Annotated in this window: 56 protein-coding genes and 1 tRNA gene (1 of these 57 only partly in view); 24 read left to right on the top strand and 33 right to left on the bottom strand. The window is 65.8% G+C overall.

The genetic code is table 11. From position 1 onward, the window contains the following. The 10 genes from ltnD to ACI0FO_RS27860 form a co-directional block, all read right to left on the bottom strand. Positions 1–471: the 5' portion of an L-threonate dehydrogenase gene (gene ltnD / locus ACI0FO_RS27905; RefSeq protein ID WP_416031841.1), read on the bottom strand. Its footprint begins 438 nt before the window's first position; the window shows 471 of its 909 coding nt (coding positions 1–471); it begins with the start codon at positions 469–471; its stop codon lies off the left edge, out of view. A gap of 43 nt (positions 472–514) precedes the next feature. Next, a complete protein-coding gene (denD, locus tag ACI0FO_RS27900) occupies positions 515–1,489 on the bottom strand; it encodes a D-erythronate dehydrogenase (protein ID WP_416031840.1) in 975 nt (324 codons plus the stop codon). A gap of 10 nt (positions 1,490–1,499) precedes the next feature. Continuing rightward, positions 1,500–2,285: a 2-oxo-tetronate isomerase gene (gene otnI / locus ACI0FO_RS27895; protein WP_416031839.1), complete on the bottom strand. Its 786-nt coding sequence runs from the start codon at positions 2,283–2,285 to the stop codon at positions 1,500–1,502. A gap of 40 nt (positions 2,286–2,325) precedes the next feature. Further along, a complete protein-coding gene (locus ACI0FO_RS27890; protein WP_416031838.1) occupies positions 2,326–3,654 on the bottom strand; it encodes an MFS transporter in 1,329 nt (442 codons plus the stop codon). 73 nt (positions 3,655–3,727) lie between these two features. Next, the gene (locus ACI0FO_RS27885) at positions 3,728–4,366 is read right to left on the bottom strand and encodes an aldolase (RefSeq protein WP_416031837.1); all 639 of its coding nucleotides are present in this window, start codon (positions 4,364–4,366) and stop codon (positions 3,728–3,730) included. Between the two features lie 177 nt (positions 4,367–4,543). Beyond that, positions 4,544–5,773 carry an MFS transporter gene (locus ACI0FO_RS27880; RefSeq protein ID WP_416031836.1) on the bottom strand — a complete coding sequence of 410 codons (1,230 nt, stop codon included), beginning with the start codon at positions 5,771–5,773 and terminating at the stop codon, positions 4,544–4,546. Positions 5,774–5,800: 27 nt separating this feature from the next. Next, positions 5,801–6,706: an amidohydrolase family protein gene (locus ACI0FO_RS27875; protein WP_416031835.1), complete on the bottom strand. Its 906-nt coding sequence runs from the start codon at positions 6,704–6,706 to the stop codon at positions 5,801–5,803. Between the two features lie 39 nt (positions 6,707–6,745). After that, positions 6,746–7,723 (bottom strand): Bug family tripartite tricarboxylate transporter substrate binding protein, encoded by a 978-nt coding sequence (locus ACI0FO_RS27870; RefSeq protein WP_416031834.1) that lies wholly within the window; start codon positions 7,721–7,723, stop codon positions 6,746–6,748. Positions 7,724–7,842: 119 nt separating this feature from the next. Continuing rightward, positions 7,843–8,757, bottom strand: a complete 915-nt coding sequence (locus tag ACI0FO_RS27865; RefSeq protein ID WP_416031833.1) for an NAD(P)-dependent oxidoreductase — start codon at positions 8,755–8,757, stop codon at positions 7,843–7,845. After that, positions 8,754–9,167: a carboxymuconolactone decarboxylase family protein gene (locus tag ACI0FO_RS27860; protein ID WP_105558774.1), complete on the bottom strand. Its 414-nt coding sequence runs from the start codon at positions 9,165–9,167 to the stop codon at positions 8,754–8,756. Before ACI0FO_RS27860 ends, ACI0FO_RS27865 begins: the two co-directional genes overlap by 4 nt. Positions 9,168–9,372: 205 nt before the next feature. Here ACI0FO_RS27860 and ACI0FO_RS27855 point away from each other — a divergent pair, with 205 nt between their 5' ends. The 8 genes from ACI0FO_RS27855 (at position 9,373) to ACI0FO_RS27820 (ending at position 16,734) form a co-directional block, all read left to right on the top strand. Further along, the gene (locus ACI0FO_RS27855; RefSeq protein ID WP_416031832.1) at positions 9,373–10,593 is read left to right on the top strand and encodes an ABC transporter substrate-binding protein; all 1,221 of its coding nucleotides are present in this window, start codon (positions 9,373–9,375) and stop codon (positions 10,591–10,593) included. Positions 10,594–10,618: 25 nt separating this feature from the next. Further along, positions 10,619–11,479: a branched-chain amino acid ABC transporter permease gene (locus tag ACI0FO_RS27850; RefSeq protein WP_416031831.1), complete on the top strand. Its 861-nt coding sequence runs from the start codon at positions 10,619–10,621 to the stop codon at positions 11,477–11,479. 5 nt (positions 11,480–11,484) lie between these two features. Further along, complete coding sequence (locus ACI0FO_RS27845) at positions 11,485–12,453, top strand: branched-chain amino acid ABC transporter permease (protein ID WP_416031830.1); 969 nt, start codon at positions 11,485–11,487, stop codon at positions 12,451–12,453. After that, positions 12,446–13,186, top strand: a complete 741-nt coding sequence (locus ACI0FO_RS27840; RefSeq protein ID WP_416031829.1) for an ABC transporter ATP-binding protein — start codon at positions 12,446–12,448, stop codon at positions 13,184–13,186. Before ACI0FO_RS27845 ends, ACI0FO_RS27840 begins: the two co-directional genes overlap by 8 nt. Then, positions 13,183–13,896 carry an ABC transporter ATP-binding protein gene (locus ACI0FO_RS27835; RefSeq protein WP_416031828.1) on the top strand — a complete coding sequence of 238 codons (714 nt, stop codon included), beginning with the start codon at positions 13,183–13,185 and terminating at the stop codon, positions 13,894–13,896. The genes ACI0FO_RS27840 and ACI0FO_RS27835 overlap by 4 nt, the downstream gene beginning before the upstream one ends. Before the next feature lie 117 nt (positions 13,897–14,013). Continuing rightward, on the top strand, positions 14,014–14,757 hold the full coding sequence (locus tag ACI0FO_RS27830; RefSeq protein WP_416031827.1) for a GntR family transcriptional regulator: 744 nt from the start codon (positions 14,014–14,016) through the stop codon (positions 14,755–14,757). Beyond that, a complete protein-coding gene (locus ACI0FO_RS27825; RefSeq protein WP_416031826.1) occupies positions 14,702–15,934 on the top strand; it encodes an alpha/beta fold hydrolase in 1,233 nt (410 codons plus the stop codon). Before ACI0FO_RS27830 ends, ACI0FO_RS27825 begins: the two co-directional genes overlap by 56 nt. Continuing rightward, positions 15,931–16,734 (top strand): N-acyl homoserine lactonase family protein, encoded by an 804-nt coding sequence (locus tag ACI0FO_RS27820; protein ID WP_416031825.1) that lies wholly within the window; start codon positions 15,931–15,933, stop codon positions 16,732–16,734. Before ACI0FO_RS27825 ends, ACI0FO_RS27820 begins: the two co-directional genes overlap by 4 nt. 15 nt (positions 16,735–16,749) lie before the next feature. On the opposite strand, the gene ACI0FO_RS27815 is transcribed toward ACI0FO_RS27820, so the two are convergent. From ACI0FO_RS27815 to ACI0FO_RS27775, 9 genes are all read right to left on the bottom strand, one after another. After that, the gene (locus ACI0FO_RS27815; RefSeq protein WP_416031824.1) at positions 16,750–17,199 is read right to left on the bottom strand and encodes a hypothetical protein; all 450 of its coding nucleotides are present in this window, start codon (positions 17,197–17,199) and stop codon (positions 16,750–16,752) included. Between the two features lie 73 nt (positions 17,200–17,272). After that, on the bottom strand, positions 17,273–18,058 hold the full coding sequence (locus ACI0FO_RS27810) for an HpcH/HpaI aldolase family protein (protein ID WP_416031823.1): 786 nt from the start codon (positions 18,056–18,058) through the stop codon (positions 17,273–17,275). A gap of 32 nt (positions 18,059–18,090) precedes the next feature. Beyond that, complete coding sequence (locus ACI0FO_RS27805; RefSeq protein ID WP_416031822.1) at positions 18,091–19,077, bottom strand: Bug family tripartite tricarboxylate transporter substrate binding protein; 987 nt, start codon at positions 19,075–19,077, stop codon at positions 18,091–18,093. A gap of 71 nt (positions 19,078–19,148) precedes the next feature. Continuing rightward, positions 19,149–20,162 (bottom strand): LacI family DNA-binding transcriptional regulator, encoded by a 1,014-nt coding sequence (locus ACI0FO_RS27800; RefSeq protein WP_416031821.1) that lies wholly within the window; start codon positions 20,160–20,162, stop codon positions 19,149–19,151. Continuing rightward, positions 20,159–20,926 carry an SDR family NAD(P)-dependent oxidoreductase gene (locus tag ACI0FO_RS27795; protein ID WP_416031820.1) on the bottom strand — a complete coding sequence of 256 codons (768 nt, stop codon included), beginning with the start codon at positions 20,924–20,926 and terminating at the stop codon, positions 20,159–20,161. Before ACI0FO_RS27795 ends, ACI0FO_RS27800 begins: the two co-directional genes overlap by 4 nt. After that, positions 20,923–22,242 (bottom strand): histidinol dehydrogenase, encoded by a 1,320-nt coding sequence (gene hisD / locus ACI0FO_RS27790; RefSeq protein WP_416031819.1) that lies wholly within the window; start codon positions 22,240–22,242, stop codon positions 20,923–20,925. The genes ACI0FO_RS27795 and hisD overlap by 4 nt, the downstream gene beginning before the upstream one ends. Before the next feature lie 131 nt (positions 22,243–22,373). Beyond that, positions 22,374–23,978, bottom strand: coding sequence for a hypothetical protein (locus tag ACI0FO_RS27785; protein WP_416031818.1), 1,605 nt, complete (start codon positions 23,976–23,978; stop codon positions 22,374–22,376). 1 nt (position 23,979) lies between these two features. Further along, complete coding sequence (locus ACI0FO_RS27780) at positions 23,980–24,879, bottom strand: hypothetical protein (protein ID WP_416031817.1); 900 nt, start codon at positions 24,877–24,879, stop codon at positions 23,980–23,982. Between the two features lie 127 nt (positions 24,880–25,006). Next, positions 25,007–25,468 carry a hypothetical protein gene (locus ACI0FO_RS27775; RefSeq protein WP_416031816.1) on the bottom strand — a complete coding sequence of 154 codons (462 nt, stop codon included), beginning with the start codon at positions 25,466–25,468 and terminating at the stop codon, positions 25,007–25,009. A gap of 178 nt (positions 25,469–25,646) precedes the next feature. Here ACI0FO_RS27775 and ACI0FO_RS27770 point away from each other — a divergent pair, with 178 nt between their 5' ends. The 5 genes from ACI0FO_RS27770 to ACI0FO_RS27750 all read left to right on the top strand — a co-directional run bounded on the left by ACI0FO_RS27770 (position 25,647) and on the right by ACI0FO_RS27750 (position 29,523). After that, positions 25,647–26,225 carry a hypothetical protein gene (locus ACI0FO_RS27770; protein ID WP_416031815.1) on the top strand — a complete coding sequence of 193 codons (579 nt, stop codon included), beginning with the start codon at positions 25,647–25,649 and terminating at the stop codon, positions 26,223–26,225. Positions 26,226–26,336: 111 nt separating this feature from the next. Beyond that, the gene (locus ACI0FO_RS27765; RefSeq protein WP_416031814.1) at positions 26,337–27,002 is read left to right on the top strand and encodes an RNA polymerase sigma factor; all 666 of its coding nucleotides are present in this window, start codon (positions 26,337–26,339) and stop codon (positions 27,000–27,002) included. 2 nt (positions 27,003–27,004) lie between these two features. Further along, complete coding sequence (locus ACI0FO_RS27760) at positions 27,005–27,613, top strand: hypothetical protein (RefSeq protein WP_416031813.1); 609 nt, start codon at positions 27,005–27,007, stop codon at positions 27,611–27,613. A gap of 10 nt (positions 27,614–27,623) precedes the next feature. Beyond that, positions 27,624–29,072 carry a caspase family protein gene (locus ACI0FO_RS27755; RefSeq protein WP_416031812.1) on the top strand — a complete coding sequence of 483 codons (1,449 nt, stop codon included), beginning with the start codon at positions 27,624–27,626 and terminating at the stop codon, positions 29,070–29,072. A gap of 61 nt (positions 29,073–29,133) precedes the next feature. Then, positions 29,134–29,523 carry a SecDF P1 head subdomain-containing protein gene (locus ACI0FO_RS27750; RefSeq protein WP_416031811.1) on the top strand — a complete coding sequence of 130 codons (390 nt, stop codon included), beginning with the start codon at positions 29,134–29,136 and terminating at the stop codon, positions 29,521–29,523. 18 nt (positions 29,524–29,541) lie between these two features. Here ACI0FO_RS27750 and ACI0FO_RS27745 read toward each other — a convergent pair whose 3' ends face one another. From ACI0FO_RS27745 to ACI0FO_RS27725, 5 genes are read right to left on the bottom strand one after another with little or no spacing between them, the layout of a single operon-like run. Then, a complete protein-coding gene (locus ACI0FO_RS27745; protein ID WP_416031810.1) occupies positions 29,542–30,747 on the bottom strand; it encodes an acetyl-CoA C-acyltransferase in 1,206 nt (401 codons plus the stop codon). 16 nt (positions 30,748–30,763) lie between these two features. Next, complete coding sequence (locus ACI0FO_RS27740) at positions 30,764–32,341, bottom strand: aldehyde dehydrogenase family protein (protein ID WP_416031809.1); 1,578 nt, start codon at positions 32,339–32,341, stop codon at positions 30,764–30,766. A gap of 20 nt (positions 32,342–32,361) precedes the next feature. Beyond that, complete coding sequence (locus ACI0FO_RS27735) at positions 32,362–32,835, bottom strand: acyl-CoA thioesterase (RefSeq protein WP_416031808.1); 474 nt, start codon at positions 32,833–32,835, stop codon at positions 32,362–32,364. Next, complete coding sequence (locus ACI0FO_RS27730; protein WP_416031807.1) at positions 32,832–33,707, bottom strand: SDR family NAD(P)-dependent oxidoreductase; 876 nt, start codon at positions 33,705–33,707, stop codon at positions 32,832–32,834. Before ACI0FO_RS27730 ends, ACI0FO_RS27735 begins: the two co-directional genes overlap by 4 nt. Before the next feature lie 5 nt (positions 33,708–33,712). Continuing rightward, positions 33,713–34,192, bottom strand: a complete 480-nt coding sequence (locus ACI0FO_RS27725; protein ID WP_416031806.1) for a MaoC family dehydratase — start codon at positions 34,190–34,192, stop codon at positions 33,713–33,715. Positions 34,193–34,422: 230 nt separating this feature from the next. Here ACI0FO_RS27725 and ACI0FO_RS27720 point away from each other — a divergent pair, with 230 nt between their 5' ends. Next, positions 34,423–35,064: a TetR/AcrR family transcriptional regulator gene (locus ACI0FO_RS27720; protein ID WP_105558799.1), complete on the top strand. Its 642-nt coding sequence runs from the start codon at positions 34,423–34,425 to the stop codon at positions 35,062–35,064. 43 nt (positions 35,065–35,107) lie between these two features. Here ACI0FO_RS27720 and ACI0FO_RS27715 read toward each other — a convergent pair whose 3' ends face one another. Next, positions 35,108–36,730, bottom strand: a complete 1,623-nt coding sequence (locus tag ACI0FO_RS27715) for an AMP-binding protein (protein WP_416031805.1) — start codon at positions 36,728–36,730, stop codon at positions 35,108–35,110. 171 nt (positions 36,731–36,901) lie between these two features. Here ACI0FO_RS27715 and ACI0FO_RS27710 point away from each other — a divergent pair, with 171 nt between their 5' ends. Beyond that, a complete protein-coding gene (locus ACI0FO_RS27710) occupies positions 36,902–37,633 on the top strand; it encodes an enoyl-CoA hydratase/isomerase family protein (RefSeq protein ID WP_416031804.1) in 732 nt (243 codons plus the stop codon). 104 nt (positions 37,634–37,737) lie between these two features. Beyond that, entirely contained in the window at positions 37,738–38,946 is a 1,209-nt protein-coding gene (locus ACI0FO_RS27705) for an ABC transporter substrate-binding protein (protein WP_416031803.1), read from the top strand. Between the two features lie 67 nt (positions 38,947–39,013). Here the strand turns inward: ACI0FO_RS27705 and ACI0FO_RS27700 are convergent, their stop codons facing one another. From ACI0FO_RS27700 to ACI0FO_RS27690, 3 genes are all read right to left on the bottom strand, one after another. Next, a complete protein-coding gene (locus ACI0FO_RS27700; RefSeq protein WP_416031802.1) occupies positions 39,014–39,685 on the bottom strand; it encodes a lysozyme inhibitor LprI family protein in 672 nt (223 codons plus the stop codon). 40 nt (positions 39,686–39,725) lie between these two features. Next, the gene (locus ACI0FO_RS27695) at positions 39,726–40,772 is read right to left on the bottom strand and encodes a hypothetical protein (protein ID WP_416031801.1); all 1,047 of its coding nucleotides are present in this window, start codon (positions 40,770–40,772) and stop codon (positions 39,726–39,728) included. 264 nt (positions 40,773–41,036) lie between these two features. Further along, complete coding sequence (locus ACI0FO_RS27690) at positions 41,037–41,807, bottom strand: arylamine N-acetyltransferase family protein (RefSeq protein ID WP_416031800.1); 771 nt, start codon at positions 41,805–41,807, stop codon at positions 41,037–41,039. Positions 41,808–41,931: 124 nt separating this feature from the next. Here ACI0FO_RS27690 and ACI0FO_RS27685 point away from each other — a divergent pair, with 124 nt between their 5' ends. Further along, a complete protein-coding gene (locus ACI0FO_RS27685; RefSeq protein WP_416031799.1) occupies positions 41,932–43,413 on the top strand; it encodes an aminotransferase class I/II-fold pyridoxal phosphate-dependent enzyme in 1,482 nt (493 codons plus the stop codon). Between the two features lie 281 nt (positions 43,414–43,694). On the opposite strand, the gene ACI0FO_RS27680 is transcribed toward ACI0FO_RS27685, so the two are convergent. The 3 genes from ACI0FO_RS27680 to ACI0FO_RS27670 all read right to left on the bottom strand — a co-directional run bounded on the left by ACI0FO_RS27680 (position 43,695) and on the right by ACI0FO_RS27670 (position 46,267). Continuing rightward, positions 43,695–43,771 (bottom strand) — tRNA-Pro (locus ACI0FO_RS27680). Positions 43,772–43,976: 205 nt separating this feature from the next. Continuing rightward, a complete protein-coding gene (ispB, locus tag ACI0FO_RS27675) occupies positions 43,977–44,942 on the bottom strand; it encodes an octaprenyl diphosphate synthase (RefSeq protein WP_416031798.1) in 966 nt (321 codons plus the stop codon). Positions 44,943–45,112: 170 nt separating this feature from the next. Further along, on the bottom strand, positions 45,113–46,267 hold the full coding sequence (locus ACI0FO_RS27670; RefSeq protein ID WP_416031797.1) for a fumarylacetoacetate hydrolase family protein: 1,155 nt from the start codon (positions 46,265–46,267) through the stop codon (positions 45,113–45,115). Positions 46,268–46,409: 142 nt separating this feature from the next. Here ACI0FO_RS27670 and ACI0FO_RS27665 point away from each other — a divergent pair, with 142 nt between their 5' ends. From ACI0FO_RS27665 to proB, 5 genes are all read left to right on the top strand, one after another. Next, positions 46,410–47,168, top strand: a complete 759-nt coding sequence (locus ACI0FO_RS27665; RefSeq protein ID WP_416031796.1) for an IclR family transcriptional regulator — start codon at positions 46,410–46,412, stop codon at positions 47,166–47,168. A gap of 284 nt (positions 47,169–47,452) precedes the next feature. Beyond that, on the top strand, positions 47,453–47,764 hold the full coding sequence (gene rplU / locus ACI0FO_RS27660) for a 50S ribosomal protein L21 (protein ID WP_006216228.1): 312 nt from the start codon (positions 47,453–47,455) through the stop codon (positions 47,762–47,764). A 34-nt stretch (positions 47,765–47,798) separates the two neighbouring features. Next, entirely contained in the window at positions 47,799–48,059 is a 261-nt protein-coding gene (gene rpmA / locus ACI0FO_RS27655; RefSeq protein WP_105558808.1) for a 50S ribosomal protein L27, read from the top strand. A 260-nt stretch (positions 48,060–48,319) separates the two neighbouring features. Next, positions 48,320–49,456, top strand: a complete 1,137-nt coding sequence (obgE, locus tag ACI0FO_RS27650; protein WP_416031795.1) for a GTPase ObgE — start codon at positions 48,320–48,322, stop codon at positions 49,454–49,456. A gap of 55 nt (positions 49,457–49,511) precedes the next feature. Further along, positions 49,512–50,648: a glutamate 5-kinase gene (gene proB / locus ACI0FO_RS27645; protein ID WP_416031794.1), complete on the top strand. Its 1,137-nt coding sequence runs from the start codon at positions 49,512–49,514 to the stop codon at positions 50,646–50,648. 18 nt (positions 50,649–50,666) lie between these two features. Here the strand turns inward: proB and ACI0FO_RS27640 are convergent, their stop codons facing one another. Next, the gene (locus tag ACI0FO_RS27640; RefSeq protein WP_416031793.1) at positions 50,667–51,308 is read right to left on the bottom strand and encodes a transcriptional regulator; all 642 of its coding nucleotides are present in this window, start codon (positions 51,306–51,308) and stop codon (positions 50,667–50,669) included. Positions 51,309–51,450: 142 nt separating this feature from the next. On the opposite strand from ACI0FO_RS27640, the gene ACI0FO_RS27635 reads away from it, so the two are divergent. After that, entirely contained in the window at positions 51,451–51,879 is a 429-nt protein-coding gene (locus ACI0FO_RS27635) for a helix-turn-helix domain-containing protein (protein WP_416031792.1), read from the top strand. A 136-nt stretch (positions 51,880–52,015) separates the two neighbouring features. Here the strand turns inward: ACI0FO_RS27635 and ACI0FO_RS27630 are convergent, their stop codons facing one another. Beyond that, positions 52,016–52,579, bottom strand: a complete 564-nt coding sequence (locus tag ACI0FO_RS27630) for a SecDF P1 head subdomain-containing protein (RefSeq protein ID WP_416031791.1) — start codon at positions 52,577–52,579, stop codon at positions 52,016–52,018. A 328-nt stretch (positions 52,580–52,907) separates the two neighbouring features. Between ACI0FO_RS27630 and thiC the strand changes: the two genes are divergently transcribed. Further along, positions 52,908–54,821, top strand: coding sequence for a phosphomethylpyrimidine synthase ThiC (gene thiC, locus ACI0FO_RS27625; RefSeq protein ID WP_416031790.1), 1,914 nt, complete (start codon positions 52,908–52,910; stop codon positions 54,819–54,821). Positions 54,822–55,407: the final 586 nt, after the last annotated feature.

The following is a 55,407-nucleotide window of genomic DNA, read 5'->3' as shown; positions in this document are numbered from 1 at the left end:
CACGGCGCCGCAGGCCTCGTAGGCTGCGGCGCTGCCGGCAGTCATCATCGTCATCTGCCCCGCGGCAGCCTTGGCCGCGCCGCCGGAGATCGGCGCGTCCAGATACAGGACGCCCTGCCCGGCCAGGCGCGCTTCCAGGGCGATGGACCAGCTGGGATCCACGGTGGAGCACATCACGAAGACGGCGCCCGCGCGCAATGCGGCGGCGATGCCGCCGTCGCCATACAGCACGGCTTCGGTCTGCTGCGCATTGACCACCACGCTGATCACGATGTCGCAGGCGGCCGCCATGTCGGCCAGCGTGGCGCAAGCCACGCCGCCCTGCGCGGCAAAAGCCGCGGCGGCTTCCGGCCGGATATCGTAGACGTATACGTCGTGGCCGACGCGGCGCAGGCTTTGCGCGATCCCCGCGCCCATGGCGCCCAGGCCGATAACGCCGACGCGGCGCGAAGAGGTTTGCTGTTGTGTCATGTCTTTCGTCGTCCCGGGAAATCCAAGGGCTGCCAGCCGCCGCTTAACGCGGCAGGTCGTCGGCCAGGTAGGCGCGGATAATTTCCGCAAAGTCGCTGTCGCCCTTCAGTCCCAGGCGGGTAGCGCGGGTGGTGTCCCACCGGCCCGGCCAGCTTCCCACGATGCGTTCGACGCGCTCGTCGGCTTGCCAGGTGATGCGGTCGGCGACCTTGTCGCCCGCCACGTCGCGCAGGGCTTGCGCCATCTCGGCCACCGTGACGGACACGCCGGGCAAGTTGATCGGCGCGCGGTCGGCCACGGCATCGGCTGGCAATTCGCAGCCCGCGATCAGCGCCTGGATCGCGCCGCGCGGCGACAGCAGCCACAGGCGCGTATCCGCGCCGACCGGGCAGACGGCCGCTTCGCCATTCAACGGTTCGCGAATGATGCCGCTGGCGAACGAAGACGCGGCGGCGTTGGGGCGGCCCGGACGCACGCTGATCGTGGGCAGGCGCAACACGCGGCCGTCCACGAAACCGCGGCGGGTGTAGTCCGCCAGCAGCAGTTCGGCGATGGCCTTCTGTGTGCCATAGGACGATTGCGGGTTCAGGGCCGTGTCGTCGCGCACCGTCTCGGGCAAGGCGCCGCCGTAGACGGCCACCGAGCTGGTGAAGATCACGCGCGGCTTGTGGCCCAGCGCGCGGCACGTTTCCAGCAAGGCGCGCGACGCGTCCAGGTTGATGCGCATGCCTAAATCGAAGTCCGCTTCCGCCTGGCCGCTGACGATGGCGGCCAGATGGAAGATGGCGCGCGTGTCCGCGTCGATCGCCTGACGCAGCACCGCTGGGTCGGAGATATCGCCTTCCAGCGAACGCACGCGCGGATCGGTCAGTGCGTCGGATTTGACGACGTCCAGCAAGTCGATCTGCGTGATGGGTTGCGGCCCGGTGGCATCAAGCGTCAGCACGCCTTGCGCGAGCAGTTTGCGGGCCAGCCGCTGGCCCAGGAATCCGGCGCCGCCGGTGATCAGGATCTTCATGATGGGATGCTCAATGGTTGGCAAGATAAGGGTGGGCCCAACCCAGCCCGGCGGACGTGCCGGCCTTGGGGCGGTATTCGCAGCCGATCCAGCCGGCGTAGCCCAGCGCGTCGATCCGCTCGAACAGGTAGGGGTAATTCAGTTCGCCCAGGTCGGGTTCGTGGCGATCCGGCACGCCGGCGATCTGGATGTGGCCGATGCCGGCCATGTCGCGTTGCAGCTTCACCGCGATGTCGCCTTCGACGATCTGGCAGTGATAGCAGTCGAACTGCACCTTCAGGTTAGGCGCGCCGACCTGGGCGCAGATCGCTTGCGCGTCGTCCTGCCGGTTCAGGAAGAAGCCGGGGATGTCGCGCGTGTTGATGGGTTCTATCACGATGGTGATGCCGGCGGACTGGGCCGCGCGGGCCGCGAACGCCAGGTTCTTCAGATAGGTATCGCGATGCGCCGCGCGGTCGTCGCCCGGGCGGATCAGGCCGGCCATCACATGCAGAGTGCGGTTGCCCAACTGGCCGGCGTATTCCAGCGCCTGGTCCATGCCGCGCTGGAACTCGCTTTCCCGACCCGGCAGCGATGCGATGCCGCGTTCACCGGCAGCCCAATCCCCGGGCGGCGCGTTGAACAGCGCCTGCGTCAAGCCGTTGTCCTGCAGGCGCGCTTTCAACTCAACGGCGGTGAATTCATAAGGAAACAGGAATTCGACGCCGGTGAACCCGTCGCCGGCGGCCGCCTGGAAGCGATCCAGGAAGGCGTATTCGGCGTACATCATGGTCAGATTGGCGGCTAGGCGCGGCATGGCGGTTCCTTGGGGGTGAAGTGAGGGCGGCGCGCGGCCATCAACGGTTGACCAGCTTGGCCGGCGTGAACCACACGGCGATGGCGCCGATCACCAGCACGGCGGCCAGCACGTACATGCCGGATGCGGTCGAGCTGGTCAGGTCTTTCAGGTAGCCGATCATGTAGGGGCTGGCGAAGCCGGCCAGGTTGCCCACCGAGTTGACGATGGCGATGCCCGCCGCCGCCGCGGTGCCCGACAGGAAGGCGGTTGGCAGCGACCAGAACAACGGCGCGCACGTCAGCACGCCGGCCGCGGCCATCGACAGGCAGATCAGCGACACCACGGTGTTGTCGGCGAACGACGCCGCCGCGGTGAAGCCCACCGCGCCCGCCAGCGCCGGCACGATCAGGTGCCAGCGGCGTTCGCGCCGTTTGTCGGCCGAATGGCCCAGCAGGTTCATCACGACGATGGCGCAGAGGAACGGAATGGCGCTAAGCAGCCCGATGTTGAAGGCGCCCGTGACGCCAGTCGACTTGATCAGCGTCGGCATCCAGAAGGTCAGGCCATATTGACCGGCGACGAACGCGAAGTAGATCAGGCACATCCACCACACGCGCTTGTCCGAAAACACGGCGCGCAGCGAGTGCTTTTGCGTGCCCGTCTGCTTCTGGTCCTGCTCGATCTCGCGTGTCAGGATCTGCTTTTCATCGGCGGTCAGCCACTTGGCGCTGGAGATGCCGTTGTCCAGGTACATGACGGTGGCCACGCCGATGAGCAGCGCGGGAACCGCTTCGATCAGGAACATCCACTGCCAGCCCTGCAGGCCGTGCGTGCCGTGAAAGGCTTCCATGATCCAGCCGGACAGCGGGTTGCCGAAGATGCCGGCCACCGGAATGGCGGACATGAACAGCGCGATGATCTTGGCGCGGCGGTGGGCCGGGTACCAATAGGTCAGGTACAGGATCACGCCCGGATAGAACCCGGCTTCGGCCAGGCCCAGCAAGAACCGCAGGATGTAGAAGCCGGTGGGCGTCTCGACGAACATGAACATGCCGGACAGGATCCCCCACGTGATCATGATGCGCGCGATCCAGATGCGCGCGCCCAGCCGGTGCATAAGCAGGTTGCTGGGAACCTCGAACAGGAAATACCCGATGAAGAACACGCCGGCGCCCAGGCCGAACACGGTTTCGCTAAAGCCCAGGTCTTGCGACATCTGCAGCTTGGCAAAACCCACGTTAACGCGATCCAGATAGGCGATCACATAGCAGAGCATCAAGAACGGCACCAGGCGCCAGAACACCTTGGCATAGGCGCGGGCGGTCTCGCGGGATTCAGGCGGCATCGCCGCAGCGGGTGCAGTCGATGCGATTTCCATCGGGGGCATGACAGGTCTCCAAAAGGGTGCGCCGCCGTGTGACGCGCAGCGCGCGTCCGGGCAGCTTTATAGGAATAGCGGATCAGTAACGCGCGCCGAAGGTCGCGCGCAGTTCTTCAATGGCGTCGGCGGCCAGAGGGCTGGGCCGGGGATCGCTCATCAGCCACAGGCGGGCTGTTTCTTCCAGCTCTTCCAGCGCATAAGACGCGTGCGCGACCGAGCGTTCCCACACCACCGGGCCCAGGCGTTCGAACAACGCGCCACGCACCTGCCCCGCCACCGCCGCCACCTCGGCGGCGGCTTGCGGATCGCCGGGCCGGCGATAGCCGATCAGCGGAATGCGGCCCACCTTCATGACCTGATACGGCGTGATGGGCGGCAGCACCTCGTCGGCCCGCCAGACGCCCGCAAGCGTCAGCGCCACCAGGTGCGTGGAGTGCGTGTGGATGATCCCGCGCGATTCGGGGCTGGCGCGGTAGATGCCCTGATGCAGCACCAGGGTCTTGGACGGCTTGGCGCCGGATACCCATTGGCCATCAAGGTCGACCTTGGCCAGTTGGGCGGGGTCCAGCCGGCCCAGGCAGGCGTCCGTGGGCGTGATCAGCCAGCCATCGTCCAGGCGCGCACTGATGTTGCCGGCCGCGCCCACGGTGTAGCCGCGGTTGTACAGGCTGGCGCCGACAGCGCAGATTTCTTCGCGGACGCGGGCTTCTTCAGTCATGGAACGCCCCCGTTACGCAGGGGCGGGATTGCAGGGAAAGCGGCGGGAAAGTCGGCGGCGCAACCAGCATGATGACCTGTCTCTTGAATAGAAGTTATCGGGTCATCATACAAATTATGCGTTTTGAACAGATACCGGGTAAACCCGTATCCGCTCAAAAAAACTGGCGCGCGGGCCTCACTCCAGCACGCGCCCCTTGGTTTCGGGGAGCAACAGCGCCGTCACGATCACCACGGCGTATGCGCCGGTGGCGAATGCCCCGATTGCCCAACCCAGGCCGTGCGTCTGGCTCAAAAAACCTACCAGGCTGGGGAATAGCGCCCCGACGCCGCGGCCAAAGTTATAGGCAAACCCCTGCCCCGACGCGCGCACCCCCGACGGGAACAGTTCAGTCAGATAAGCGCCGATCCCGCTGAAAATGCCGGACGCGGCAAAGCCCAGCGGAAAACCCAGGAACAGCATCTGGCCGTCGGTCAGGGGCAGCTGCGTGTAGACGTACACGCTGACCGTGGACAACACCGAGAAGATCAACAGGTTGGCGCGGCGGCCCAAACGGTCGGCCAGATATGCGCCGGCGATGTACCCGCAGAACGATCCGAAGATGATGACCATCAGGTATCCGCCGGTGTTCAACACGGACAGTTGGCGCTCGACCTTCAGGTAGGTCGGCAGCCAGGTCGTGATGGCGTAGTACCCCCCTTGCACGCCCGTGCACAGCACGGCGGTGATGACCGTGGTTTTCAACAGCGCAGGCGAGAAGATCATCCAGAACGATGCGCGGGCCTCGCCGGCCCGCACCTTGGCCTGGGCGCGCTGGAACACCTCGGGTTCGGGCACGTTCTTGCGGATATACAGCACCAGGAAGGCCGGCAGCACCCCAATCCAGAACAGGCTGCGCCAGGCCCATTCCGCGGGCAGGATAGAGAAGGCGACCGTGTACAGGATGGCCGCGACGCCCCATCCGACCGCCCAACCGCTTTGCACGGTGCCCACGGCCTTGCCACGGTGTTCGGCCCGCACGATTTCGCCCATCAACACCGAGCCCACGGCCCATTCGCCGCCGAAGCCCAGGCCCTGCAGGGCGCGCAGCACGAATAGCTGCTCGAAACTCTGCGCGAAGCCGATGGCCACCGTGCACGCCGAGAACCACAGGATCGTGTATTGCAGCACGCGCACGCGGCCATACCGGTCGGCAAGGATGCCCGCCAGCCATCCGCCGATGGCGGAAAACAGCAGCGTGACGGTGCCCAGCATGCCGGCCTGGCCCTTGTCGATGCCCCATAGCGTCATCAGCGTGGCGATCACAAAAGTGAACACCATGAAGTCCAGGGCGTCGATGGCCCAGCCCCCGAACGCGGCGATGAAAGTCCGCCGTTCCGTCTTGTTCAGCTCTCTATACCATTGCATGGTTTGCCTCTTGGAGGGTTCCGGGGATTACAGCGCCGGCGTGAAGCCGTACAGCCGTGCGGGGTTGTCGACCAGAATGCGGTGGCGCAGGGCGGCATCCGGCGCCCACAACGCCAGCTGATTGCGCAGCCGGCCGGTGTTGACCATGCGCGTCTGATGCACGTGCGGCCAGTCGCTACCCCACAGCATGCGGTCAGGCGCTGTTTCGATCAGCGCCTGCGCCCAGGGCACCACGTCGCTGAAATCGTCGAAGCGGTCGCTGATGCGGTAGGCGCCAGACAGCTTGACCCACCAGCCATGGTCCCGGACCAGATGCTGCAAGGCCTGGAAGCCGGCGCTGTTCACCCCCTCGGCGACAGGCATGTGGCCCATGTGGTCCACCACGCCCGGCACCGGCAGCTTGCGCATGCGCGGCAAAAGCGCTGGCAACTGGCGCGCATCCATCAGGAATTGCATGTGCCAGCCCAGGCCGGCAATGCGATGCGCCAAGGTCTCCATCGCGTCAAAGCCGATGCCGCCGCCGAACAACACATTGATGCGCAAGCCGCGCACACCCGCGGCATGCATGTCCGCCAATTCGCTATCCGTCACGGTCGGGGCCACCACGCCGATGCCGCGCAGCTGGTCGGGGTGGCGGCGCAGCACCTCCAGCATGTAGCGGTTGTCGGTGCCGTAGACGCTGATCTGCACCAGCACGCCGCGCGCCATGCCGGTTTGCTTCAACATGCCCAGGTAAGCGGACTCGGGGGCCGGCGGCGGCGTGTAGGTGCGCTCGGGCACCAGCGGATAGGCCGCCGCGTCGGCAGCCACCACATGCGCGTGCGTATCGCACGCGCCGGGCGGGATGCCGAACGTGGCGGCGTCCATCTCTGGCAACGGCGCCAGGCACAGAGGCGCTTCCTGCGCGGAAACATCGGAAAGGGTCGGACACATGCGGGAGTCTCCCAGAAATGGAATCGAACCGGAAAAAACTCAATTTACCGTGATGCCGGCATCCTTGATCAAGGCCGCGAAATGCGGCACGTCGCGGGCGATCAACGCCTGGAAGGCGGCCGCGCCCTGCTCTTTCTGGGCTGGCGCCTGAGCGGCAAGCTTGTCCAGCGATTCGCGCACACCGGGGCTTTTCAATGCGGCGGCCAAAGCCTGTTCCAACCGCGCGATCACGGCGGGCGGCGTGCCAGCGGGCGCGGCGATGCCGTTCCACACGCTCATGTTGAAGTCCGGCACGCCGCCTTCCGCAAATGTCGGCACGTCGGGAATTTGCGGCAGCCGGGCGGAAGAGGCCACCGCCAGCGCCGTGACGCGTTTGGCTTCGTGGATGGGGATCATCGTGACGGTCTGGTCGATGACTGCGTCCACCGTCCCCGCCATCAAGTCGGCGATCGCCGGGCCCGCGCCCCGGTAGGGAATCTGCATGCCTTGTGTATGCGTCACGTGCATGAAATAGGCCGCGGCGATATGGCTGGTGGAACCGGACCCCGCATTGCCGAAATTCACGTCGGCGCCGTTCTTCTTCAGGCGCGCGACGAAGTCCGACAGCGTGGTGATGCCGCTTTTCTTGCTGACGGACAGCACCATCGGCACCGTCGCCACCAGGCCGATCGCGCTCATGTCGCGTCGCGGATCGAACTTGCTCTTGGGGTATAGCGACGGCGCGATGGCCAGCGACCCCATGTTGCCGAAGGTGATGGTGTAGCCGTCTGGCGCGGCGCGGGTCACGCGCTGGTTGCCGATCATGGTGCCGCCGCCGCCCAGGTTTTCCACCACGACGGTCTGGCCCAGGTTTTCGCCCATGGCTTGCGCCACGATGCGGGCCAGTCCGTCGGTGGATCCGCCCGCGGCGTAGGGCACCACCATCGAGATGGCGCGCGTGGGATAGTCCTGCGCGGACGCGTTGGCGCCAAGTGCAATCAGGCCGGCGCCCAGGGTCGCCAGAAAGATCTTCTTCATGTTTTGCTCCTCGCTGTTTCTGCCGGCAACAGCCGGCCCTCCGCCTTGTCTTGGCGGTTTTTTTGGTCATGCAAGTTGAAAAAATGACGCGGCCGCAGCCGCGCCGTGGTTGAAGCGGCCTAGCTTTTCTTGGCAGCCAGCTCCACGCCTGCCAATTGCTCGGACAGGCGCGCGACAGCGGTGTGGTCCTGCCCCTTGCCCAGGGTTTTGCCTGCAGAGGCCCACAATTCGCGGCACAGCGACGCGAATGGCGTGGGCGTGCCGGTATCGGTGGCAATGCCCAGCGCAATGCCCAGGTCCTTGACCATCAGGTCCAGGCCGAAGCCCGAATTGAATTCGCGCGACAGCACGAACTGCTTGAACTTTTTTTGGGTGGAATTATTCATGCCCGTGGACGCATTGAGCACGTCCACGATCACGTTGGGATCCAGGCCGAACTGCTGGCCGATCAGCATGGCTTCGACCCCGATCAGGAAGCCGCCCGCCGACACCAGGTTGTTCAGCGCCTTCATGGCGTGGGCGCTGCCCACATCGCCCACGGCGGTGATCGACGTGCCCATCGCCGACAGCGCCGGGCGCACACGTTCCAGCGTGGCGGCAGGACCGCCGAACATGATCGCGAGTTCGCCGGTGCGGGCGCGCGGCACCCCGCCCGACACGGGCGCGTCCACCATCTGGCTGCCGGCGGCGGCCACCGCCTGGGCAAGCCGCTGCGTATGCGCCGGCACGCCTGAACTCATTTCGACCACGACGCTGCCCGGGCGCAGGCCGGCCAGCACCCCTTGTTCGCCGCTAAGCACCTGTTCCACGATGGCGCTGGTGGGCAACATCGTAAAAACAATGTCGGATTGCGCTGCCAGCGCGGCGCAGGTGGCGGCGGCCTGGCCGCCCACGTCCTGCGCGAATTTGTCGGCCTGGCCCGGCACGGCGTCGAACACTGTCACCGCATAGCCGGCCTGCACCAGACGCGCGGCCATCGGCCAGCCCATGCTGCCGATGCCGACGAGCCCCACCCGTTCTTGCGGGGCGTTCATGCTTGCTGCGCCTTGAAGGCGCCCTCTTCTTCCAACACCTGGTTGGCGACCTTGAAGGCGTCCAGACCGGCGGGAATGCCGCAGTACACGGTGGCCTGCAGCAGAATTTCCTTGATCTCTTCGACGGTCACGCCGTTGTTCAGCGCGCCTTTGACGTGGAGTTTGATTTCGGCGGGGCGGTTCAGCGCGGTGAGCATGGCCAGGTTCAGCATGCTGCGCGTCTTTTTCTCCAGGCCCGGACGGCCCCAGGTGTAACCCCAGCACCACTCGGTGGTGATGTGCTGGAAGGCCATCATGAAGTCGTTGGCGCGGGCCAGGGACCCGTCCACGTACTCGGTGCCCAGCACTTCGCGGCGCAGGTTCAGGCCTTGGTCGAACAGGGCTTGGGTTTCGGATTGGATGTCTGCCATAGGTTCCTCGTTTAGTGATGATGACGGGCGTCGAACCGGCTTGTGCTCGGTCTGTTTTGTCTGATTGTCAGTCAATTTTTGTCCGCCCGTCAACAGTCAGATTGTCGGACAATATGCTTGACTGCTTAAAAAATGAACACAATAATGCGGCAAAGCGCCGGGCTGGCTGCCGTGCGCCCATTCCACAAAAAGCCAGGAGACAAGCATGAAAAGCAACCCCAAGCAGGCTCTGCGCCATGGGCGCCGGGAATTTGTCGCTGGACTGGGCGCGGCCGCGCTGGCGGCCACCCTGCCCGGCCGTGCGCTGGCGGCACCGGCCGATATCAACGTCGGCGTGATCCTGCCGTTGTCGGGCGCGAATGCGCAGTTCGGCATCAATTCGCGGCAGGGCCTTGAACTGGCCGCGGACGAAATCAACGCGGCGGGCGGCATCAAGTCGCTGGGCGGCGCCAAGCTCAAGCTGGTCATCGCCGATGCCACCTCGCAGCCCACCACGGCCGCCACCGTGGCGCAGCGCTTGATCACGCAGAACCGTTGCGTGGCGCTGATTGGCGCCTACGCCTCGTCGCTGACGCTGGCCGTGTCCGAAGTGACCGAACGCCGCGGCATCCCGCTGCTGACGATGTCGTTTTCCGACGTGCTGACCGAGCGCGGTTTCAAGCACATCTTCCAGGTGGTGTCGAAGGGCTCGGTGCTGGGCCGCGCGCAATACGACTATGCCGCGTCCGTCGTGGCGGGCGCGTCCGCCATCAAGAAAATCGCGCTGTTGTACGAAGACACGGCCTACGGCACCTCGCAAGCCGTGGGTGTGCGCAATGCGGCCAAGGCCGCTGGCGCCGAGGTCGTGCTGGACGAGGCCTATCCGCTGGGCATCACCGACGTCACGCCGCTGATCAGCAAGCTGCGCGCGTCCGACGCCCAGATCGTGTTTCCGATTTCGTACCTGAACGACAGCCTGTTGATCATCCGGGTGATGCGCCAGCAACGCTTGACCGTACCCATCGTGGGCGGCGCGGCGGGCTATGTGATCCCTGATTTCGCGAAAGCGCTGGGCCCGTATTCACAGGCCGTGCTGTCGATCGCGCCCGCCAACTACGACCAGGCGCCCGAATACACGGAGCGCTACCGCAAGCGCTTTGGCACCTTCATGCCGCACGAGGCCCTGGAGCACGCGGTATGCGCCGGCGTGCTGGCCCAGGCTTTGGAGGTGGCGGCGTCCGACAAGCCCGAAGCCGTATCGAAGGCGCTGCGCGCGCAGAAATACGACCAGGGCTGGGCCGGCGTGATGTCGGGCGGCGGCGTGCATTTCGACGCCAACGGCCTGAACACCCTGGCCCAACCCATCATGGTCCAGTGGCAAAACAACGAGTTGGTTTCGGTGTGGCCCCAGGCGCTGGCCAAGGGCCGCGTCATCACCGCCAGCTAAGCGCGGCGCGAACCGGAGGACTGTCATGCAATTCTTGCAGGCGCTGGTGGACGGCATTCTGCTGGGCGGCGTGTACGCGGTCATTTCGATCGGGCTGACGCTCGTCTTCGGGGTGGTCTCCATCGTCAACTTCGCCCAGGCCGAGTTTCTGATGGTGGGCATGTTCGTAGCGTATTTCGCCTGGAAGTTCCTGGGGCTGGATCCGCTCCTCGGGTCGTTGCTGTCGTTCGCCGTGGCCTTCGTGCTGGGCGTGTTGACGCAGAAATTCCTGATCAACCGCGTGCTGAAGGCGCCGGCGGTGGCGCAGATATTCCTGACGGTGGGCCTGCTTATCGTGATGGAGAACCTGGCCCTGATCCTGTTCGGCTCCGAATTCCGCTCGGTGCAGACGCCCTATCAGATGACGGCGCTGGCGGTCGGCCCGATTCTGCTTAGCGCACCCTATCTGCTGGCCTTCACGGTGGCGTCGGTGGCCGGGCTGACACTGTGGTGGGTGTTGAAAAAAACCTGGTGGGGCATGGCGGTGCGCGCGACGGCGCAGGATCCGATGGCCGCCCGGTTGTCGGGCATTTCCACCCATCGCGTGCATCAATTGGCCTTCGGGCTGGGCGTGGGCCTGACGGCCTTGGGCGGCGGCATCATCCTGCCCTACCTCACGGCGTCGACCACCGTCGGCGCGCAGTTCAGCGTGCTGATGTTCACGGCCGTGGTGCTGGGCGGGCTGGGCAGTGTGATGGGCGCGGTGGTGGGCGGGGTCGCGGTCGGCGTGATCCAGTCGCTGTCGTCGCTGGTGCTGCCCATGCAGTTGCAGAACCTGGTGCTGTTCGCCATCTTCATCCTTGTCCTGGCCGTGCGCCCGGAAGGTCTTTTGAAAAGGGCTGCCTGATGGCCATGACTCGACAATCCCTGCCGTGGGCCGCGCTATTGGCCATCGCGCTGGCTGCCCCCTGGCTGATGGAAGACCAGGGCTACGGCATCCGTGTCCTGACGCTGGTGCTGCTGTTCGCCGCGATGGGCCAGTCCTGGAACATCGTGGGCGGCCTGGCCAACCAGATTTCACTGGGGCATGCGGCCTTCTTCGGCTTGGGCGCTTACACCTCCACGCTGCTACTGCTGCGCTACGGCATTTCGCCATGGCTGGGCATCGTGGCCGCGATGGCGGTGGCGGCCGTGGCGGGCGCCTTGCTCAGCCTGCCCACCATGCGGCTGCGCGGCCACTACTTTGCGCTGGCCACGCTCGCCTTCGGCGAAGTGCTGCGCGCCATCGCCAACACCTGGGCATCGGTGACCGGCGGGCCCGTGGGTCTGTCCATCCCGTTCTCCGAGGGCTTCGTGCAGATGCAGTTCAAGTCCAGCATCCCGTACTACTACCTGATGCTGGGCGCCGCGCTGGTCACGTCGGTCGTCTTCGCGCTGATCAGCCGTTCGCGCCTGGGCTATCGGCTGCGCGCCGTGAAGGCCAATCCGCAGGCGGCCGAAGTCATCGGCGTGGACACCGCGCAAACGCGCATCGTGGCCGCCGTGATCTCGGCCGCGCTGATGGGCGCCTGCGGCACGCTGTACGCGCAGTTCATCTACTTCTTCGACCCCGACACCGTGTTCTCGCTGGTGGGCATCTCGGTGCGCGTGGCGCTGATCTGCATCATCGGCGGCGTGGGCACCGTGGCCGGCCCGCTGATTGGCGCCCTGGTCATCATTCCGCTGGAAGAACTGTTCAACGACTGGTTGTCCGGGCACACGGCGGGCGTGTCCCAATTGGCGTTCGGGCTGATCCTGATCGCCATCATCCTGATCGAGCCGCGCGGCCTGTCGGCATTGTGGACGCGCCTGCGCAACCTGACGCGAGGTCAACATGCCTGACATCCTGAAGGTTTCGAACGTGCAGCGCCGCTTCGGCGGGCTGAAAGCCGTGGACGACGTGTCTTTCAGCGTGGCCCGCGGCGACATCCTGGGCCTGATCGGCCCCAACGGCGCCGGCAAGACCACGCTGTTCAATCTGTTGGTGGGCCTATACGCCAGCCAGGGCGGCCGCATTGAACTGGACGGCCAGGACGTCAGCGGCCTGCGCCCCCATCAGATCGCGGCGCGCGGCATGACCAAGACGTTCCAGAACGTGGCGTTGTTTCCTGAAATGACCGTGCTGGACAACGTGCTGGTAGGCGGTCTGCTGCGCCACGGCGTGCCTCGCGCCCGCCAGGTAGCGCGCGACAACCTGGACCGCGTCGGCCTGTCGGCCATCGCGGCCAAGCCGGCCGGCGAACTGTCGTTTCCCGAACAGGCCCGGGTGGAACTGGCCCGCGCACTGTGCACCAACCCCAAGGTCTTCTTGCTGGACGAGGTGATGGCCGCGCTGAATGAAGCCGAAATGGACGCGCTGCTGGACCTGATCCGCACACTGCGCGACGAAGCGGGCATTACCTTCATCGTGGTCGAACATCACATGCGCGCCATCATGCGGCTGTGCAACCGCATCCTGGTGCTGTCCTTCGGCCAGAAGATCGCCGAGGGCAGCCCCGCCGACATTGCGTCCGACCCGACCGTGATCGAGGTCTATCTGGGCAAATCGATGGAACAGGCGGGGGTGGCCGCATGAGCCTGTTGCAGATCCAGGGGCTGACCGCCTCTTATGACCGCAGCCCGGTGCTGCACGACGTCTCGCTGGACGTGCCCGAAGGCGGATTCATCGCGGTCGTCGGCGCCAACACAGCGGGCAAAAGCACGCTGCTGCGCTGCATCTCGGGGCTGCTGGACAAGGTCAGCGGCAGCATCGCCTTCGACGGCCGCGAGATCCTGCGCCTGCCGCCGCACCGCATCCCGGAGTTGGGCATTGCCCATGTCCCGGAAGGCCGTCACGTCTTCCCGGAAATGACCGTCGAGGAAAACCTGAACCTGGGGGGCTACACCCGCCGCCATGACGCGGCGGGCCTCAAGCGCGGTTGCGATCGCGTCTATGCGCTGTTCCCGCGTCTGCACGAACGGCGCCGGCAACAGGCGGGCACGCTGTCCGGCGGTGAACAGCAGATGGTGGCGTTCGGGCGCGCGCTGATGCTGGAACCCCGGTTGTTGCTGCTGGACGAACCCAGCCACGGCCTGGCGCCCAAAGTCGTGGAGGAAATGCACCAGGCCATGATCGACATCCACCGCAGTGGCCTGACCATCCTGCTGGTGGAGCAAAACACCCGGTTGGCGCTGTCGGTGGCCGAACACGCCTACGTGCTGCAATCCGGTTCGTTGGTGCTGTCCGGCCCCAGCGGCGCGCTGCTGGAAGACAGCCGCGTGCGCGCCGCCTACCTCGGGTTATAGCCATGGCCCGCCGGCGGGATATATTGCGTCTTTACGTTGAACCGGCGGTTCGCCGCAGCCGGGCCAAAAGCCCCCGCTGCCGCGCACGCCCGCCGTTACGCTAAGCGAGAGACAGCCATGCCCACCCCCACCGGCGCAGTATTCGAAAAACCCACCACCTTGCGCACCCGCGTCGAGGAATTCCTGCGCACGTCCATCATGGACGGGCGCATTAAAGGCGGGGAACGCCTGCGCGAGGCCGAGCTGTGCGAACAGCTGAACATCAGCCGCAGCACGTTGCGCGAGGCGCTGCGCACGCTGGAGGCCGAACGCCTGATTTCGATCGAGCCGCACCGCGGCCCGACGGTGGTGCGCATCACGGAAAAGGCCGCCCGCGACCTCTATGCGCTGCGCGCCCTGCTGGAAGGCTTTGCCGCGCACGAATTCGCCCGCCTGGCCAGCGACCCGGACGTCGAACGCCTGCGCAAAGCCGTGGACGCGCTGCACCGCCAGGCCAAGGGCAGCAACAAGTCTGCATTGCTGGCGGCCAAGCGCGATTTCTACGACGTGCTGCTGTCGGGCTGCGACAACGACCTGATCAAGGACATGCTGCCCGGCCTGCTGTCGCGCATCAACCTGCTGCGCGCCACCTCGTTTGCGCGCGCCGACCGGCTGCCCGAGAGCATGGCCGAAATCGACTACATCTTCGAGCGCATCCAGGCTCGGGATCCACAAGGCGCCCAAGCGGCCGCGCAGAGCCATATCGTGAACGCGGAACGCACCGCGCTCGAAGTGCTCAGGCGCCAACAAGAGGAGGCATCCACAAGTGAAGGCGATCGTCCAGGAACTGAGGGCCGCAGCGGCCCTGGCGCAGCAGGATAGCGAATTCACCGCCGCAGCCAGGGGCCTGCCATGCGCCATCTGGCTGCAAGCGGGCGCGGACCCGGAAGACCGGGTCCCTGCCTGGGCGGGACAACCCGCCGCCCCCTCGCAATGCCTCGTCATCAGCGCCCCCCCGGACACCTGGCGCAAACTGCTTGACCCTTCCCCGCCGCCGGGCTACCACTCCTTCACCGCCGCCCACCGCCAAGCGCATGGCCTGCGCGTAAAAGGCGACGCACTGGCCATCGCGCAGGCCCTGCATCCGCTGGAACGGCTGTTCGAAATTCTGCGCGGACAGCTCCACGCCGCGCCCGCGCTGCTGGACCGCAGCGCCATCGTCGGCCACTACGCCACCCTGGACCTGGGCTCGGCGTCCACGTCCCTTTTCTATGAAACCAGCGGCCTGGCCGACGGCCCGCCGTTGCTGATGCTGCACACCGCGGGCGCCGATTCGCGCCAGTACCACGCGCTGATGGCGGACCCCGGCCTGCGCCGCCAATGGCGCATGATCGCCTTCGACATGCCCGGCCATGGGCGCAGCATGCCGCAGCCCGGCCAGGCCTGGACCGAAACGGGACTGACCCGTGACGCCTATCTGCACATCTGCCTGGCGGTCATCCGGCAATTGGCCGGCCGCCCCGCCGTGTTGCTGGGTTGTTCGATGGGCGCCGCCATGGCGCTGGTTGTGGCCGCCCGCCACCCGGACGACGTGGCGGGCGTGGTGGCGCTGGAAGCGCCTTGGAAAGCCACGGGACGGCGCACGCCGATGCTGTGCCACCCGCAGGTCAACCAGGCGGCGCACAACCCCGCCTATGTGCGCGGGCTGATGGGCCCGGCCGCCACGCTGGAAGCGCGCCGCGACGCCGCCTGGATCTACGCGCAGGGGGGCTTCAATGTCTACGCCAACGATCTGTGGTTTTACAGCGAAGACTTCGACGCCGCCGAGCACTTGGCCGGCCTGGACACCCGCCGCTTCGGCGTGTCGCTGCTGACGGGCGCCTACGACTACTCCGCCAGCCCGGAAGACAGCCGTCGCGTCGCTGCGCGGATCCCCGGCGCGCGCTTCACCGTCATGCCCGAGCTGGGTCACTTTCCGATGGTCGAGAACGCGCAACGCCTGCTGGACTACCTGCGACCCGAACTCGACCACATCCGCACCACAGGGGGATTCGCATGACGCTGCCCAACCACGAAGTCTATGCCTTGCGCTACGCCACGGTCGCCCGCCGCCGCGGGCAGAACTTCATCACCCCGCCCGACCCGCACGACGGGCCGATGCCCATGGACTATTTTGTCTGGGTCATCCGCCACGGCGCGCGCGTCTGGCTGGTCGACACCGGCTTTAACGAAGCAGCCGCCCGCGCGCGGGGCCGCGAATTCCTGCGCTGCCCCATCGACGCATTGACAACACTAGGCATCACCGCCGCCGACATCCAGGATGTGATCGTCACGCACCTGCACTACGACCACGCCGGCAATATCCGCAAGCTGCCCCACGCCCGGTTGCACCTGCAAGAAAGCGAACTGCACTACGCCTGCGGCTGCAACATGCGCTTCGACATGCTGCGCCACGCCTATGCGGTGGAAGACGTGGTCGACGTGGTGCGTGGGGTCTATGACAAGCGGGTGGCGTTCTACCACGGCCACGACGAGATCGCGCCGGGCCTGCAGCTGCTGCACATCGGCGGCCACACGCAAGGCCTGCAGTCAGTGCGCGTGCACACGGCGCGCGGCTGGATCGTGCTGGCGTCCGACGCCAGCCACTACTACGACAACATGGGGCTGGACGCACCGTTTCCGATCGTGCTGAATGTGGCCGACATGCTGGCCGGCTACGAAACGCTGCTGAAGCACGCGGAATCCCCGGACCACGTCATTCCGGGCCACGACCCGCTGGTCCGCAACCGCTATCCTGCCTTCCGCAACGGTGACACGGAAGTGGTGGCACTGCATCTATCCGGCACGCCCGCCTCGTAGCCACCTGGCCTGCAACTACAGCGAATAGCGGTAATCGCATTTCAGCGTGGCCTTCAACGGGGTGTCGTTCTGCACGCCGGCGGCCGAACGCGGCCGAGGCGCCGTCAGCTTGGCCTGGAACGTGCCCACGATGTCTCCGGTGGCGTTCTTTTCAACCGCCACGCTGGACGGCAATGCATAGAGCGTCAACGCCGTGTCCCCGGACGGCACCAGCAGCGTGAACACCGATTGCGGAAAGTCCGCCACCAGGTAGTTGCTGGTGGCGGTATCCGAAGTGAACGTCAAGGCCGCGTCGAAATAGCTGAGTTTGATATTCAGCTCCTCTGACGACGGCGACGGGATCACCCCCTTCAGCGCCACTTTGCCGCTTTCCGACACGCAGGACAGTTCGGCCGGCGCGGACCCGGCGTGGGCGGCGCCCGCGAAAAGCAGGCAGGACAGGAGCCAGGCGGCACGTGCGGTCATGGGGTTTCCTTGGCGTAGGTAGGCGGGAACAAGACCGGCAAGTGTAGGCGGATTCCCCGCCAGGCCGCCAGGGTCAATACCGCAACTGCGCGTCACGCCCGGCGGACGCTGCCTGCGCCAGCGCGCGGGTAATGATGCTGGTCGAAACGTTGGCGAAATAGCGGGCGCCGAATGCGCCGTATTTTTCCTCGTCGGCGGGCGTCAGCGCGATAATGCCGGGGCACTTTCCCGCGGATGCGATGGCGTTGAGCCCCTGTTCGATGGCGCGTTGCACAGGCGCCGCCGTCCAGTCGCTGCCATGGCCCATCGCGTGCGCCAGGTCATTCGGCCCGATAAACACGGCGTCCACGCCCTCTACCGCCGCAATCTCCGCGGCAGCGGCGATGGCGTCGGGTGTTTCGATCATGGCGATGAAAGCAATGCCGTCGTTGCTGCGCTGCGTGTGGCCGGCGCCGCCAAATGCGCCATAACCGGCCGCCCGCGTGCTGAAGGCGCTTCCTCGGCGGCCCAGGGGCGGATAGCGAACCAAAGAGACCAGCCGCCGCGCCTGCTCGGCGCTTTCCACCATCGGCACCTGCACCGCACCGGCCCCCATGTCCAGGATGCGCGGCAAATCGTGTTCAAAGCAGCGCACCACGGACGCGATGCCTGCCGCCCGGGCCGCGCGCAGCATGTGTTCGGTCACGCCAAAGTCGGCGCTGCCGTGTTCGTTGTCGAGGATGATGAAATCAAACCCGGCGTAGGCGCACATCTCGACGATGGCCGGGCTGGGCAAACCGTTGAACAGGCCCCGCAACGGCTTGCCGCTGCGCAGCATATCCGGCAGACGGCCGTCGAGCGGAAAACGGGAATCGGTCATGCAAGTCTCCTGGGATAGGTCACACGCGGGGATCAGTCGGCCTGGATGCCGGCGTCCTTGATCACCTTGCCCCATTTATCGATTTCGCTGCGCTGGAATTGCGCAAATGGCGCAGAACCGCGGCCGTCCGGCGCCACGCCCAGCATCATCAGCTTGGCGCGCACATCCGGGCTGGCCAAGATGGCCGCCACTTCGCGGGCCAGGCGATCGACCACCGGCGCGGGCGTGGAGGCGGGCGCGAAGATGCCCTGCCAGGACTGCATTTGGAATCCCGGCAATCCCAGCTCCGCCAGGGGTTTCACCCCGGGCAAATCCGCCAGCGGCGTGGCCGACGTCACGCCCAGCACTTTGACGCGTTTGGAATCGATCATCGGGCGGGCCGCCGCCACGGTTTCAAACACCATGTCGATCTGGCCGCCGATCAGGTCCACCATGGATTGCGAGCCGCCCTTGTAAACGATCTGCCGCAGCCGCGTCCCGGAGATGGACTGAAAAAGCTGGCCCGACAGGTGCTGCGACGTGCCCGCCCCCGCCGTGCCGTAGGTCAGCTCGTCGGGCTTCGCGCGCGCGGCGTCGATAACCTGCTGCACCGTATTGAAGGGGCTGTCGGCGCGCACCACCAACGCATTGCTGACCATGCCCACCAGCGCCACGGGCGTGAAATCCTTTACGGGATCATAGCCAAGCGACTTGATGAAGAACGGATTCACGGCATGCGTGGTGATGGTGCCGCCCACCAGCGTGTAGCCGTCCGGCTCCGCGCGGGCCACTAACTGCGTGCCCACGATGCCGGACACGCCGGGCTTGTTCTCCACGATCACCGACTGCCCCAGCCGGGCGCTTAGTTGTTCCGCCATCAAGCGCGCGACGCCGTCCGATACGCCTCCCGGCGAAAACGGCACCACATAACGAATGGTCTTGGCTGGCCATGCCGGCGCGCCGCCTTGGGCGTGGGCCAGAGAGGCGGTCAGCCCGATCGCCGCAACGGCGGTCAGGGTCCGTACAAAAATGCTGCGCATGCGTGTGTCTCCTGCGAGTCGTCATAAGCGCGATCTGCGCGCGCTTTCATGGTGGTGCTAAGAAAATCGTTTCACGGCCCAGCCCGGACGGTGGCGCGTTCAATCAGGCTGCATGGCACGACAATGTCGCGTGGGCGCAATTCCGCTTGCATCTGTTCGCGCAGCAAGCCGACAGTGGCCTCGACCATCGGCTCGACCTGTTGGCGAATTGTCGTCAGGCGGTAGGCGCCCCACGAAGCCTGCGGCACATCGTCAAAGCCCACGACGGCGACGTCCTCCGGGACGCGCAGGCGAAGTTCCTGGCGCAGCACATCCAGCGCCGCGATCGCCATGTGGTCATTGCCGGCGAACAACGCGTCGGGCGCATCGTCGGCGAACATCCGGCGCACGGCGGCCTGCGCCCGATCAAAATCGTAGTGGCCGGCTTCACGCCGGTGCACGGCATGGCCCAGTTCGCGCAGCCCATCGCGGTAGCCGCGTTCACGCTCAATACTGGTCGAAGAATCTTCCAGGCCCGCCAGATAGCCAAACCGCCGATAGCCGCGCGCGGCCAGCAACTGCGCCGCCATCTGGCCGCCCGCGTAGTTGTCGGACGTGACCGAGCTGCTTGCATGCCGCGCCAGCCCGCCCAGGATGGACACCCGGTTGAACTGCACCACCGGCACGCCGACCTCCGCGCAGCTGCGCGCCACGTTCGAGGACAGCATGGCCGACGCCATGACAATCCCGTCCACTTGATATTGCAGGATTTCCGCCAGCACGCCGTCGGCCGCCTCATCGACTTCCGCGATGAACATCAGCACGTGGTAGCCCTCTTTCTGCAGCTTTTGCGAGAGCTTTTCGATCACCAGCGGATAGAACTGGTTCTCCAGATAGCTCATCACCAGCGCCACGATGCGGCTGCGCCGCGTAATCAGGCTACGGGCCAGCGCGTTGGGCCGGTATCCCAGCTTCTGCGCGGCGGCAAGCACCTTGCGGCGCGTCTCTTCCGAGACGCTGGCCCCAGGGGTAAAGGTGCGGCTGACGGCGGACTGCGAAACGCCGGCCAGATCCGCCACGTCCTGGGCGCGCGGCGCGCTCTTCATGCGGCCGTCCATCCCGCGTCCAGCATCAGCGCGCTGCCGGTCATCAGGCTGGACGCATCGCTGGCCAGGAATACGATGGCGCCCATCACTTCGTCCAACCGTCCCACGCGGCCCAGCGCGTTGCGCGCGCACACCCAGTCGCGGAATCCGGGCTGCTCCAGCATGCCGGCCGTCATGGGCGTTTCGATGAAGGTCGGGCACACGGTATTCACGCGGATTCCCGCCGTGCCCAGTTCCCATGCCAGCGCGCGCGTCATGCCTTCAAGCGCATGCTTGCTTGCGCAGTACAAGGTGCGCCGGGGGCTGCCCACATGCCCCATCTGCGACGACACGTTGATGATCGAGCCGGGCATGCCTTCCGTCAACAGCCGTCGCGCCACCGCGCGGCTGGTGTAGAACGCCGCCTTCACATTCAGCTCCAGCACCGCGTCGATATCTTCGTCGGACTGCTCTACCAACGGCTTGGGACGATTCATCCCCGCGTTGTTCACCAGAATATCGAACGGCCCGCCTGCGGCGATCGCCTGATCGACGGCGGCGGAATCCGTCACATCCAACACCAGTGCGGCGCAGTCAATGGCCTCGGCGCGCAGCGCTTCGCAGACCTGCGCCAACTCGGGTTCGCGCCGGGCCGCCACCGTCACATGCGCGCCAGCGCGCCCCAGCGCGGCCGCTGCGGCCAAGCCAATGCCGCCGCTGCCGCCCGTCACCAGGGCTCGGCGTCCGTCCAGGCGGAAGCCCGGTCCTTTGGGCAGCGCAATCATGCCTGCGCCTCGACCGGCTGGTACCAGGCCAGGTCGGGCCGGTTGCCGTAACGGCGAACGCGGATATTGGCCTGCTCGCCGTGGCCGGCGAAGTTCTCCATGTGGCACAGGCGTGAGCAGTATTCGCCCATCGTGGCGCTGGCCGCATCCGTCAGCACCCGCTGATAGGTGCAGGTCTTCAGGAATTTCCCTACCCAGAGTCCGCCCGTGTAGCGGGCGTTCCGGTTGGTGGGCAGCGTGTGGTTGGTGCCGATTACCTTGTCGCCAAAACTGACATTGGTGCGGGGGCCCAGGAAAAGCGCGCCATAGTTGGTCATGTTGCAGAGGAAATAATCCGGGTCGCGTGTCATGACCTGCACGTGTTCGAAGGCAAGGTCGTCCGCTACCTGCAACATTTCTTCGACGGTATCGCACACAATGACTTCGCCGCACTCCGCCCAAGCCTGGGCGGCAATACCGCGCGTCGGCAGGATGCCCAATTGGCGTTCGACTTCGGCCAGCGTGTCCCGCGCGAGTTGCTCACTATTGGTAAGCAGCACCGCGGGCGACGTGGGCCCGTGTTCGGCTTGACCCAGCAGGTCGACCGCGCACAGCTCGCCATCCACGCTGTCGTCGGCGATCACCAGCGTCTCGGTGGGCCCCGCAAAAAGGTCGATGCCGACACGGCCATACAACTGCCGCTTGGCCTCCGCCACGAACATGTTGCCCGGGCCGACCAGCATATCCACCGGCGCCACGCTGGGCGTTCCGACGGCCATCGCCACCACGGCCTGCACGCCGCCCAGCACCAGGATCTCGTCGGCCCCGGCCATATCCATCGCGGTCACGATGGCCGGATGCGGCTTGCCCTGGTAAGGCGGCGCGGTGGAAACAACGCGCTTCACGCCGGCCACCTTGGCCGTCAGCACGCTCATGTGCGCGGAGGCCAGCAGCGGGTATTTACCACCGGGGATATAACAGCCCACGGCATTCATGGGCACGTGCTTGTGGCCCAGCACCACGCCCGGGTAGGTCTCTACTTCCACGTCGCGCATCGAATCCCGCTGGATCTGGGCGAAGTTGCGTACCTGCGCCTGGGCGAACGTAATGTCTTCGATCTCGCGCGCCGACAATTGCTTGCGGGCCGCTTCGATCTCGGCGCGCGACAGGCGGAAGTCGGCGGGATCCCAGTTGTCGAACTTGCGGCTGTAGTCCCGGACGGCGTCGTCGCCACGGGTTTCGATGTCGCGGATGATGTCTTCGACGGTAGCGCGCACTTTAGCGTCGTCGTCGGTCTTCACGGCGGCGGTCCGGCCGCGCTTCAGATAGCGGATCATGGTCTTTTTGCCCTGCAAACGTTAGGGGTTCACATCAAGTGAGCCCACTTTCGAATCCTTGCATACGTATGCAAATAGGGAAAAACCCGAACATCAACCCGCAGCCGTTCCGCTAGCGCGGCCTCGAACGCTTAGTCCGCATCGCCGTGGTATCCGTACTTCATGCCGCCCAACACGCGCGTGCGCACGGCTTCGTTGAAGGGATAGGTATAGGCCTGCCCCACCACCACCACGTGCGCAATGTTGGCCAGCACGCGGCGGCGCAGCGCCTGGCCCACCGATTCGCCGTCGCCCCCGGACTCGCCGCGCGACATCTGCTGGAATAGCTCGCTGTTTGTCACGCCGTTCTGCATGAAGGAAAACGCGGTCCAGACGCATGCCAGCGTCAACACCAACGCCAAGCCTGCCGCGCGTGTCGCGGCGCGGCCCGGCTCATGCCCGGCGGGCGTGCGCAGCCATACGGCCAGCTTGGCGATCAGATACAGCAGCTTGGCGAAGTGGCCCACCGCGCCCAGCAAGGAGAACAGCAGGGCCACCGGCGGCACGATCGCCGCCCGCGCGGCGTCCTGGCCCAGTTTGTAGTGCTGGCCGCCGCGACCGAAATCTTCGCTCTTGGCGGAGAAACGCGGCATCGCTTCGTCCACGGCGTGATCCAGCATGGCGTCGTACAGCCGCTTGAAGCTGGCGGCATCGGTGTAGTTGGACGCCACGCCTACACCCACCGGCACCATCAGGGTCTGCCGCAGCAGCTTCTGCACGCCAGGGCGCGCCACGAAGTCTTCGTAAGACAGGCCCGGCGGAATCGCGTCGCCCTCCACCTGGACGGTGCGGCTGCGCATCGTCTTCCAGTATTGCTGCGCGACGGCCTCGTTGAACGTCGCGCGGTCATGGGGCTGCCAGCCGCCCGGCACGGGGATGCGTTTGCGCACGTCCTGCACCACGCGGGCCTGATAGCGCGCGGGCACGTTCTCGGGCGTCCAGCCGCGTCGCGACAGATTCCTGCGGTAATCGCTCCAGGCCCGGTCCTGTTCGCGCGCCAGTCCGATATCGTTTGCCACCGGCACGCCGGCATATTGCTTCCAGCGGTCGGCGACGGACTGCATCACGCTGGTATAGACCTGGTGATAGCCGCGGATGCCCGGCGCCGTCATGCGGACGTCGCGGCCGTCGAAGCTGAAGGTCTTCATCTGGCGTTGAAGATCAGTGCGGATCACCTGTCGCTTCTTGGGTTCGACCTTCTCGTCCAGGTTATCGATATTGGACAGCAGCACCTGGAACACGGCCAGGAACGCCTTGCCCTCGGGCCGCGCATAAACGTCGTCGTCGACCAGCCCGTCCAGATGCAGGTCGCCCTGCACCAGGGACCGCTGCAACAAGCCGGCATTGGCGGCGATGCGGCGGAAATCGCCGTCACGCGTATCGACCAGCACATTCACCAGCATCTTGATGGCACTGAACACCACCAGCGCCGTCACCACGCAGGCGACGCCGATCTTCAAGTACGACGGCTTGCCGCCCGTGCGCAGGCGCCGGGTCAGCAGCAGTTGCAGCACCACCAGCGCCGCGGCAATGCCTGACAGCGTGCGGCCGAAGAACTCCAGCTCTTCGATGTCGTGCGGCGTGGCGCGGCTGCCCACCACGTCCAGCAGGCGCGCGTTGAATCCCAGCTCGAAGCTCAGATAGACGACGGTCAGGACGATCAGGAAAAGAAGTTGGCGAATCTGGGCTTGCCGCACGTCAATCCCTCAGGTCAAGACGAGTCGAGGTGATTTCCTCGTCAGGCAAATCCAGCTTGGCCGGCGTCCGCGAAGCACCGCCCGCGCGCGGCACGGCGCCCGCGGCAGAGGCAGAGACGGGCCCGTCCCCACCCGGCACGCGCTGGGGCGGCGGAACGACGCGGCCTGCGGTCTGGCCCTGCCCGCCCGGCTGGCTTTCGGCCGGCGGGGTCGATTTGCCTGATTTTCCTGTCTTGCCCGGCTTGCCCGCTTTCGCGGCGGGCGCCGCCGGCGGCGGAAAGACGCCGTGCACACGCACCGACTCCAGATAGCCCGGCGGATACAGGGATTCATCGGCAAAAGGCTTGGCGCGCGGATTCAGGCCCGCCACCGTCTTGACGTCGCCACGCCGCATGCGGCCGTCCTGCGTATAGACGAAACGCTCGATGTTCGAGCCCTTCGGAAAATCAAAGGTCAGCGCGCTGCGATCGTCCTGCACCAGCACGGCCGGCCGGTCGCGGCAGTTGCCCAAATCCCACGACAGCACGTCGGACCCTTCGATCGCCAGCACGGTATAGCGGTAATCGCAGTTGCGGCGCTGCGTCTCGATGACGACCACGGTACGCGGCCCCACGTTCTCGGTGCGCGCGATACGAGCCGAGTCCACGTTGTTCAACGGCACCACGCGTTGATTGCCCGACAGCTTGACCGAGAAGTTCTTGCCTTCGCGGCGCAGCGTGCCCAGCCCCCCGTCCTGCAACGGGAACTGGCCGATCTCGGTGCCGAACAACACGGCGGTATCGACGCCATAGACCAGCCCGCCTCGGGAATTGGTCTTGACCGCGCACGCGCTCAGTCCTCCCAACAACAACAGCACGGCAGCAAGGCGGAGGATCAACGAACGGAATAAGAACGGGCGCATCGACATCATTGTGGTGGCGGGAAACCGGGCGCCAGCCGGGCGCGGTTTCCGTCAAAGCCCTGCAATGTATCTCAAGGTTACAGCGCAGGGCCAGGGTTGTTTCAATTGCGTCTTGCCAGCGCGGCGCTCAATCGGTGGCGGCCTGCTTGTGTTCCAGCGCATCTTTCACCAGTTCACCCGCGCTATGGCGGATGGTGGACACGCAGCGCGTCGCGATGGCGCGCAACAGCGCTTCGGTGGGCAAGGTGTTGGACGCGGCCACAAAACTCTCCAGCGACGCCGACACGCGGCCGGCCTTCGGGCCCTGGTCCTGCTGCAACGTCAGCTTGACGGCCTTGCAACGGTTATTCACCGCGTTGAGGATTTCCAGCAGTTGCACACGGCTCAGGCCCAGCTCGTCGGCGTCCACGAAGCTGGGGTAGACCAGGCGCAGGAACTCCGGGTCGGTCTCGCTCAGGCTGAAGTACATGGTGCCCAGGTCGGGGTGGCGGAACAGCACATCGCCGTCGTCGTCGATGCGGGCGACCAGGCCCAGTTCTTCTTGGACCACGGTTTGGTACAGGGCAGTCAGGGCGGTGGGGTTGGACATGATTCGACTCTCCGTAAGGGTGGATGGCGACGGGAAAATCCGCGCCCTTGCCCCCTGCTACGCGCCCGGCGGAAAAAGGTTCGAAAAATATTCATCGAAAAATAAATCGAACCTTTTCGGCCACCACGCATAGCTACGGATACAGGCATCCCGCCCTCAACCAAAAAAAGGAAAGACCATGCAAGGCAAAGAGGCACGCAACGTATTGAACCAGGCCAAGATCCACGGCGCACGCTGGGCCGCCACCGCCGCCCAACGCGTCAACCGTGGCGACGCCGCGGGCGCGCTGCTGTTCCTGCTGGCCACCACGGTGCTGGCCGTGATCACGGTACGCATCATGGGCTCGAACGCCAGCCTCAGCTTCTATGACCTGCTGCGCCTGCAGAACGGCGGCGACGTCCGGGGCTCGCAAGGCACGGGCGCCGGCATCTATGCGTTGTTGTGGCTGCTGGCCGTGGTTGGCCCGCTGCTGCCGTCCCTGCTGCCCCAGCGCGCGGCCCGCCTGGGCTACTTCTTGCCACTGGCCCTATGGGGGATCGCTCTGGCCGGCGTCGCTTCGCAGGTGCGCGAAATGATGAACGCCACGCGTCAATTCGCCGGATTCATGGGCAATTCACGCGCCAGCCGCAACATGGCCGGCGACATGGCGTCGTCATTGTGGAGCAGCCTGAGCTTCGGTTTCGGCTTCTACCTGTCGTTGGCCATCGCCGTGGCCTTCACCGTGCGCGGCATTGCCGTGCTGCGGCGCCGCGCTTGATTTTCCGCCCCCGCGCGGCTAAGGTGCCGCAGCCTTCGCACTGGAGGGCTGCGGCATTTTCCGCCGATGGGCTGACGTTCCGCGTCCAGTTCGACATCAAGAATCTGAACCATGAACTCGCTCGATCCTAAGCGCTACGTGATCAACAACGTCGACGCGCTGCTCCGCATCATGCATGCCGATCCGCGCTACGCGCTGGAATTTCGCAACAAGGCAGAGCAGCACATCACGCTGAAGCTGCGCAAGAAATTCTTCAACACCTCGCCGGAAGGCGTGGTGGACGCCTTCAATAACGCGCTCATGAAATTCCTGCAAACGCGCACGTTCCGGGATGAAGGCTTCCAACACGGCCAGCCGGCCGGCGGGTGGGCGGCGCACGAATTGGCCGTGAGCAAGCTGGGCGGCTACCTGTACCGGGGTTCGCTGCACGAATTGATCCAGATGCATCGGCGCACGCGCCATGAAGTCAGATGGACGGGGCCCGCGCGGGCAGGCGAAGAGGACGACAACGTCTTCGACCCCGCCGAAGACGTGGGCGACCCGTCGCCGTTCACCGACCCCGCACACGCCTACGAGCACCTGTCGCTCATCAAGCGCATGCGGGATTGCTTGAACAAACTCAGCGATACCCTGCGCGCCACGATGTTCCTGTATTTGGACGAGGTTCCCATGGAACAGATCGCGCGGCAGCAGGACCTGCATGTCCCGACCGTCAAGAGCCGTCTGCATGCCGCGCGCAAGCTTGTGGCCGAATGCACGCGCAAAGGAATGGACTGATCATGTCTGAAGACCGAGTACTGTCCTATCTGTCGGGCGAGCTCGACGACGACGCCCGCCGCGCCTTCGACGCCGACATGGCGCGCGACCCCGCGTTACGGGCCGAAGTCGAAGAATGGCGCAACCTGGCGCAGGCGCGCCAGATGGCGCACAACGACATCGGCCGAGCCGACCGAGATTCCGCGTTTCTACGCGCGCTGGCCGAACGCCCGCGGCCTGCGCCGCCTCCGCTATCCCGCGCGCGCCGCCTGTGGCAATGGCTGTGGCCCACGCCCGCCAGCCCGTTGATGCCGCTGGGCTGGGCGCTGGCGGTCACGCTGGCCGTGATGGTGGCGCAGCAGGCGCCCCTTGATGCGCTCGCGCCCGGGGACGTGCTGACGCGCGGCGGCGGCTCCTGCCCACGGTTGGTGGTGGACCTGCCCGACACGCTTACCGCCAAGCAGCTGCGCAACACCTTGTCCCAGTTCGCCGTGTCCATCGTCGATGGCCCGGATGCGGATGGCCGCTACATGTTGAGCGCCGTGCGCGAATCCTCGCTGCACGACGCCGCCGCCGCGCTGGGCGTGCTGTCCGCAACCGCCGGCCCGGCGGGCGCCTGCCCCCGGCCTTGAGGTCCCACGCATGAAGACACCCTTGCCCCCCGCCGCCGCGCCCCTGACGCGCCGACGGCTGCTCGCCGTGCTGTTGGGCGCCGGCCTGTTGCCGATGCACGCCGGCGCCCTTGCCGCCCCCACCGCTGCCGCCCCTGCCACGGCCACCGCGCCGGCGCCGGTCCCTTCTCGACGCCGGCACGCGCTGGTGATCGGCAATGCGCGCTACGCCGTGCCCGTCAACGCGCTGATCAACCCGGTCAACGACGCGCGCCTGATCGCGGAAACGCTGCGCAAGCGCGATATCGACGTCACCCTGCTGACGGATCTGACCACCACGCAGATGGAAGCCGCCGTCGACGCGTTCGCCGCGCGGGCCCAGGACGCGGATCTGGCGCTGGTGTACTTCGCCGGACACGCCGTGGCCGTGGATGACGTGAACTATTTGTTCGGCGTAGAGCTGCCGGTGGCCGTGGGCGAGGTCCGCATCCGCACGGCCCAACAAGGATCGCTAAGCCTGAAACGCGTATCGCAGGCATTGCGTCGCGCGAACATCCGCGCGCGGCTGATGGTGTTGGACGCCTGCCGAACCAACCTGACACGCGGCGCGTCGGCGGCCGGGCTCGTCCACACCGTGCCTGCGGGCGGTGAGCTCATCGCGTTTTCCACGCAGCCCGGCGCCACGGCCGAAGACGGATTCGGCAGCGAAGGCCCGCGCCACAGCCCCTACGCGTACTACTTCGCGCAAGGGCTGGACACGCTGGCCGCCTCTGCCCCGGTTGAGAACTTCTTCAAGCAATTGACGGGCGACGTCCAGGTCGCCACTGCTTACCGCCAGATCCCGCACTACGCCAGCAGCCTGGTCGGCACCGTCACGTTCACGACGCTGGCCGACGGCCAGACGCCCGCGGTGCCGGGCGGCACGGGCGGTAGGGGTGGACAAGTGGGGCGCGGCCCCTCGCCCACGCTGGGACGCGACCTGATCAAGGCGCGCATGAGCGCGTGGGAATACGAAATCGAACGCGGTGCGCAATACCTGGACGAGCCCCGGTTTGCCTCGTTGCAGGCCCGTGCCCTGGCCGGCGACGTGGTCGCCATGACCACGCTGGGCCTCATCGCCGAAAACGGCGAACACGTGCAGCAGGACTACAAGCTGGCGGCCCATTGGTATCAGCGTGCCGCGGACCAGGGCTTCGCTCCGGCGCAGACCTACCTGGGCGAACTGGCCGGCATGGGGCGGGGCGTACCCAAGAACTACAACGTGGCCGAACGCCTGTTCCGCGACGCGGCGGACGCCGGCCACCGCCGCGCCGCGCTGGACCTGCTGGACCTGCGGGTGCGCATGGGCGAACCGCCGGATCCGCGCGAATGGGCCGCCGTGCTGAACGACGCCGCCCGCAATCCGCCGGGCATGCCGCCGTTGCAGGGCGTGCCCGACATGCTGCGCGCGCTGGGCGTGCGCCCGCCGGGACAACCCTGACCTCGTCGTCCGGCGCCACTTCGGCTAGGATGGAGCCATCGCCCAGCCGAAGGAGACAGCCATGCCCTCTATCAAGCATCTGGCCTGCGCGGCCGTCATCGCCGTATCGCTGCCCTGGGCCGCGCAGGCCGAAACCGTTACCTTGCAGGCGGCAAGCGCCACGCCCGGCGCCGATCCGCATACCGGCGCCCGCGTCGTGGATGTGGCCTTGAAGCCCGACAGCCAGAAGGCCTTGGCCGACTTCACGCGCAACCGCGTGGGCAAGCGCATTCAGCTGCGTTCAAACGGCGTGCTGCTGACGTCGGCCACGCTGCAAAGCCCGCTGGCAGGCGACAGCTTCCGCATCACCGCCGGTGAACATGGCTTTGCCGGCAAGTCCGCCGAAGAGATCGCCCAAGGCATCATGAAAGACGGCGGGCTGACCATCGACGACGAGAACACCGCGAAATAGCGCCCATCGGGCGGGCGCTTAGCCGGTGATTTCGAACAGGCCGGCCGCGCCCATGCCGCCACCCACGCACATCGTCACCACCGCATAGCGCACCCCGCGCCGGCGGCCCTCGATCAGCGCATGCCCCGCCATGCGCGCGCCCGACATGCCATACGGATGGCCAATCGCGATGGCGCCGCCGTTGACGTTCAGGCGATCGTCCGGAATACCCAGCTGATCGCGGCAATAAAGCACCTGGCAGGCAAAGGCCTCGTTCAGCTCCCACAGACCGATGTCGTCCACGGTCAAGCCGTGCCGCGCCAACAAACGGGGCACGGCCAACACGGGTCCAATCCCCATTTCTTCCGGACCGCAGCCGGCAACCGCCATGCCCCGGTACGTGCCCAGCGGCGCCAGCCCCCGCCGACGCGCTTCGGCGGCTTCCATCACCACGCAGGCCGACGCGCCGTCCGACAACTGCGACGAGTTGCCGGCGGTAATGTACTGGCCGGCCTCCAGCCGCTGACCGTTCTTGAAGACGGGCGCAAGCTTCGCCAGGCTGTCCAACGAGGTCTCGGGGCGGTTGCCTTCGTCGCGCGTCAGGGTCACCGGCTGGGCCGAGGTGTGACCCGTCGCGCGGTCGGTCGCCAGCATGACGGCGCTTAAGGGCACGATCTCGTCATCGAAGCGCCCGGCGGCCTGCGCGGCGGCGGTGCGCTGTTGCGAGCGCAACGCATAGGCATCCTGCGCCGCGCGCGGGATGCCGTAGCGGCTGGCCACGATCTCGGCCGTTTCCAGCATGCTCATGAAAATCTCGGGCTGCTCGCGCATCAAGGCGTCGTCGAACCAACGGTGCCGGTTCATGGTGTCGTTCTGCACCAGCGAGATCGACTCCAGGCCGCCAGCCACCACGATGTCCATGCCTTCCTGAGTCACCTGCCTGGCCGCCGTCGCGATCGCCATCAGCCCGGAGGCGCATTGGCGGTCCAGCGTCATCGCGGCGACTTGCGCCGGCAAGCCCGCGCGCAATGCCGCCTGGCGCGCCACGTTCATGTGCGTCGTCCCCTGCTGCAAGGCGGCGCCAAGAATCACGTCTTCGACCTCGCCAGGCGCCAGCCCAGCGCGCGCCACGGCATGCGAAATCGCGTGACCGCCCAGCGTGGGCGCCGTCGTGTCGTTGAACGCGCCGCGATAGGCCCGGCCGATCGGCGTGCGGGCGGTTGAAACGATGACGGCTTCTCTCATGGTGGTTCCCTGTGTTTCAGCGATGCCAGATGGTGTGGCATTGTTCGCGTGCGAATTGGGCGACGTAGTACGGCCCCAGGCCGCCCTTGCCGGTCATGCCCGACCCCTTCCAGCCGCAAAACGTCTGGATGCCCGGCCAAGCGCCCGTGGTCGCGCCGCTGGCGCGGTTCACGTACAAGGCGCCGGCGTGGGCACGGGCCAGGAACAGGTCGATCTCGTCCTGGTCTTCGGCGTAGCAGCCGGCCGTCAGGCCGTAGTCGACGGCATTGCCGTCGTCGATCGCGGCATGCAGATCAGTGAACGGCAACACGGAAACGACCGGCAGGAACAGTTCTTTGCAGTTCAAGCGATGGTCGGCGGGCAGGCCGGCCGCCACGGCGGGCCGCACATAATGCCCATAGGCCAGTTCGCCCGCGCTCAGACGGCGTCCGCCCGCCAGCAACCGGCCCGACGCCCTGATGTCTTCGCAGGCCGTCCGATAGCGTCGCCATGCCGCTTCGTCGATCAGCGGCCCCATGAAAATCCCGCGTTCGCGCGGGTCGCCCACGGACACGTCTTCGGTGGCGGCGCGAAGGCGTTCCAGAAAAGCATCGTGCACGGACGCGTGCGCGTAGACCTTCGAGCCGGCCGAACACTTCTGCCCCTGCAAGCCGAAAGCGGAACGCAGCACGCCCTGCACCGCCGTGTCCAGGTCGGCGCTGGCTGTGACGTAAGTAGGGTTCTTTCCGCCCATCTCGGCAATGACGGGGCGCGCGTGGCGGCCCGCGGCCACGGCCTGCAACAGATCCATGCCCACTTCCAGGCTGCCCGTGAACGCGTAACCGTCGATGCCCGCGTGATGCGCCAGCATGGCGCCCGTCTGCGCGCCGCCGAACAGCCCGTTCACGCAACCGGGCGGCACGCCCGCGCCATCGTAGGCGCTCAATAGCAGCGCCCCCGTCAACGCGGCGCGCGGCGAGGGCTTGTAGACCACCGAATTGCCCGCCAGCAGCGCCGCGCACACCATGTTCACGGACAAGGCCAGCGGAAAATTAAACGGCGCGATCACCGCGAACACGCCATAGGGGCGCAACACGTCGTGCGTGCTTTCGTTGTCAAAGGCACGCGCCAGCGGCTGCCGGTAGCCATCGCTACGTTCGGCCTGATCACAGTAGTAGCGGATCAGGTCGACGGCTTCCTCGGCCTCGCCCAGCGCCTCCAGGCGGGATTTGCCGATCTCGATCATCGTCGCCATGGCAAAGTCATACTTGCGCTCGGACAGCACCATCGCCAGCCGGCGCAGCGTGGCGATGCGTGCCGCCCAGCCCTGCGCCGCCCAGGCCGGCTGCGCGTGCCGGGCGCAGGCCACCGCCTGGTCGACCGTCTGGGCGCCGGCGCTGGGAAAGCGCCCGATCAGCAGCCAATGGTCAATCGGCGAATACGATTCCTGCAACGGCTCGCCCGCCACCGCGCGGCCATCGAAGCGATGGCGATGGTCCAGCCCCAGCATGCGCGATTCGAAATCGGGCAAGCGCTTGTCCAGCAAGTCGTGCACCGCCGAGAAATCGGTGTGGATGTTGGAATACGTGACGCGAGGCAGGGTGTGGTCGATCACGGTCGCTCCCCCAAGGTCGTTCAAGCCTGCGCGGAATTGCCCGCCAGCGGCTCCAGCGCGCGCCGCAAATCGGGCGGCAATTCCACCGGCCGGCTGCTGGCGCGCTCGACGTAGGCGTGGGTGTAGCTGCCCTGCGCGGCCGCGGTGTCATCGTCGCCGCGAAACAGCGCGAACTCGTAGGTCACGCTGGTGCGGCCCAGCCGTCCCACGCGTAAGCCCAGCACCACCCGATCGGGAAACGACACGGGCCGGAAGTACGACGTCTGGCTATGCACCACCAGGCCGATCACTTCACTGTTGTTCAAATCCAGCACGCCCAGTTCCACCAGGGTCTGGTTGACGGCCGTATCGAAGTACTCGTTGTAGACCACGTTATTCATGTGGCCGTAGACATCGATGTCGCGCAGGCGCGTCGTCATCGCCAGCAGGCGCGGATAGTCGCTACGGACATGCGGCGCGGCGCGCTGCGGCTGGGATGGGGCCGCGCCGCTCATGCCGCCTCCTGCGCGCGCTTGAGAATGCGGGCGACGTGCGCCAGGCCCTCGGGCGGCTCGATCAGGCGGGCCAGGCTGGCGATCTCGTCGAAGTGCGCGGCGATGTTTTCGGGCGTGCGCTCGCCTTCCGGGAAGTACACGCCTTCGCTTTCAACGATGGCCAGCCGCGCATAGGTGCCGGCGCCCGCCAAGAGCGCGACGCGGCTGGGCGCGCCCTCGGCCACCAGGAACAGCGCGGCGGGCGTGACATGCGCCGGGTCCAGCGCACGTAGTGCATCGGCGTCGAACATGGCGGCCGTCATGCGGGTGGCGGCGGTGGGCACCAGCGCGTTGACGTGAATGCCGTGCTTCTGGCCCTCCAGATGCAGCACGTTCATCAGGCCCACCACGCCGGCCTTCGCCGCGCCATAGTTCGACTGACCAAAGTTGCCGTACATGCCCGACGTGGACGTGGTCATCAGGATGCGGCCGTAGCGCTGCTCGCGCATGATCGGCCAGACGGCGCGCGCGCAATTGGCCGAGCCCAACAGGTGCACATCCACGACCGCATTGAAGTCGTCGGCGCTCATCTTGGCGAAGGTCTTGTCGCGCAGGATGCCGGCATTATTGATCAGGATGTCGACGCGTCCCCAGGCGTTCATCGCGCGCGCCGTCATGGCGTCCACCGCGGCGCTGTCGCAGACATTGCCGCCATCGGCGATGGCTTGGCCGCCCGCGGATCGGATTTCGTCGGCGACCGCCTCGGCCGCGCCCCCGAAATCATTCACCACGACCCGGCAGCCGCGCGCCGCCAGTTGCAGCGCGTGGCTGCGGCCCAGCCCCTGGCCGGCGCCGGTCACGATGGCGACGCGTTCATCGAAACGAATGCTCATGGGGGTCATCCTTGAAGAATGGTCATGGTGATCCAGTCGGCCACCAGCGCGGGGCGCGCCGCGCCCTCGATCTCGACGGTGACGGCATACCGGGTGGTGAACTCGCGCGCGTTGCGCGGCGTGAACTCGCTCAGCACGAAACGGCCGCGCACCCGCGCGCCAAGCGGCACCGGCGTCAGGAAGCGGACTTTGTCGAAGCCGTAGTTGATGCCGATGGCGCCCTCGAAGGCGGGCAACACCTTCTGGCTCAACGCCGTCAGCAACGACAGAGACAGGAAGCCGTGCGCGATCGGCCCGCCGAACGCGCTTTCCCGCGCGGCGCGCGCCGGGTCCACATGGATGAACTGGTGGTCGCCGGTGGCGTCCGCGAACCGGTCCACCTGCGCCTGCGAAATGGTCACCCATTCCGACACGCCAATTTCCTGCGACACCTGGTCGGCCAGGGCCTGGGGACTGCAAGCGGCTTGAACGAGAGCTGTGGTCATGGGGCGGCAAGGAATAACGAAGGGAAGACCGCGCGCTTTGGCACGGACTCGCGTTTTAACGGTCTTAGATCCATAAAAACATACCGAGTAGTATAAACTTCGTTTTTCGGGTTTGTACAGCGGGTCGGCAGCACCCGTCCACGTGCGACGCCCCGCCCGCCAAACGATACGCCTGCGGGCAATTGGCTAAACTGGCGCTTTGCCGCAACGCATGGATGGAGTAGAAGCGCATGAATGGGGAACCTACGGTGACGGCTGCACGCGATGACGGCATGGGCAACATCGAACTGCTGACGGCCGCGGCCGAGTGCTTTATGGAGCAAGGGTTCCACGCATCCAGCATCGACGACGTCGCGCGCCGGCTGGGCGCCACCAAGGGCCGGGTCTATCACTACTACCGGTCCAAAACCGACCTGTTCTTCGACGTGCACCGCGAAGGCATGCGGCGCAATTTCGAGGCCGTGCGCCCGGCAATGAAGGAAAAAGGCACCGCCGCCCATCGCTTGGCGCTGATGCTCAAGCACCACGCGCTGTCGATGATGGAGAACCTGGCATTCGAGACGGTCGTCGTGCAGGGCGTGCACATGCACCGCCTGGGCGCCACCACGCCGGCCCAGCGCCAGACGCTGGCCGAACTCATGACCATCCGCGACGACTTCGAAGCGCTGTTCAAGCGCGTGGCCTACGAGGGCGTGGAAGACGGCTCTCTGGCCATCGACGACGTCTCCGTCGCGGTCAAGGCGGCGTTGGGCGCCATCAACTGGCTAGCCGTCTGGTACCGGCCGCGCCTGGGGGAAACGCGCGACGACCGCGAGATTCTCGCGGGCAAGGTCGTCCACACCATCATCGCCGGACTGGGCGCGCGCCCCTGAGACAAGCGGCTTGCCCTGCCGCGGCAAGCCGCCCGCCTCCGCTTCACGCCAACCGTTCGCGACGCAACCGGATCCCGGCAGCATCGCGGTCCCACGTGCCGTCGGCCAGCCCCTCGCTGCGCAGCACATGCTTTTGCAGCTTGCCGCTAGCGGTCTTCGGCAACTCCTCGACGACGCGCACATAGCGGGGCACCATGTAGTGCGGCACCCGCTCCGCCAGCCAATTGACCAGCGTGGCGGGCTCGATGTCGGCGCCATCCACGGCCGTCACCACCGCCAGCACCTCGTCTTCCCCGTGTTCGCTGGGCACCGCCACGGCGACCGCCTCGCGCACGGCGGGATGCGCGCAGATCTCGCCCTCCAGCTCGAATGACGAAATGTTCTCGCCGCGCCGGCGAATCACATCCTTCAACCGGTCCACGAAAAAGAACGTGCCCTCGCTGTCGCGCCGGAAGGCGTCGCCCGTGTGGAACCAGCCATTGCGCATCGACGCGGCTGTGGCTTCCGCGTTGCGGTAGTAGCCGGAAAACAAGGCCCAGGGCCGATGCGAGCGGATCAGCAGCTCGCCGACCTGGCCGTCGGGCACCGCGCGGTCCTGCGCATCGCCCACCCGCAGCTCGAACCACGGGCGCGGCTTGCCGCAGCGCCCCGCCTCCGTCAGCCCAGGGCCCGCGCTCAAGGGGCTGGCAATCTCGGTCATGTTGTAGACCGTGTATAGGTCCACGCCAAAACGCGCCTGAAACGCCGGCGCGTCTTCGCCGAACGGCACGATGAACGCCTTCTTCAAGGTGTGCTCGCGGTCGCGCGGCGACGGCGGCTGCTTGAGCAGGAAGTTGGCCATCACGCCCAGCAGCAGCACCACCGTGCTATCGGTATCGCGAATCGCGTCCCAGAATTCGGCCGTGCGGAATTCGGTCACCATGGCGATCGACCCGCCGCAGGCCAGCATCGCGTACACATACAAGGTGCTGCCGCAATGGAAGATGGGGCCCGCGATCATGCAGCGATCGTCCGGCGCGATGCAGTCGAACGCATCCGGCCCCATCGTGTAAAGCTGTACATACGAGGTGACCACACCCTTGGACAGCCCCGTCGTGCCCGACGTGTACATGATGGACTGCGTGTCCCACGGTTCGATGGGCGTCTCGGTCGCCAGCAGGTCGGCCGCCGGCTCGCCCGTCGGATCCACCAGCGCCGCGAACGACACGGCGGACGGCATGCCGGCGGGCGTCTCGCCTTCGCCGGTCAGCAACACGCGGGTCAGCGCGCCCGGCGACAGCGCCTGCAAGCGGCCGACCAACGCCCGGTGCGCCAGCATCAGGGAGGCCTGCGCGTTTTCCAGCACGTGCGCAAGCGGCCGCCCGCGCAGCGCCGTATTCAACGGCACGTACACCGCGCCCAGGTAATTGATGGCGAACCAATTGGTCAGCAGCTCTGGCCCGTTGCCCATCCAGCACAGCACGCGGTCGCCTTGCCTGACCCCTTCGCGGCGCAGCGCCGCCGCGCGCCGACGCACCTGCGCCAACGTCTGCGCATAGGTCCACGACGGACCACCATGGAACCGGGCAAAGATTCTGTCCGGTATCTTTTTTGCCTGACTTTCCAACAGATAGCGCAGCACGCACGCCTGGCGGTCGGGAATGGCCGCCCGAGCCTCATCGTTCATCAACGGTCTCCTCGCTTTGTTATTTCGCTTATTTTTCATGACTTTTCCGCAGCCATCCAGGCTTGGCGAATGCGGACTTACCCGCACACCCCCCGGCAGATGCCCCACGGCGTCTTGCGACTTTCAACATACTTGGTAGTATATCCACGAAATAAACCCGAAGGACAGCGAATGAGCATGGTTTCAATCGAGCGGGACAAGGGCGTGGCCGTGGTGCGCTATGACCGGGGTGGCAAAGCCAACGCGTTGAATCTGGCGGCCATGGACGCGCTGATCGACGCCGCGGCCGAACTTGCCAGCGATGACCAGATCCGCGCCGTCGTGCTGACCGGAGCGCCCGCCCTTTTCAGCGCGGGCATCGACCTGAAAGACCCCGCGCTCTGGAACCATGACGACCCGCTGGCGACGCAACGCGCGCTGGCTCGCGGCGAAGTGCTGTGCCGCGCCTGGGGCGACCTGCCTCAGGTCACCGTTGCCGCCATCGAAGGCGCGGCGGTGGGCGGCGGCGCCGTGCTGGCCCTGGCGTGCGATTGGCGTGTGCTGGGCGCCGACGCGTTCCTGCGCCTGCCGGAAGTCCGCCTGGGCCTGCCGCTTGCCTGGGGCGGGCTGCCGCGCCTGGCAAGCCTGGTGGGCCCGGCGCGCGCCAAGCGCGCGCTATTCACCGACCTGCGGCTGGATGCGGCCACTGCCGACGCCTGGGGCCTGGCCGACCGCATCGCCCCTGCCGGCGACGCGCTTCGCGCCGCTATCGAGCTCGCACGGGAGGCGGCCGCCTGCCCCACGCTGGCGCTGCGCCTGACCAAACGCGCCATCGATGCCCAGTTCGACGCGAACCGCCATGCGCACGCGCAGACCGATCAATTCTTGTTGTGCCACTTGCTGTCCCCCGCCGCTGCGATGTAGTTCCGGCGTCCCCGTCCGCTGTTCCGTTCCGCCCGTTAGACCCGCCCGTTAGACCCGCCCGTTAGACCCGCCCAAGAGCGGGCACCCCATCCAGGAGGAAAGACATGAAACCATTGCTTAGCGCCCTGCTCGTCGCTGGCGCGTTCACGCTACCCGCCGCGCAGGCGCAGTCCGACAAACCCATCCGCATCGGCGTCTTGACCGACCTGTCCGGCATGAACGCCGACTTGTCGGGGCAAGGCTCGGTCGAAGCCGCCCGCATGGCGGTCGAAGACTTCGGGCCCACCGTGCTGGGCCGCAAGATCGAGGTCATTTCCGGCGATCACCAGAACAAGGCCGACATCGGCTCGGCCACCGCGCGCCGCTGGATCGACCAGGACAACGTCAAGGCCATCGTCGACGTGCCAACCTCGTCGGTCGCGCTGGCCGTGCAAGAGATCACCCGCACGTCCAACATCGCATTCCTGGCCTCGACCGCCGGCACGTCGGACCTGACGGGCAAGGCGTGCTCGGCCTCGACCGCCCAATGGACCTACGACACCTACGCGCTGGCCAATGGCACCGGCCGCGCGCTGACGGAATCCGGCATCAAGAAGTGGTACTTCCTGACCGCCGACTACGCCTTCGGCCACGCCCTGCAGGCCGACACGGAAAACGCGGTCAAACAGGCCGGCGGCCAGACGCTGGGCGCCGTCAAGCACCCACGCGCCTCGAACGACTTTTCGTCGTTCCTGTTGCAGGCGCAAGCGTCCAAAGCTGAAATCGTGGCGCTGGCCAATTCCTCGGGCGACACCACCATGGCGATCAAGCAGGCCAACGAATTCGGCTTGATCAAAAGCGGACAGAAGCTGGCCGGGCTGCTCATGTTCATCACGGACGTGGACGGCGTGGGCCTGGAGCAGGCGCAAGGCCTGGTGCTGACCACGGGCTTTTATTGGGACATGGACGAGCGCACCCGCGACTGGAGCAAACGCTACGCCGCACGCATGAAGGGACGCGTACCGACGATGGCGCAGGCTGGCGTCTACTCGTCCGTGCTGACCTTCCTGAAGGGCGTGAAGGAAAGCAACCAGCTGGAAGGCGATGCGGTCATGAAGCAGATCCGCGGCATGAAGATCGACGACATGTTCGCCCGCAACGCCTACCTGCGCGAAGACGGCCGCCTGGTGCACGACATGTACCTGGTCGAGGTGAAGAAGCCCTCGGAATCCAAGGCGCGCTGGGACTACTACAAGATCCTGCGCACGATCCCGGGCGACAACGCGTTCCGTCCGTTGAAACAAGGCGGCTGCCCGCTGGTCGCGGCCAAATAGGCCAGACGGCCCCGCGCGCTGATCCCGGAAGCTTCAGCGCGCGGACCGGGAAACCTTCGGGGTGTGATCAGCGCACCGCGAACCAGTCGCCGGACAGGCTGCCATTCATGCCGCAGAAGGGCGGGCCAAAGCCCTCTTCTTTCACGCCTGTCGGCGGGACTTCGCGAACCACCAGCACGGCGCCGCGGCGCGTCAGCGCAAGCACCCAGGGCGCGCCATCCTGATAGGCGACTTTCAGGGTGTCGCCCGAGACGACCGCGTTGCCGCTCATATCGCACACCCAGCGGCCGTTATAAGGCTGCGACGAATTGGCCGACACAGACAACTGGCCATCGGCGGATTGCGTGACCTCGATTTCGCCCTCGACGTTTTTCCACTTACCGATAAAGCCGGCAGCCGGCTGCGGATTGATGGCCTTCAGGAAACGCAGGCGGTAATCCATGCGGGTGCCAATCTCTTTGACCGGCGTGCTTCCCGAGAAGGGCTCGGCATAGATCTCGTCGCGCACGCCAAGGAAATAACGTTGATCGGCAGTCAGCGATTTGGCGGCCTCGGCGTCCAGCTTGCCACGCACGGCGTTGTATTGCCGCGCGATGGCCGCGTCCTGATCCGCCAGGGCGGTGTTGGCGCAAATGGCTTTTTCGACCGGCGTGGTGGCTTTGGCGCAGTTGAACGAGGGCGCAGCGGCCGCAGTACCCGCGATGGCAAACGATGCTGCAAACACCAGATGACGAATCATTGTGTGAAGGCGTTTAGATGTTGTGGACGGTCGGCCAGCCTTATTTTCCATTGCCTATCGACAGCGGCACGCCCCAGACCGGATCCTCCATTCCCTGCTTGCCCAGCGGCGTGATCTGCATGGGTCGCAAGGTGGACAGTAGCTGCCGGTGCGCATCGCTCAAGTCGCGCTGCGCGATCAGCTTCTGGGTGAACTCCATCGGCGCCGGGCGCGTGTAGACGGTAAAGTCCTCAAGCGGACACGCGATCTTTTTCGCATCCACCGCGCGGCATCCCGACTGCTTGTACTTGTAGCTGGGCGTCCTCATGTGCACGCGCTGACTCAGCACGAACTGGCCGCCCTTGAGCGTAAAACTGGCCAACGCCCGGTTCGACGGAAGGCGCGACTGCACCTTGATCGCCGGAATGTCCCGCGCGTCCGTCTGCTCGTAATAGCCGGCGCGGGAACCCTGTGTGGTTTCGGTGTACTGCTCTTCGCCCCAGCTGACGCAGGCGCCCGTCCCCCGATGCACCGCCGTGCAGACCGTGCGCGACTTTATCTGGCTTCCGGTGGTGCCTTCGTGCCAGTTGGTCTCTTTGTAGTATTCGCGATAAAGCTCCGCCGACAGATAGGCAGTGCCGTTGGCGCCACGGCCCGAACCTTCCGCGCCGCTGCGCGCGCCCACTTGGTCCAGCCGCGCATTCAGCTTGTAGTCGTCGCCCCCCGTCAGCAGGTATTTGCCCGGCGGCAAGATATGCACTTCAAACGCCTTGAACAAATAGGTGGCGTCCTTGTCGCGTTGCAGCGCATTGTTCTGGAACTTGCGGCCAAACGTGATATTGGGCTGCTTTTCGTTCGTGAAAATCACATTGCCGGTCCATTTCATCATGGACTCCGCGTCGTTCAACGTCGCGTGCGGCATCACATCGGCGACCAGCACCACCGCCATGTCCGCCTTCAACGCCTTGTCGATCAAATCAAGCAGCTGCGCATAGCGCGGGTCGTCCATGGTGCCCTTGCCATACGAATCTGGCTGGGTCGCGCATCCGGACACCGCCAGCGCAAGCGTCAGGGCAAAGAGGGCAACTCGCGGTCGGGGCAGCGTCATGGGATCGGTCCTTGAAAGGAGGCTGAGTCGGATGCGTGACCGCGCATCCTACTAACTTGGGAAAGCGCCGCAACCCCTGGACCACGGACTGAAACATGGCGCGGTCCGAGGTCGCGCGGCCGCCCTGGCAGGCGGCTCGCCACCAGGATCAAGCCGTGGCGCGGGTTGCGGGCCCGCCGGGGCGACGGGCACCGCATCGAAGCGCACGAAAACGCAACGCGAGGTCCGTAATTTATTGTTGCCAGTGTTTCCGGCGCCCAGCGATCATACGACCGGGTACAGCCCGAAACGCCGTTCCAGTTCGCCAGCCACGCTTGCGTCATCCAGCGCGGTCTCGACAACCTCGTTTTCGCGCACCACCTTCAGGGCATTGCCCACCAGCATGCTGCGGCCCGTCTCGTTGTGCAGCACCACCACGCGCTTCTGCACGAAGATTGCGTCCGGATGGGTCGAGTTCAGATAATTCGCCGGCACAAAATCCACCCATTCCTGCGGCGACAGATCAAACGCGTACTGGTTCAACCATTGCCCACCGGCGCGTGCCTTCAGGACGAATGCGTCGCCGTCCAGCCGGCTCAGCATGAAGGCGTCCATATCCTGAGGAACCTCCGCGTCCAGTTCCGCCAGATTCATCGGCGCGCGTATGCCATAACTGCCAAAGCCCAGGTCGCACAGCCAGTCGGCGCCACTTGCGCGAACCACCAACGCCATGTGCGTCTTGGGACGCTTGACCGGATAGAACATCGGACGGGCCGCGACAAAGCGGTAGGAAATGCCCAGCGCCTCAAGCGCCATGGCGAACAGGCCGTTTACCTCGTAGCAATAGCCGCCACGACGGCGCTCCAGGATTTTCTCCACGATATCTTCGGGCACCAGCGACACGACGCGCCCTGCCTGCACGTCCAGGTTCTCAAAGGGCACGGTAAACAACTGGCGGCGCATCAAAGCCGCCACCGTCGTGATATCGGGGCGGGTGTCGCCGTCGTGCCCGATGCGTTCAAGGTAACGGGCCAGGGTGAAATTATCTGCGTGCATGGGTTGCGCCTTCCGGTTTCGAACTGATGGGAGAAAGGCTAGATAGTGCTCGTCGCGGTGCGCCGCGACGGCAACAGGCGGGCCCTGGGTTAAGCTGCACAGATCGTACTTTTTCCTGTCTGTTATGCAGCACAGTTATGCGCTTGTCGCTTCGCGGCTGAAAGTCGCCATCCGCACCTCGGAATACGCCGTGGGCGAGCGCCTGCCCTCCGTCCGCGAACTGGCGGCCACGCATGGCGTCAGTGTGTCCACCGCCACCCGCTGCTACCGGGAACTGGAGCGCGAGGGCTATGCGGAAGCGCGCTACAAATCCGGCATGTACGTGGCGGACTGGAAGGCCTTGCACCAGGCCCGCCGCGGTGCGCCCGCAGCGATTGCCGCCCCCGTGCCCATGGAATATGACCAGCTGGCGTCCCTACAGCACCGCATGACGCAGCTGTACGCGCTGACGGCGCAACCGCTACCCTTGGCGCTGCACCTGGCCAGCGCGGCGCCGGAATGGTATCCCGGCGATGCCCTGGCGCGAATCGCGCAGCGCCACTTGCGGCGCGATCCGTCGGCGCTGGGCGCCTACCCATCCGGCACTGGCCTGCCGGCGTTCAAAACCGAGCTGATCGCCCATCTGGCGACCTGCGGCATCGACGCCGCGCCCGAAGACGTGTTGATCACGAATGGCGCCACCGAGGCCATGCAGATCGCGCTGCGGTCCGTGGCCAAGCCCGGCGACACCATTGCGGTGGAGTCCCCGGTGTACTTCGGGCTGCTGCAAACGATCGAAAACCTGGGTTTGCGCGCGTTGGAAGTGCCCTGCGCCCCCGGCCAGGGCCTGAGCCTGGAGGCGCTGGAATACGCGCTGGAACATCATGGCGGCGTGCGGGCCGTGGTGGTCATGCCGTCATTCCAGAACCCGCTGGGCGATTGCATGCCAGAGGCCGCCAAGCAGCGCCTATTGAAGATTGTGCGGCGCCACGACCTGACGCTGATTGAAGACGATGTCTTTGGCGACTTGGGGCACAAAACCAACCGGCCACCCGCCGTGAAAGCCTGGGACCGCGATGGCCGGGTGATCTACTGCGGTTCGTGCAGCAAGAGCATGGCGCCCGCGTTCCGCGTGGGCTGGGTGCTGGGCGGCCGGCATCATCGCCAACTGGAATCGCAGAAGATCAGCAGCTCGCTTGCCGCGCCGTTGCTGGAACAGCAGGTGCTTGCCGACTACATGAAATCCGGCAAGCTGCCCGCGCACCTGCGCAAACTGCGCGCGCGATTGGCGTCCGTCGTGCCGCTGGCCCGGGATTGCGTCCGCCAACACTTCCCGGCGGGCACGCGCGTGCGCGGCCCCGACGGCGGCTGGTGGCTATGGCTGGAACTGCCCGACCAAACGGATACGCTGGCGCTTTTGCGCACGGCGGTGCAGCACGGCATCGCCTACACCCCCGGCACGCTCTTTTCCGCGTCGGGAAAATACGGCCACTGCTTGCGGCTGAACATCGCCCGGCCCTGGACCCCCGCAATGGCCGCCGGCTTGCGAGCCCTGGGCGAGTCGGTGGTCACCGATTATCTGGCCGACCGCGAGCAGCCCGGCGATCAGACGCGCGAGAGCCTCTGATGCTGAAATTCATGCTCGATACGAACATCTGCATGTTCAAGGCTTTGTCCTGGTGACAAACAACACCCGCGAGTTCGCCCGAGTTCCCGGCCTTCGTCCGGAGGATTGGACAGTCTGATTCAACGGAAAACTTGCGACGCGATCGACACGGCTTCGTTCTGCTGCCGCCCAACAACCTACCAGCGTAATTCCCGAACGCAAAAAAGCCGGCCCGCTTGCGCGATACCGGCTTTCAGCTAAAAGTGTCGGGAAACACTTTCAAAAAATTCGACCACATCAAGTGGTCGGGGCGAGAGGATTCGAACCTCCGACTCCTGCGTCCCGAACGCAGTACTCTACCAGGCTGAGCTACGCCCCGAGTCTTACTATCTAGGCATCTCTGCCCACCTGCTTGCTCGGCTACGCTCAGTGCAACCAAACATCTTCGCTGCTTTTTACTTCTCTTTCACTACCAACAGCGACCGCTATTAGAACCTAAATTCGGTTTTTTTGAAAATCGGGTTTTTTCAACCCGCTTTCTGGAAACCTTCTTGAAGTTCGAAGCGCCTGCGAACTCTGCCGCGCTAGCGATCTCTATTCACCGCGAAAGCGCAGAATTCTAGCAGAGAATTCAGGAAAGGGGAAACGGGGTACGCGGACAAGGCTTCGCGGGCACGATCGGCTTCGGCCACGGCGGCCAGGCGCGCGTGCTCCAGCGCGTCGGTCGCCTGGATGGCGGCAGCCACGGCGGCAAAGTCGGCGTCGCCCGTCTTGATGGCGTCGCGGATCAGTTGCTGTTGTTCAGGCGTGCCTACTTCCATCACGCGGATCAGCGGCAGCGTCGGCTTGCCTTCGCGCAGGTCGTCGCCCACGTTCTTGCCCAGGGCGGCGGCGTCGCCGCTATAGTCCAGCACGTCGTCGACCAGTTGGAAGGCCGTGCCGACGTGGCGGCCGTAAGCGGCCGCGGCGGCTTCCTGTTCGGGCGTTGCGCCCGCCAGCACGGCGCCGACCTGGGCGGCCGCTTCAAACAATTTGGCGGTCTTGTAGCGCACCACTTGCAGGTAGCGCTCTTGCGACACGTCCGGGTCGTGCACGTTCAAGAGCTGCAGCACCTCGCCTTCGGCGATCACCGTGGTGGCCTGGGACAGGATGCTCATGATGCGCATCGAGTCGGCCTCGACCATCATCTCGAACGAGCGGGAATACAGGTAATCGCCAACCAGCACGCTGGCGGCGTTGCCGAAGACGGCGTTGGCCGTGTCCCGGCCGCGGCGCAGGTCGGATTCGTCCACCACGTCGTCGTGCAGCAAGGTGGCCGTGTGGATGAACTCCACGACGGCGGCCAGCAACTGGTGATGCGTCCCGTCGTAACCCAGGGCGCGCGCCACCATCAGCACCATGGCCGGGCGCATGCGCTTGCCGCCCGCGCCAATGATGTAGTCGCCGATCGTGCGGATCAGCACCACATCGGAATTCAGCCGATCGCGGATAACCGCGTCGACAGCCTTCATATCGTCAGCAATGGGGGCAATAAGCGCGGGGAGGTTCAAGACGTATCCGACAAGTGAAACGAGCCGCGTGGGGGCTCTTACCGCTGGGCCCGCCAGGGACGGCGGGGGATTCGACCAGCGATTATACGGGGTGTTACGGGGGGCCGGCGGCCGCGTCCGCCCCGCGTCCACCCCGTGCGCGCGCCCTCCTGCCCCGCCCCCGGATCCCGTTACAGGCCGCGCCCCGCCAGATTGGCGTAAAGCGCGCGCACCCCAAAGGTCCACGGCGCGATTTGCGTGCTCAGCTGCACCTCGTTGACCAGCGCGCCGATGCGCTCGGACGCAATCACCACGCGGTCGCCCAGCTTGTGCGTGAAACCCGTCCCCGGCCCCTTGCGGTCCTGGCTGGGCGAGAACATCGTGCCCAGGAACAGCATGAAGCCGTCGGGATACTGGTGGTGCGCGCCGCAGGCCTGGCGCACCAGATCAAGCGGATCGCGGCTGATTTCGCGCATGTGGCTCACGCCGCTCAGCGCGAAACCGTCCGCGCCGTCGATGCGCAGCGACACGTCGGCCTGGCGGACACTGTCCATCTTGAAGCCGCCGTCGAACAGGCGGATGAAGGGGCCAATGGCGCACGACCCGTTATTGTCCTTGGCCTTGGTCAGCAGCAAGGCGCTGCGGCCTTCAATGTCGCGCAGGTTGACGTCGTTGCCCAGGGTAGCGCCCACGACCTCGCCCCGACTGTCCACCGCCAGCACGATTTCGGGTTCCGGGTTATTCCACTCGGACTCCGGCAACACCCCGATCTGCGCGCCGAAGCCCACCGACGCCATCGCCGGGGCCTTCGAGAAGATCTCGGCGTCGGGCCCGATGCCCACCTCCAGGTATTGCGACCACTGCCCGCGCTCGACCAGCTCGGCCTTCAGTTTCATCGCCTCGGCGGAGCCGGGGCGCAAGCGCGACAGGTCCGAGCCGATCAACGCTTGCATCCGCACGCGGATCTCGTCGGCGCGGCTGGCATCGCCGCCCGCCTCTTCTTCGATCATGCGTTCCAGCAAACTGATCGCGAAAGTGACGCCGGCCGCCTTGACCGGTTGCAGATCGCACGGCGCCAACAGGCGCGGCCCGTCGCCGCCTTGCAGCGTGGCGGCCATCAATGCCCGCACGTCGCCCAGCGATTCCCCCTTCGCGTTCCGTGCCACTTCCACGCGGTCGGCGCGGTCCAGCAGGTCTGCCACGGTGGGTGCGGCGGCGGTGATATCGAAGACTTCGCCGTTGCGCACCACCACGACGCTGGGGCCGTTCACGGGTGCGGGGCGCCATACCCGGCCCACAAGCAGGGCTTCTGGCAGGTCGGACGGCAGCGTGTCTTGCTGGTTCATGTTGTCTCCTCGCGTGATGCCTGCCGTCGCCGGGTATTGCCCGCGATCCGGCATTCGTTGGGTGGAAGACGAGTCTAGGGGAATGGCTTTATCATGTCCAACATCCTGATATTCATTCCAATATATTGGAAAACCTGCCGTCATGACCTTTGAATACGACGTCCCCGCGATCCGACGCACGCACGACATCCTGCGGGTGCTTGCCAGCCGCGGCACCCCGGTCAAGGCGGCGGAACTGGCCAAGACCTGCCAGCTGGCCAAAAGCACGCTTTATCTGCTGCTGGATTGCCTGGAACAGCGCCGCTGGATCGAACGCAAGGACGGCGGCTATATCGTGGGCATCGAATTGATGGCGCTGGGCGCCGCCTATCTGCGCCACGACGGCGTAACGGCCGCCTTCCATGCCGCCGCCAGCGAGTTTGTCGCCCGCTGCAACGAGGTCGTGCAACTGGCGGTGCTGGAAGGGTTCGACGTGGTCTACCTTGCCCGCGAAGACGCCCGCCGCCCCGTTCGGCTGGTGTCCGAGCCAGGCATGCGGCTGCCCGCGCACGCCTGCGCGCTGGGCAAGGCGCTGCTGGCCAGCCTAAGCCCCGACGAGCTGGCCGCCCGCCTGCCGGCGCAACTGCCGCGCGTCACCGACCGCACGCTGGCCACCCCGGACGCGCTCCACCGTGAACTCGAACAGGTGCGCCAGACGGGGCTGGGCCAAGACCGCGAGGAAATCGCGGCGGGCCTGGTCTGCTATGCCGCTTATGTGGGCGTGACCCCGTTGGGCAAGCGGGTCGCGGTCAGCACGTCGATTCCCACCGACCGGCTGGACGACGCCCACCGGCGCGACGTAATGGAAGGCATCCGCCAGGTGGCGCGCCACATCGCGCTGCGGGTGATCCCGCCGGCTTGAAGCCTGGGCGCCACACCTAAGCCCTTAGCCTGCAACGGCTTTTTGACTTTTGAAAAGTCCCGGGCTAATATCCTGGATTCGGTCAGCAATGCCCGAATTACGTCGGTTGTCCGCGTAAACCCTCTGGGTACTTCCAAGCGCTACGGCGCTTGAAAGCACATAGCCGCTTTCCTTCTTGCCAGGTTCTGGCGCCAAGACATGAAGGCGATCTTTCCAGGGCGGCCATCCCACCCAGCAGGGCGGGTCACGCGGATAGACCCATTTACCTATTTAAGGAACACCCCATGTACGCGGTCGTAAAAACCGGTGGCAAGCAGTATCGCGTTGCCGCTGGCGAAAAACTCAAGATAGAACAGATACCGGCAGACATTGGGCAAGAAATCACCCTGGACCAAGTGCTGTCCGTGGGCGAAGGCGACCAACTGAAAGTTGGCACGCCCCTCGTCTCCGGCGCTGTGGTCAAGGCAACGGTTCTTGCGCAAGGCCGCCACGACAAGGTCAAGATCTTCAAGATGCGCCGTCGCAAGCACTATCAGAAGCGTCAGGGCCACCGTCAGAACTACACCGAAATCCGCATCGAAGCCATCACGGCTTAAGAAGCGACTCGGTACCACTTAGCAGGAGCTAAACATGGCACAGAAAAAGGGCGGCGGCTCTACGCGAAACGGACGCGACTCAGAATCAAAGCGTCTGGGCGTCAAGACTTTCGGCGGTGAATTGATTCCCGCTGGTTCGATCATCGTGCGTCAGCGCGGTACGCGCTTCCACGCTGGCGTGAACGTCGGCATGGGCAAGGATCACACCTTGTTCGCGCTGATCGACGGCAAGGTTCAATTCGGCTTCAAGGGCGCATTGAACAAGCAGACCGTTTCGATCATCGCTGCCGAGTAATCGGACAAGCACGGTCAGGGCACGCGGCTCTACGCGTGCCCGAACGGCAAAAGCCCTGTCGCATGCGGCAGGGCTTTTTTGTCGTTGGGCCACCCCGAGACAAAAGCGCCCCTTTGGGGGGTAGCAAGCACACGAAATGTGTGCAGCGCGGGGGGCTCCTATTTTGTTTTAAGGCACCAGGACGAGTAAGCTCTTCCTTGCCCCCTGGCAGCGCCCCATGACGGGCGGCTGCCCTATTCATCACTACACGCGCAGACACCATGAAATTCGTAGACGAAGCCACCATTGAAGTGGTCGCCGGCAAAGGCGGCAATGGCGTGGCGAGCTTTCGCCGCGAAAAGTTCATCCCCAAAGGCGGCCCTGACGGCGGCGACGGCGGACGCGGCGGCACCATCTATGCGGTCGCCGACCGCAACATCAACACGCTGATCGACTTCCGCTACGCGCGCCTGCACCGCGCAAAGGGCGGCGAAAACGGCCGCGGCTCGGACCAGTACGGCGCGGCCGCCCCGGACATCACCCTGCGCGTGCCGGTGGGCACGGTCATCCATGACGCCGAAACCGGCGAAGTCCTGTTCGACCTGGACACGCACGAGCAAAAGGTCGTGCTGGCCGCCGGCGGCCAGGGCGGCATGGGCAACATCCATTTCAAGTCCAGCTTGAACCGCGCGCCGCGCCAATGGACGCCGGGCAAGGAAGGCGAGCACCGCTACCTGCGCATGGAACTGAAAGTGCTGGCAGACGTGGGCCTCCTGGGCCTGCCGAACGCCGGCAAGTCCACGCTAATCACCCGCATCTCGAATGCGAAGCCGAAGATCGCGGACTACCCGTTCACCACGCTGCACCCCAACCTGGGCGTCGTGCGCACCTCGCCGTCGCGCAGCTTCGTCGTGGCCGACATTCCCGGCCTGATCGAAGGCGCTTCCGAAGGCGCGGGCCTGGGCCACTTGTTCCTGCGCCACTTGGCGCGCACCCGCGTGCTGCTGCACCTGGTGGACGTCTCCACGCCCGACCCGGATGCCGACCCCGTTGAGCAGGCCGTCGTCGACGCGCGCGCCATTGTCGAAGAACTGCGCCGCTACGATCCGGAACTGGCCCAGAAGCCACGCTGGCTTGTCCTGAACAAGCTGGACATGGTGCCCGATCCCGAAGACACCAAGCGCCGCTTCCTTGAGCTCTACGACTGGAAGGGCCCTGTGTTCGCCATTTCCGGCCTGACCGGCGAAGGCACGCAAGACCTGCTCTACGCGCTGCAAGACTACCTGGATGCCGAGCGCGAAAAGGAATACGTGTCGCGTGACCAGGCCGACGGCACCTATGTGGCGCCGGACCCGCGCTTCGACGACACCCGCACGGATGCCGACAAGCCCGCCGCGCCGCGCGCCGCCGACGAATAAGCCATAATCGCAGTCCTTACGATTACGTCTTTCCTCGCCGCAGCCGGCGCCCATCATGTCTGCTGAAACACCCGCCGTTTCCGTCGTCACCCACGCCCAGCGCCTGGTCGCCAAAGTCGGCTCGTCGCTGGTCACCAACGAAGGCCGAGGCCTGGACCGCGCCGCCGTGGCGCACTGGGCCGCACAGATCGCCGCCCTGCACAAGCAGGGCAAACAGATCGTGCTGGTTTCCAGCGGCGCCATCGCCGAAGGCATGGCCCGCCTGGGCTGGCGCAAGCGCCCGTCCGTCATGCACGAACTGCAAGCGGCCGCGGCCGTGGGCCAGATGGGCCTGTGCCAGGCCTATGAAGCGGCGTTCGCCGAATACGGCCTGCGCACCGCGCAGATCCTGCTGACCCACGAAGACCTGGCCGACCGCCACCGCTACCTGAACGCCCGCAGCACGCTGTTCGCCTTGCTGCGGCTGGGCGTGGTGCCGATCGTGAACGAAAACGACACGGTCGTCACCGACGAGATCCGGCTGGGCGACAACGACACGCTGGGCGCGCTCGTCACCAACCTGATCGAGGCCGACACGCTGATCATCCTGACCGATCAACGCGGCCTGTACGATTCCGACCCCCGCAAGAATCCCGACGCCAAGTTCATGTCGCACGCGCAAGCCGGCGACCCGGCGTTGGAAGCCATGGCCGGCGGCGCCGGCAGCGGCATCGGCACGGGCGGCATGCTGACCAAGGTGCTGGCCGCCAAGCGCGCGGCGCATAGCGGCGCACACACGGTCATCGCCTCGGGCCACGAACGCAATGTGCTGACGCGGCTGGCCCAGGGCGAATGCATCGGCAGCGAATTGCGCGCGGTGCTGCCCGTGTGGTCCGCCCGCAAGCAATGGCTGGCCGACCATCTGCGGCTGCGTGGCCGCGTCGTGCTGGACGACGGCGCGGTGCAGGCGCTACTGCGCGAAGGCAAGAGCCTGCTGCCCATCGGCGTCACGGAAGTGCAAGGCGAATTCGGCCGCGGCGACGTCGTGGCCTGCGTGGACAGCCAGGGCCGCGAATGCGCCCGAGGCCTGATCAATTATTCGTCGGTGGACACGCGGCGCATCCTGCGCCAGCCGTCGTCCCAGATCGCCCGCATTCTGGGCAGCATGACCGAACCCGAGCTCATGCATCGGGACAATCTGGTCGTGCTCTAGGCCCGGTTTTTCCGGACTCTAGCTTTGCTGTTCCGGCGCGGGGTGGTGCTGCAAAAGAATATAGCCCCACCCGCGCACAGCCAGCACAGGCAAATCGATATCAAAGCGGCGCGCCTTGGTGCGCAGCCGCGACACCAGGACATCCACGCTACGCGCGCCCTCTTGCGGATGGCCGGGAAAAAACCGATCGCGGCGTAGACATTGGCCCGGGGCATTCAGCAGGCGGACGAAAAAGGCACGCTCGGTCGCGGTCAAGGGCAGGCGCTCGCCTCCTGGCCCGGACAGCACGCGTTCGCCGCCATGCACTCGCCACGCAGGCCCGTCCGTCGCGGGCGGCAGCCGACGCCGGCGCGCATTGCGCAACAACGCATCCCATTCCATCGCCTCCATGCGCACGGAGCTGTAGGCGTCCACGCCGGCCTCCAGCGCTTCGACACGTTCGCGCGCCGAAGCCGCGGGCGCCTGCCATACCACCACGGCATCCGGCGCGGCGCCGCGCAACGCGGCAATCAACTGCGGCACCCGCTCGCTTCGGCCGCGCAGCACCATCGCGTCGACATCCTGCGTGCGCAGGCGGCCCAGGAGTTCGGTTGGCGACTCGCACACGCTGACTTGCCATTGGAACCCACGCAAGGCAGCAACGAAATTATTGCTCGTCATTTCGTCAAGTTGCACGACGAACACACTGCCCCGTTCCCGCATGCGTTCGTACCTCCGAAATTATCACTTAAGTAGTTCTTATAGCCACCAAAGTAAACCATGAGCAAGCTTCAATCGACGCGTGAAGACATTTTCAGACCGATTGAAGCAAACCCGTCTTCTGCGTGGTCACACGCAGAAGACGCTCGCGCGTTTGGCGCGGATTTCGCAAAGTGCAATCGCCAGTTACGAAAGCGGGCTGCGCCACTCCAGCCGTTCGGTGCGCAAACTTGCGCAGATTCTGAAGGTCGAACCGGAATGGCTTGAAACGGGCAAGGGCCCCATGGAACTGCCCATGGAAGGCTACGATCTGTCCGACACCCTTGCCCCTGCGGGCGTTGCCGAGACAATGCCGCGCCCGCCCAAGCGGCGCCGACCTCAGGCGCCCTGGCCTTATCCCAATATCACGCCCTCGCAGTTCGACAGCCTGTCGGCCGACGAGCGCGCAATCCTGGAAGCGCTGACGCTGGCCTTCATTGAAACGGCGCAAGCCCGCCGCACTGTCAAACCGCGCGGACGCAAAATCAGCTGATCCCGGCCCGACCGCCCCCTACCCCACATTGCACACGCCCGTCAGGGCAAAAAAAATCCGCATCGTTCGATGCGGATTTTTGTTATCTACCCGGTCAACACGGGCGGTCAGGTGGGCAATTTTGCCCCACCGGAGATCAGGGCTTGGGCGCCGGTGCGGGCGCCGTGCCGCCTGCGGCGGGCGCCGGCGCGGCGTCACCACGGATCTTGGCGGCGATTTCAGACGCGGCTTGCGCCGAGGCAACGCCAAAGGCCAGCACGCCGCGGTTCAGCGGCTCGGCGATGCTGGGGGCTGCAACCAGTTCCTGGTCGATCACCAGCGCAAGGCGATTGCCCACGTTCTTGGTGCTCACGTCCGTCAACTTGCGGGCGCCGGCTTCGGAAAAGCGCAGACCCACAAAGTTCTGGCCTTGGCGATCCACCAGCGCGGCGGCATCGGTCAAGTCAGCGCGCGTCAGCACGGGCGTCGCTTGCATGTAGAGCTTGCCATCAGGCAGCGAGATTTCGCGCAGGCCGGGTGCCGGCTGCTGTTGCGCCAGATAGAAGTCAACCGACGAAGCGGTGGCCGGCTGCGTGGCCTGTTGGCCGGCTTCGGGCGTGGCCGCGGCACCGGACGACTTGGTCGGGGCGGTCTTGCAACCTGCCAGCGCCAACGTCACAACAACAAGGGCGGGCGCCAATTTGCGGAGGGTCAGTTGCATGCTCGATTCCTTCTTAAGTGGGCTGGTCCCGGCAAGACGACTGCCCGCCGGGCGTTTCATTGGAAAAGTGTACCGAACCTGAATGACACTGTCGCCCCAGACTGAATCCAAATGTAAAGCAGTAATACCAGCCCTCTTCGCAGTTGGCTCTATACTTCGGTTTCGCGCAGGGGTACTCGTCCCGCCTTTCGGCAGGACGTGTTGAGAGAGTCCCTTCGTACCAGTACGGATAATGCCGATGCTGGGAGCCGTATTTCCGCCACGCGTCCCCGCGCGCCTGGCGGAAGTCCATTCCCGATCGGCTCCAACAACTCGCTTGGAGCTTTCCATGAACGCCAATCCCAAATTCCTGGCCGCTACCGCCGAAGTCGACGCGGCGGCCGTCGCACCGCTGCCCAAATCGCGCCGCGTGTATGAAACGGGCTCGCGCCCCGACATCCGCGTCCCTTTTCGCGAGATCGAGCAGGACGACACGCCGACGATGTTCGGCGGGGAAAAGAACCCGCCGCTGACCGTCTATGACTGCAGCGGCCCCTACACCGATCCCGATGCCAAGATCGACATCCGCCGCGGCCTGCCCGAAGTGCGCCGCGCCTGGATCGAAGAGCGCGGCGACACGGAAGTGCTGTCTGGTCCAAGCAGCGACTATGGCCGCCAACGGCTGACCGACCCCAAGCTGACGGCCATGCGCTTCGATCTGCAACGCCCGCCGCGCCGCGCCAAAGCCGGCGCCAACGTGTCGCAGATGCACTACGCGCGCCGCGGCATCATCACGCCCGAGATGGAATACGTGGCGATCCGCGAGAGCCTGCGCCGCGAACACTATCTGCAAACGCTGCGCGACAGCGGCCCCGACGGCGAAAAGATGGTCAAGCGCCTGCTGCGCCAGCACCCGGGCCAATCGTTCGGCGCGGCGATTCCTGCCGCGATTACGCCGGCGTTCGTGCGCGACGAGATCGCGCGCGGCCGCGCCATCATCCCCGCCAACATCAATCACCCCGAAGTCGAGCCGATGGCCATTGGCCGCAACTTCCTGGTGAAGATCAACGCCAACATCGGCAACTCGGCCGTCAGCTCCGGCATCGGCGAAGAAGTGGAGAAGATGACCTGGGCGATCCGCTGGGGCGGCGATACGGTCATGGATTTGTCCACCGGCAAGCATATCCACGAAACGCGCGAATGGATCATCCGCAATTCGCCGGTGCCGATCGGCACGGTGCCGATCTACCAGGCGCTGGAGAAAGTCGACGGCAAGGCCGAAGACCTGACCTGGGAGATCTTCCGCGACACGCTGATCGAACAAGCCGAACAGGGCGTGGACTATTTCACGATCCACGCCGGCGTGCGCCTGCCGTTCATCCCGATGACGGCCGACCGCATGACCGGCATCGTCTCGCGCGGCGGTTCGATCATGGCCAAGTGGTGCCTGGCGCACCATAAAGAGAGCTTCCTGTACGAGCGCTTTGAAGACATCTGCGAAATCATGAAGGCCTACGACGTCAGCTTCTCGCTGGGCGACGGCCTGCGCCCTGGCTCGGGCTACGACGCCAACGACGAGGCGCAGTTCGCCGAGCTGAAGACGCTGGGCGAACTGACGCAAGTCGCCTGGAAGCATGATGTCCAGGTGATGATCGAGGGCCCCGGCCACGTGCCGATGCAGATGATCAAAGAGAACATGGAGCTGCAGCTTGAACACTGCCACGAGGCGCCGTTCTATACGCTGGGGCCCCTGACCACCGACATCGCGCCCGGCTACGACCACATCACCTCCGGCATCGGCGCCGCGCTGATCGGCTGGTATGGCACGGCGATGCTCTGTTATGTGACGCCCAAAGAACACTTGGGCCTGCCGAACAAGAAGGACGTGAAGGACGGCATCATCACGTACAAGATCGCCGCGCACGCAGCCGACCTGGCCAAGGGCCACCCGGGTGCCGCGATCCGCGACAACGCGCTATCCAAGGCGCGCTTCGAGTTCCGCTGGGACGACCAATTCAACCTGGGCCTGGACCCGGACACCGCGAAGGAATTCCACGACGAGACGCTGCCGAAGGACTCCATGAAGGTGGCGCACTTCTGCTCGATGTGCGGTCCGCATTTCTGCAGCATGAAAATCACGCAAGACGTCCGGGATTATGCGGCGGCGCAGGGCGTCAGCGAGAAGGACGCATTGCAAAAGGGAATGCAGGAGAAGTCAGTGGAGTTCGTTAAGAAGGGGGCTGAGGTTTATCATCGGCAGTGATTTTTTTGGGGTTGTGGCGGGCGGTTGAGTTGGGTTCTTGAGACGCCCGGCGTGTCGGTGGCCGCTGGGGCGCGGGTCAACGATTGCGGTCCGGAGCCTTCGCTCCGGACTGCCCCCTTGTCATCCTCGTCACTGCCTTTGGCAGTTCCTTCGGATTCCCTCGGGCTTATCGACGCCCCGCGCCCCACCGGCCACCGACGCGCCGGGCTCTGTCAGGTGCAATTTCACGTCAGCTGGGGCGGGCGGTTTTCTTAAGGTCTTACTCCACAGTGTGGGGTGGTGGAGGATCTTGCGGGGCCCGCTCCCGGCCGGCCGCGCGGGCGGCCTTTGGGAGCTTACGCGGCGTCTTGCGTCGTGATGATGCTGACCGTGCGCCGTAGGATGGGTGGAGTGCGTTCCGGTAGGCCCGAGCACGTGGACGCATGCCGCACGTAACCCATCACGCATGCCGCCGATCCATGCACATAAGGCAGCATCGGTACATGCCTACATGATGGGTTGCGCGCGGTTGTACGGACCGGGGACATGGGTAACAGGTGTTCGGAGACATAGGTAACACTTCTAGCATCACGGTATGGCCGTTTTT

It is taken from the genome of Achromobacter marplatensis, assembly GCF_049060505.1.
GTDB classification, from domain to species: domain Bacteria; phylum Pseudomonadota; class Gammaproteobacteria; order Burkholderiales; family Burkholderiaceae_B; genus Achromobacter; species Achromobacter marplatensis_A.
Note: the sequence above shows the minus strand (reverse complement) of the source record. Positions and strands in the feature narration are given on the sequence as shown.

Excerpts from the sequence above, each read along its gene's own strand:
- ACI0FO_RS27760 (WP_416031813.1), top strand. The coding sequence starts at position 27,005 with ATGTCTGAAGACCGAGTACTGTCCTATCTGTCGGGCGAGCTCGACGAC.
- ACI0FO_RS27810 (WP_416031823.1), bottom strand. The coding sequence starts at position 18,058 with ATGACCGATTCCCGTTTTCCGCTCGACGGCCGTCTGCCGGATATGCTG.
- ACI0FO_RS27700 (WP_416031802.1), bottom strand. The coding sequence starts at position 39,685 with ATGATTCGTCATCTGGTGTTTGCAGCATCGTTTGCCATCGCGGGTACT.
- ACI0FO_RS27715 (WP_416031805.1), bottom strand. The coding sequence starts at position 36,730 with ATGAACGATGAGGCTCGGGCGGCCATTCCCGACCGCCAGGCGTGCGTG.
- ACI0FO_RS27830 (WP_416031827.1), top strand. The coding sequence starts at position 14,014 with ATGCCCACCCCCACCGGCGCAGTATTCGAAAAACCCACCACCTTGCGC.
- ACI0FO_RS27880 (WP_416031836.1), bottom strand. The coding sequence starts at position 5,773 with ATGCAATGGTATAGAGAGCTGAACAAGACGGAACGGCGGACTTTCATC.
- ACI0FO_RS27695 (WP_416031801.1), bottom strand. The coding sequence starts at position 40,772 with ATGACGCTGCCCCGACCGCGAGTTGCCCTCTTTGCCCTGACGCTTGCG.
- ACI0FO_RS27775 (WP_416031816.1), bottom strand. The coding sequence starts at position 25,468 with ATGTCCAACCCCACCGCCCTGACTGCCCTGTACCAAACCGTGGTCCAA.
- thiC (WP_416031790.1), top strand. The coding sequence starts at position 52,908 with ATGAACGCCAATCCCAAATTCCTGGCCGCTACCGCCGAAGTCGACGCG.
- ACI0FO_RS27725 (WP_416031806.1), bottom strand. The coding sequence starts at position 34,192 with ATGACCACAGCTCTCGTTCAAGCCGCTTGCAGTCCCCAGGCCCTGGCC.
- rplU (WP_006216228.1), top strand. The coding sequence starts at position 47,453 with ATGTACGCGGTCGTAAAAACCGGTGGCAAGCAGTATCGCGTTGCCGCT.
- ACI0FO_RS27630 (WP_416031791.1), bottom strand. The coding sequence starts at position 52,579 with ATGCAACTGACCCTCCGCAAATTGGCGCCCGCCCTTGTTGTTGTGACG.
- otnI (WP_416031839.1), bottom strand. The coding sequence starts at position 2,285 with ATGCCGCGCCTAGCCGCCAATCTGACCATGATGTACGCCGAATACGCC.
- ACI0FO_RS27805 (WP_416031822.1), bottom strand. The coding sequence starts at position 19,077 with ATGCGCAGCATTTTTGTACGGACCCTGACCGCCGTTGCGGCGATCGGG.
- ACI0FO_RS27750 (WP_416031811.1), top strand. The coding sequence starts at position 29,134 with ATGCCCTCTATCAAGCATCTGGCCTGCGCGGCCGTCATCGCCGTATCG.
- ACI0FO_RS27665 (WP_416031796.1), top strand. The coding sequence starts at position 46,410 with ATGACCTTTGAATACGACGTCCCCGCGATCCGACGCACGCACGACATC.
- rpmA (WP_105558808.1), top strand. The coding sequence starts at position 47,799 with ATGGCACAGAAAAAGGGCGGCGGCTCTACGCGAAACGGACGCGACTCA.
- ACI0FO_RS27800 (WP_416031821.1), bottom strand. The coding sequence starts at position 20,162 with ATGAAGAGCGCGCCGCGCGCCCAGGACGTGGCGGATCTGGCCGGCGTT.
- ACI0FO_RS27840 (WP_416031829.1), top strand. The coding sequence starts at position 12,446 with ATGCCTGACATCCTGAAGGTTTCGAACGTGCAGCGCCGCTTCGGCGGG.
- ACI0FO_RS27705 (WP_416031803.1), top strand. The coding sequence starts at position 37,738 with ATGAAACCATTGCTTAGCGCCCTGCTCGTCGCTGGCGCGTTCACGCTA.
- ACI0FO_RS27875 (WP_416031835.1), bottom strand. The coding sequence starts at position 6,706 with ATGTGTCCGACCCTTTCCGATGTTTCCGCGCAGGAAGCGCCTCTGTGC.
- ACI0FO_RS27885 (WP_416031837.1), bottom strand. The coding sequence starts at position 4,366 with ATGACTGAAGAAGCCCGCGTCCGCGAAGAAATCTGCGCTGTCGGCGCC.
- ACI0FO_RS27640 (WP_416031793.1), bottom strand. The coding sequence starts at position 51,308 with ATGACGAGCAATAATTTCGTTGCTGCCTTGCGTGGGTTCCAATGGCAA.
- ACI0FO_RS27685 (WP_416031799.1), top strand. The coding sequence starts at position 41,932 with ATGCAGCACAGTTATGCGCTTGTCGCTTCGCGGCTGAAAGTCGCCATC.
- obgE (WP_416031795.1), top strand. The coding sequence starts at position 48,320 with ATGAAATTCGTAGACGAAGCCACCATTGAAGTGGTCGCCGGCAAAGGC.
- ACI0FO_RS27835 (WP_416031828.1), top strand. The coding sequence starts at position 13,183 with ATGAGCCTGTTGCAGATCCAGGGGCTGACCGCCTCTTATGACCGCAGC.
- hisD (WP_416031819.1), bottom strand. The coding sequence starts at position 22,242 with ATGATCCGCTATCTGAAGCGCGGCCGGACCGCCGCCGTGAAGACCGAC.
- ACI0FO_RS27860 (WP_105558774.1), bottom strand. The coding sequence starts at position 9,167 with ATGGCAGACATCCAATCCGAAACCCAAGCCCTGTTCGACCAAGGCCTG.
- ACI0FO_RS27820 (WP_416031825.1), top strand. The coding sequence starts at position 15,931 with ATGACGCTGCCCAACCACGAAGTCTATGCCTTGCGCTACGCCACGGTC.
- ACI0FO_RS27765 (WP_416031814.1), top strand. The coding sequence starts at position 26,337 with ATGAACTCGCTCGATCCTAAGCGCTACGTGATCAACAACGTCGACGCG.
- ACI0FO_RS27690 (WP_416031800.1), bottom strand. The coding sequence starts at position 41,807 with ATGCACGCAGATAATTTCACCCTGGCCCGTTACCTTGAACGCATCGGG.
- ACI0FO_RS27850 (WP_416031831.1), top strand. The coding sequence starts at position 10,619 with ATGCAATTCTTGCAGGCGCTGGTGGACGGCATTCTGCTGGGCGGCGTG.
- ACI0FO_RS27890 (WP_416031838.1), bottom strand. The coding sequence starts at position 3,654 with ATGCCCCCGATGGAAATCGCATCGACTGCACCCGCTGCGGCGATGCCG.
- ACI0FO_RS27855 (WP_416031832.1), top strand. The coding sequence starts at position 9,373 with ATGAAAAGCAACCCCAAGCAGGCTCTGCGCCATGGGCGCCGGGAATTT.
- ACI0FO_RS27735 (WP_416031808.1), bottom strand. The coding sequence starts at position 32,835 with ATGAGCGGCGCGGCCCCATCCCAGCCGCAGCGCGCCGCGCCGCATGTC.
- ACI0FO_RS27730 (WP_416031807.1), bottom strand. The coding sequence starts at position 33,707 with ATGAGCATTCGTTTCGATGAACGCGTCGCCATCGTGACCGGCGCCGGC.
- ACI0FO_RS27865 (WP_416031833.1), bottom strand. The coding sequence starts at position 8,757 with ATGAACGCCCCGCAAGAACGGGTGGGGCTCGTCGGCATCGGCAGCATG.
- ACI0FO_RS27795 (WP_416031820.1), bottom strand. The coding sequence starts at position 20,926 with ATGATTGCGCTGCCCAAAGGACCGGGCTTCCGCCTGGACGGACGCCGA.
- ACI0FO_RS27720 (WP_105558799.1), top strand. The coding sequence starts at position 34,423 with ATGAATGGGGAACCTACGGTGACGGCTGCACGCGATGACGGCATGGGC.
- ACI0FO_RS27670 (WP_416031797.1), bottom strand. The coding sequence starts at position 46,267 with ATGAACCAGCAAGACACGCTGCCGTCCGACCTGCCAGAAGCCCTGCTT.
- denD (WP_416031840.1), bottom strand. The coding sequence starts at position 1,489 with ATGAAGATCCTGATCACCGGCGGCGCCGGATTCCTGGGCCAGCGGCTG.
- ACI0FO_RS27815 (WP_416031824.1), bottom strand. The coding sequence starts at position 17,199 with ATGACCGCACGTGCCGCCTGGCTCCTGTCCTGCCTGCTTTTCGCGGGC.
- ACI0FO_RS27770 (WP_416031815.1), top strand. The coding sequence starts at position 25,647 with ATGCAAGGCAAAGAGGCACGCAACGTATTGAACCAGGCCAAGATCCAC.
- ACI0FO_RS27710 (WP_416031804.1), top strand. The coding sequence starts at position 36,902 with ATGAGCATGGTTTCAATCGAGCGGGACAAGGGCGTGGCCGTGGTGCGC.
- ACI0FO_RS27755 (WP_416031812.1), top strand. The coding sequence starts at position 27,624 with ATGAAGACACCCTTGCCCCCCGCCGCCGCGCCCCTGACGCGCCGACGG.
- ACI0FO_RS27870 (WP_416031834.1), bottom strand. The coding sequence starts at position 7,723 with ATGAAGAAGATCTTTCTGGCGACCCTGGGCGCCGGCCTGATTGCACTT.
- ACI0FO_RS27780 (WP_416031817.1), bottom strand. The coding sequence starts at position 24,879 with ATGCGCCCGTTCTTATTCCGTTCGTTGATCCTCCGCCTTGCTGCCGTG.
- ACI0FO_RS27745 (WP_416031810.1), bottom strand. The coding sequence starts at position 30,747 with ATGAGAGAAGCCGTCATCGTTTCAACCGCCCGCACGCCGATCGGCCGG.
- proB (WP_416031794.1), top strand. The coding sequence starts at position 49,512 with ATGTCTGCTGAAACACCCGCCGTTTCCGTCGTCACCCACGCCCAGCGC.
- ACI0FO_RS27845 (WP_416031830.1), top strand. The coding sequence starts at position 11,485 with ATGACTCGACAATCCCTGCCGTGGGCCGCGCTATTGGCCATCGCGCTG.